54 protein-coding genes and 8 tRNA genes (2 of these 62 cut by a window edge) are annotated in these 54418 nt (G+C 68.5%); 39 read left to right on the top strand and 23 right to left on the bottom strand.

The annotated features are described in order from the left end of the window. Together QWY80_RS18460 and QWY80_RS18455 are read right to left on the bottom strand one after the other, a co-directional pair. On the bottom strand, position 1 holds a 1-nt sliver of the coding sequence (locus tag QWY80_RS18460) for a sodium:solute symporter family protein (protein WP_290234965.1). The gene continues 1793 nt to the left of window position 1, outside the view; just 1 of its 1794 coding nucleotides falls inside the window; only part of the start codon is in view: it crosses the left edge, with 1 base visible at position 1; its stop codon lies beyond the left edge, outside the window. 6 nt (positions 2-7) lie between these two features. Continuing rightward, the gene (locus QWY80_RS18455; RefSeq protein WP_290234962.1) at positions 8-268 is read right to left on the bottom strand and encodes a DUF4212 domain-containing protein; all 261 of its coding nucleotides are present in this window, start codon (positions 266-268) and stop codon (positions 8-10) included. A gap of 553 nt (positions 269-821) precedes the next feature. Between QWY80_RS18455 and QWY80_RS18450 the strand changes: the two genes are divergently transcribed. From QWY80_RS18450 to ttcA, 3 genes are all read left to right on the top strand, one after another. Continuing rightward, positions 822-2642 carry a putative nucleotidyltransferase substrate binding domain-containing protein gene (locus QWY80_RS18450; protein WP_290234959.1) on the top strand — a complete coding sequence of 607 codons (1821 nt, stop codon included), beginning with the start codon at positions 822-824 and terminating at the stop codon, positions 2640-2642. Between the two features lie 37 nt (positions 2643-2679). Beyond that, positions 2680-3306: a 3'-5' exonuclease gene (locus QWY80_RS18445; protein WP_290234956.1), complete on the top strand. Its 627-nt coding sequence runs from the start codon at positions 2680-2682 to the stop codon at positions 3304-3306. Between the two features lie 93 nt (positions 3307-3399). Further along, positions 3400-4323, top strand: coding sequence for a tRNA 2-thiocytidine(32) synthetase TtcA (ttcA, locus tag QWY80_RS18440; protein WP_290234952.1), 924 nt, complete (start codon positions 3400-3402; stop codon positions 4321-4323). A gap of 50 nt (positions 4324-4373) precedes the next feature. Here ttcA and fnr read toward each other — a convergent pair whose 3' ends face one another. The 10 genes from fnr to ccoN form a co-directional block, all read right to left on the bottom strand. Further along, positions 4374-5120, bottom strand: coding sequence for a fumarate/nitrate reduction transcriptional regulator Fnr (gene fnr, locus QWY80_RS18435; RefSeq protein WP_290235489.1), 747 nt, complete (start codon positions 5118-5120; stop codon positions 4374-4376). A gap of 151 nt (positions 5121-5271) precedes the next feature. Continuing rightward, positions 5272-6033, bottom strand: a complete 762-nt coding sequence (locus tag QWY80_RS18430) for a sulfite exporter TauE/SafE family protein (protein WP_290234949.1) — start codon at positions 6031-6033, stop codon at positions 5272-5274. Further along, the gene (gene ccoS, locus QWY80_RS18425; RefSeq protein WP_290234946.1) at positions 6033-6266 is read right to left on the bottom strand and encodes a cbb3-type cytochrome oxidase assembly protein CcoS; all 234 of its coding nucleotides are present in this window, start codon (positions 6264-6266) and stop codon (positions 6033-6035) included. Before ccoS ends, QWY80_RS18430 begins: the two co-directional genes overlap by 1 nt. Beyond that, complete coding sequence (locus tag QWY80_RS18420; RefSeq protein ID WP_290234943.1) at positions 6263-8752, bottom strand: heavy metal translocating P-type ATPase; 2490 nt, start codon at positions 8750-8752, stop codon at positions 6263-6265. The genes ccoS and QWY80_RS18420 overlap by 4 nt, the downstream gene beginning before the upstream one ends. A gap of 9 nt (positions 8753-8761) precedes the next feature. Next, on the bottom strand, positions 8762-9265 hold the full coding sequence (locus tag QWY80_RS18415; protein WP_290234940.1) for a FixH family protein: 504 nt from the start codon (positions 9263-9265) through the stop codon (positions 8762-8764). Between the two features lies 1 nt (position 9266). After that, complete coding sequence (gene ccoG, locus QWY80_RS18410) at positions 9267-10706, bottom strand: cytochrome c oxidase accessory protein CcoG (protein ID WP_290234935.1); 1440 nt, start codon at positions 10704-10706, stop codon at positions 9267-9269. A gap of 129 nt (positions 10707-10835) precedes the next feature. Continuing rightward, the gene (gene ccoP / locus QWY80_RS18405) at positions 10836-11765 is read right to left on the bottom strand and encodes a cytochrome-c oxidase, cbb3-type subunit III (RefSeq protein WP_290234932.1); all 930 of its coding nucleotides are present in this window, start codon (positions 11763-11765) and stop codon (positions 10836-10838) included. After that, positions 11762-12010 (bottom strand): cbb3-type cytochrome oxidase subunit 3, encoded by a 249-nt coding sequence (locus tag QWY80_RS18400; protein WP_290234930.1) that lies wholly within the window; start codon positions 12008-12010, stop codon positions 11762-11764. Before QWY80_RS18400 ends, ccoP begins: the two co-directional genes overlap by 4 nt. Before the next feature lie 2 nt (positions 12011-12012). Further along, positions 12013-12621, bottom strand: coding sequence for a cytochrome-c oxidase, cbb3-type subunit II (gene ccoO / locus QWY80_RS18395; RefSeq protein WP_290234927.1), 609 nt, complete (start codon positions 12619-12621; stop codon positions 12013-12015). A 22-nt stretch (positions 12622-12643) separates the two neighbouring features. Further along, positions 12644-14068: a cytochrome-c oxidase, cbb3-type subunit I gene (gene ccoN / locus QWY80_RS18390; RefSeq protein WP_290234924.1), complete on the bottom strand. Its 1425-nt coding sequence runs from the start codon at positions 14066-14068 to the stop codon at positions 12644-12646. A gap of 165 nt (positions 14069-14233) precedes the next feature. Here ccoN and QWY80_RS18385 point away from each other — a divergent pair, with 165 nt between their 5' ends. The 10 genes from QWY80_RS18385 to QWY80_RS18340 all read left to right on the top strand — a co-directional run bounded on the left by QWY80_RS18385 (position 14234) and on the right by QWY80_RS18340 (position 22867). Next, positions 14234-14995 carry an alpha/beta family hydrolase gene (locus QWY80_RS18385; RefSeq protein WP_353960464.1) on the top strand — a complete coding sequence of 254 codons (762 nt, stop codon included), beginning with the start codon at positions 14234-14236 and terminating at the stop codon, positions 14993-14995. A 73-nt stretch (positions 14996-15068) separates the two neighbouring features. After that, positions 15069-15144: transfer RNA gene (locus tag QWY80_RS18380), tRNA-Val, on the top strand. A 38-nt stretch (positions 15145-15182) separates the two neighbouring features. Continuing rightward, positions 15183-15259, top strand: a tRNA-Asp gene (locus tag QWY80_RS18375). 30 nt (positions 15260-15289) lie between these two features. Continuing rightward, positions 15290-15366: transfer RNA gene (locus QWY80_RS18370), tRNA-Asp, on the top strand. A 32-nt stretch (positions 15367-15398) separates the two neighbouring features. Beyond that, a tRNA-Val gene (locus tag QWY80_RS18365) sits at positions 15399-15475 on the top strand. A gap of 3 nt (positions 15476-15478) precedes the next feature. Continuing rightward, positions 15479-15555 (top strand) — tRNA-Asp (locus QWY80_RS18360). 140 nt (positions 15556-15695) lie between these two features. Then, entirely contained in the window at positions 15696-17708 is a 2013-nt protein-coding gene (locus tag QWY80_RS18355; RefSeq protein WP_290234920.1) for an NADPH-dependent 2,4-dienoyl-CoA reductase, read from the top strand. Positions 17709-17954: 246 nt separating this feature from the next. Beyond that, positions 17955-19877 carry a PrkA family serine protein kinase gene (locus tag QWY80_RS18350; RefSeq protein ID WP_290234918.1) on the top strand — a complete coding sequence of 641 codons (1923 nt, stop codon included), beginning with the start codon at positions 17955-17957 and terminating at the stop codon, positions 19875-19877. 123 nt (positions 19878-20000) lie between these two features. Next, on the top strand, positions 20001-21284 hold the full coding sequence (locus QWY80_RS18345) for a YeaH/YhbH family protein (protein ID WP_290234916.1): 1284 nt from the start codon (positions 20001-20003) through the stop codon (positions 21282-21284). A 20-nt stretch (positions 21285-21304) separates the two neighbouring features. After that, entirely contained in the window at positions 21305-22867 is a 1563-nt protein-coding gene (locus QWY80_RS18340) for a SpoVR family protein (RefSeq protein WP_290234913.1), read from the top strand. A gap of 76 nt (positions 22868-22943) precedes the next feature. On the opposite strand, the gene QWY80_RS18335 is transcribed toward QWY80_RS18340, so the two are convergent. Next, positions 22944-23258, bottom strand: a complete 315-nt coding sequence (locus tag QWY80_RS18335) for a high-potential iron-sulfur protein (protein ID WP_290234910.1) — start codon at positions 23256-23258, stop codon at positions 22944-22946. Positions 23259-23556: 298 nt separating this feature from the next. On the opposite strand from QWY80_RS18335, the gene QWY80_RS18330 reads away from it, so the two are divergent. Both QWY80_RS18330 and QWY80_RS18325 read left to right on the top strand, forming a co-directional pair. Continuing rightward, entirely contained in the window at positions 23557-23832 is a 276-nt protein-coding gene (locus tag QWY80_RS18330; protein ID WP_290234906.1) for an Lrp/AsnC family transcriptional regulator, read from the top strand. A 67-nt stretch (positions 23833-23899) separates the two neighbouring features. Further along, a complete protein-coding gene (locus QWY80_RS18325) occupies positions 23900-24763 on the top strand; it encodes a DNA/RNA non-specific endonuclease (protein WP_290234902.1) in 864 nt (287 codons plus the stop codon). 78 nt (positions 24764-24841) lie between these two features. Here the strand turns inward: QWY80_RS18325 and QWY80_RS18320 are convergent. The 3 genes from QWY80_RS18320 to QWY80_RS18310 form a co-directional block, all read right to left on the bottom strand. Continuing rightward, a tRNA-Leu gene (locus tag QWY80_RS18320) sits at positions 24842-24928 on the bottom strand. Between the two features lie 40 nt (positions 24929-24968). Beyond that, positions 24969-25055: transfer RNA gene (locus QWY80_RS18315), tRNA-Leu, on the bottom strand. A gap of 88 nt (positions 25056-25143) precedes the next feature. Continuing rightward, positions 25144-25230, bottom strand: a tRNA-Leu gene (locus tag QWY80_RS18310). A gap of 232 nt (positions 25231-25462) precedes the next feature. Here QWY80_RS18310 and rnr point away from each other — a divergent pair. The 10 genes from rnr to hemH all read left to right on the top strand — a co-directional run bounded on the left by rnr (position 25463) and on the right by hemH (position 36191). After that, positions 25463-27874 (top strand): ribonuclease R, encoded by a 2412-nt coding sequence (gene rnr / locus QWY80_RS18305; protein WP_290234899.1) that lies wholly within the window; start codon positions 25463-25465, stop codon positions 27872-27874. Between the two features lie 64 nt (positions 27875-27938). Beyond that, complete coding sequence (rlmB, locus tag QWY80_RS18300; RefSeq protein WP_290234895.1) at positions 27939-28751, top strand: 23S rRNA (guanosine(2251)-2'-O)-methyltransferase RlmB; 813 nt, start codon at positions 27939-27941, stop codon at positions 28749-28751. 427 nt (positions 28752-29178) lie between these two features. Next, positions 29179-29547, top strand: coding sequence for a 30S ribosomal protein S6 (gene rpsF / locus QWY80_RS18295; RefSeq protein ID WP_290234890.1), 369 nt, complete (start codon positions 29179-29181; stop codon positions 29545-29547). A 33-nt stretch (positions 29548-29580) separates the two neighbouring features. Further along, on the top strand, positions 29581-29808 hold the full coding sequence (gene rpsR / locus QWY80_RS18290) for a 30S ribosomal protein S18 (protein ID WP_023004506.1): 228 nt from the start codon (positions 29581-29583) through the stop codon (positions 29806-29808). Positions 29809-29821: 13 nt separating this feature from the next. Then, a complete protein-coding gene (locus QWY80_RS18285) occupies positions 29822-30673 on the top strand; it encodes a YybS family protein (protein WP_290234870.1) in 852 nt (283 codons plus the stop codon). Between the two features lie 15 nt (positions 30674-30688). Continuing rightward, positions 30689-31135, top strand: a complete 447-nt coding sequence (gene rplI, locus QWY80_RS18280; protein WP_290234868.1) for a 50S ribosomal protein L9 — start codon at positions 30689-30691, stop codon at positions 31133-31135. A 146-nt stretch (positions 31136-31281) separates the two neighbouring features. After that, the gene (gene dnaB / locus QWY80_RS18275; protein ID WP_353960463.1) at positions 31282-34173 is read left to right on the top strand and encodes a replicative DNA helicase; all 2892 of its coding nucleotides are present in this window, start codon (positions 31282-31284) and stop codon (positions 34171-34173) included. A gap of 78 nt (positions 34174-34251) precedes the next feature. Then, positions 34252-34545, top strand: coding sequence for a hypothetical protein (locus QWY80_RS18270; protein ID WP_290234864.1), 294 nt, complete (start codon positions 34252-34254; stop codon positions 34543-34545). A 122-nt stretch (positions 34546-34667) separates the two neighbouring features. Then, entirely contained in the window at positions 34668-34970 is a 303-nt protein-coding gene (locus QWY80_RS18265) for a DUF6482 family protein (RefSeq protein WP_290234862.1), read from the top strand. A gap of 147 nt (positions 34971-35117) precedes the next feature. Next, positions 35118-36191: a ferrochelatase gene (gene hemH / locus QWY80_RS18260; protein WP_290234859.1), complete on the top strand. Its 1074-nt coding sequence runs from the start codon at positions 35118-35120 to the stop codon at positions 36189-36191. A 27-nt stretch (positions 36192-36218) separates the two neighbouring features. Here hemH and QWY80_RS18255 read toward each other — a convergent pair whose 3' ends face one another. Genes QWY80_RS18255 through QWY80_RS18230 form a run of 6 tightly spaced genes read right to left on the bottom strand, consistent with a single transcriptional unit; the run spans position 36219 to position 42112 of the window. Beyond that, on the bottom strand, positions 36219-36611 hold the full coding sequence (locus QWY80_RS18255; protein WP_290234857.1) for a Na+/H+ antiporter subunit G: 393 nt from the start codon (positions 36609-36611) through the stop codon (positions 36219-36221). A 12-nt stretch (positions 36612-36623) separates the two neighbouring features. After that, positions 36624-36893, bottom strand: coding sequence for a K+/H+ antiporter subunit F (locus tag QWY80_RS18250; RefSeq protein ID WP_290234855.1), 270 nt, complete (start codon positions 36891-36893; stop codon positions 36624-36626). After that, positions 36887-37384, bottom strand: a complete 498-nt coding sequence (locus tag QWY80_RS18245; RefSeq protein WP_290234852.1) for a Na+/H+ antiporter subunit E — start codon at positions 37382-37384, stop codon at positions 36887-36889. The genes QWY80_RS18250 and QWY80_RS18245 overlap by 7 nt, the downstream gene beginning before the upstream one ends. After that, positions 37381-38889 carry a monovalent cation/H+ antiporter subunit D gene (locus QWY80_RS18240; RefSeq protein ID WP_290234848.1) on the bottom strand — a complete coding sequence of 503 codons (1509 nt, stop codon included), beginning with the start codon at positions 38887-38889 and terminating at the stop codon, positions 37381-37383. Before QWY80_RS18240 ends, QWY80_RS18245 begins: the two co-directional genes overlap by 4 nt. Then, positions 38886-39230 carry a Na+/H+ antiporter subunit C gene (locus tag QWY80_RS18235; RefSeq protein WP_290234845.1) on the bottom strand — a complete coding sequence of 115 codons (345 nt, stop codon included), beginning with the start codon at positions 39228-39230 and terminating at the stop codon, positions 38886-38888. The genes QWY80_RS18240 and QWY80_RS18235 overlap by 4 nt, the downstream gene beginning before the upstream one ends. Beyond that, entirely contained in the window at positions 39230-42112 is a 2883-nt protein-coding gene (locus QWY80_RS18230) for a monovalent cation/H+ antiporter subunit A (RefSeq protein WP_290234842.1), read from the bottom strand. The genes QWY80_RS18235 and QWY80_RS18230 overlap by 1 nt, the downstream gene beginning before the upstream one ends. A gap of 260 nt (positions 42113-42372) precedes the next feature. Between QWY80_RS18230 and QWY80_RS18225 the strand changes: the two genes are divergently transcribed. From QWY80_RS18225 to rloA3, 9 genes are all read left to right on the top strand, one after another. Further along, the gene (locus QWY80_RS18225; protein ID WP_290234839.1) at positions 42373-44703 is read left to right on the top strand and encodes a putative monovalent cation/H+ antiporter subunit A; all 2331 of its coding nucleotides are present in this window, start codon (positions 42373-42375) and stop codon (positions 44701-44703) included. Beyond that, positions 44696-45133 (top strand): Na+/H+ antiporter subunit B, encoded by a 438-nt coding sequence (locus QWY80_RS18220; protein WP_290234836.1) that lies wholly within the window; start codon positions 44696-44698, stop codon positions 45131-45133. The genes QWY80_RS18225 and QWY80_RS18220 overlap by 8 nt, the downstream gene beginning before the upstream one ends. 9 nt (positions 45134-45142) lie before the next feature. Next, entirely contained in the window at positions 45143-45490 is a 348-nt protein-coding gene (locus tag QWY80_RS18215; RefSeq protein WP_290234831.1) for a Na+/H+ antiporter subunit C, read from the top strand. Beyond that, positions 45487-47004 carry a Na+/H+ antiporter subunit D gene (locus QWY80_RS18210; protein WP_290234827.1) on the top strand — a complete coding sequence of 506 codons (1518 nt, stop codon included), beginning with the start codon at positions 45487-45489 and terminating at the stop codon, positions 47002-47004. The genes QWY80_RS18215 and QWY80_RS18210 overlap by 4 nt, the downstream gene beginning before the upstream one ends. Beyond that, positions 47001-47474 carry a Na+/H+ antiporter subunit E gene (locus QWY80_RS18205; protein ID WP_290234824.1) on the top strand — a complete coding sequence of 158 codons (474 nt, stop codon included), beginning with the start codon at positions 47001-47003 and terminating at the stop codon, positions 47472-47474. The genes QWY80_RS18210 and QWY80_RS18205 overlap by 4 nt, the downstream gene beginning before the upstream one ends. A gap of 40 nt (positions 47475-47514) precedes the next feature. After that, the gene (locus QWY80_RS18200) at positions 47515-47769 is read left to right on the top strand and encodes a monovalent cation/H+ antiporter complex subunit F (protein WP_435389394.1); all 255 of its coding nucleotides are present in this window, start codon (positions 47515-47517) and stop codon (positions 47767-47769) included. After that, the gene (gene mnhG / locus QWY80_RS18195; protein WP_290234820.1) at positions 47762-48169 is read left to right on the top strand and encodes a monovalent cation/H(+) antiporter subunit G; all 408 of its coding nucleotides are present in this window, start codon (positions 47762-47764) and stop codon (positions 48167-48169) included. The genes QWY80_RS18200 and mnhG overlap by 8 nt, the downstream gene beginning before the upstream one ends. Positions 48170-48278: 109 nt before the next feature. Next, positions 48279-49571, top strand: coding sequence for a lytic murein transglycosylase (locus QWY80_RS18190; RefSeq protein WP_290234817.1), 1293 nt, complete (start codon positions 48279-48281; stop codon positions 49569-49571). Between the two features lie 19 nt (positions 49572-49590). Then, on the top strand, positions 49591-50136 hold the full coding sequence (gene rloA3, locus QWY80_RS18185; protein WP_290234814.1) for a retropepsin-like aspartic peptidase RloA3: 546 nt from the start codon (positions 49591-49593) through the stop codon (positions 50134-50136). Between the two features lie 27 nt (positions 50137-50163). Here rloA3 and QWY80_RS18180 read toward each other — a convergent pair whose 3' ends face one another. Continuing rightward, a complete protein-coding gene (locus tag QWY80_RS18180; protein ID WP_290234811.1) occupies positions 50164-50877 on the bottom strand; it encodes a 16S rRNA (uracil(1498)-N(3))-methyltransferase in 714 nt (237 codons plus the stop codon). A 100-nt stretch (positions 50878-50977) separates the two neighbouring features. Between QWY80_RS18180 and phaR the strand changes: the two genes are divergently transcribed. From phaR to coq7, 5 genes are all read left to right on the top strand, one after another. Then, a complete protein-coding gene (phaR, locus tag QWY80_RS18175) occupies positions 50978-51433 on the top strand; it encodes a polyhydroxyalkanoate synthesis repressor PhaR (protein ID WP_290234808.1) in 456 nt (151 codons plus the stop codon). A gap of 97 nt (positions 51434-51530) precedes the next feature. Beyond that, positions 51531-52823 carry a phosphoribosylamine--glycine ligase gene (gene purD, locus QWY80_RS18170; RefSeq protein ID WP_290234804.1) on the top strand — a complete coding sequence of 431 codons (1293 nt, stop codon included), beginning with the start codon at positions 51531-51533 and terminating at the stop codon, positions 52821-52823. A gap of 117 nt (positions 52824-52940) precedes the next feature. Continuing rightward, positions 52941-53813 carry a phosphoribulokinase gene (locus QWY80_RS18165; RefSeq protein WP_290234802.1) on the top strand — a complete coding sequence of 291 codons (873 nt, stop codon included), beginning with the start codon at positions 52941-52943 and terminating at the stop codon, positions 53811-53813. A gap of 31 nt (positions 53814-53844) precedes the next feature. Then, complete coding sequence (locus tag QWY80_RS18160; protein ID WP_290234800.1) at positions 53845-54186, top strand: histidine triad nucleotide-binding protein; 342 nt, start codon at positions 53845-53847, stop codon at positions 54184-54186. Positions 54187-54328: 142 nt separating this feature from the next. Further along, positions 54329-54418, top strand: the 5' portion of a protein-coding gene (gene coq7, locus QWY80_RS18155; protein ID WP_290234797.1) for a 2-polyprenyl-3-methyl-6-methoxy-1,4-benzoquinone monooxygenase. Its footprint extends 555 nt past the window's final position; only the first 90 of its 645 coding nucleotides appear in the window; the start codon lies at positions 54329-54331; its stop codon lies off the right edge, out of view.

Raw genomic sequence — 54418 nt, 5'->3', positions numbered from 1 at the left:
TGCTGGCTTACTCCCCGAGCCCGAATTTCTTGTCCAGCCGATTCATCTTCCAGGCATAAAAGAAGATCAGCGCGATGAAGGTCAGGATGGAGCCCTGCTGGGCGAACCAGAAGCCCAGGTCGGTTCCGCCGATCGGAATGCCCGAGAGCAGTGGCCGGAACAGGATGGCGCATCCATAGGAGACGAACGCCCAGACGATCAGGCAGCCTGTGATCAGGCGCAGGTTCGCCTTCCAGTACTCCGTTGAGTCGATTTTCTCTTCAGCCATGTCGTGTTCTCCACTTGTTCTTGAGATAGGGAAGTTGCGCACTCACATCGGTTTCGGGCCCACCAGGGCAATCGCACCCTGCCTGGCGTCTGGTGTCGTGCGATTGCCCTGCATGATGCCAAGTGGATAGTGGTCAATGACCGGAAAAAATGAATCCCAGACTTTCGTATCATGAGAAGAAAGCGATTCAAGATGTAATAAAAAAGTTCTTCAAAAACAATAAATTGAAATATTGTTTTCTGGAGGGTTGAGGGTGGCGGCGTGCCTGGATAGTACGATGGTATAGGAGGGGAGTCTTTGACCTTCGTATAGGCCACTGGAGGGGATTGGACGATGGTATAGGGAGGAGTCGGGCCAGACGATCGTCTAGCTTATGTGGGGAGAGGCGGTGTTGGTATCCTCGATCTGCCGGCCGCCATGTCGATGACATCATGTCGCCATGGTCCTCGCCGAGGCATCCAGTCACTTCGCCCCGGTTGCCGACACCGCCCGGAGTCTCGTCTTCCCCTCGCGGGAGTCGTGTCCGCGTTGGCCGCCTTCATGAGGTCATGCCATGGTCGATCTCGATCTCTCCCAGCCCCCGTTCACGCTGCTCGATGATGCCGGGCGGGAGCGTGTGCGCCAGGGCGTCGACCTGGCCTACTTCGACCGTGACGAGATCGTCCTCGAGGCCGGCCAGCCCGGCGAGTACGTCTTCCTGATCCACAAGGGGGAGGTGGCCGAGCTGGATACCACCCAGCCCGCGGCCCGGGAGCGCCTCGGCCACTACACCCGCGGTGACCTCTTCGGGGCCATCAGCATCCTGAATGGCAAGAGCCGCTACCGCTTCCGGGCCGAGCAGGAGAGCCTCTGCTACCTGCTGCCCAAGGCGCTGTTCCTCGAGCTGTGCGATGCTTATCCGCCGTTCGCGGAGTTCTTCCGCCAGACCCTGGCCCACAAGGCACGCCTGCTCACCGAGCAGCGTGCCGAGGGGGGCGTGACCATGGCCGGCTTCATGCTGGCCCGGGTCGACGAGTGCATGCGCGAGCCGCTGGTGGTGGCGGCCGGGACCAGCATCGCCGAGGCGGTGAGCACCATCAACGAGCGGTGCGTCGACTCCCTGCTGGTGGCTCGCGGGGACGGCCACGGCATGGTCACCAAGACCGACCTGCTCAACGCCCTGGTGGTCGACGAGCGTGGCCGCGATTGTCCGCTGGCCGAGCTCGGGCGTGGCGAGCTGATCACCGCCTCCCCCGGCCAGTACCTGTTCGAGGCGCTGGTGACCATGACCCGGCACAAGGTGGAGCGGGTGGTGGTGATGGAGGGCGACAACCCCGTGGGGGTGGTGGAGCTCACCGACGTGCTCAGCTACTTCTCCAGCCGCAGCTACGTGGTCGGCCTGCAGGTGGAGCAGGCGGAGAGCCTCGAGGCCCTGGCCGCGGCCAGTCGGCGAACGCCGGAGCTGGTGCGGGCGCTGATGGCCCAGGGCGTCAAGCTGCGCTTCGCCATGGGGCTGCTGGCGGCACTCAACGGTCGCATCATCAACAAGGCCTGGGGGTTCCTGGTCGACGAGCGCTATCACCGCGACAGCTGCCTGATGGTGATGGGCAGCGAGGGGCGCGGTGAGCAGATCCTCAAGACCGACCAGGACAATGGCCTGGTGGTGGCCGACGACCTGGCATGGCCCGACCGCGACGCGCAGATGCAGCGGCTCACCGAGACGCTGATCGAGCTGGGCTATCCGCCCTGCCCGGGCAACATCATGGTCTCCAATCCGCAGTGGATCGGCAGCGTCTCCCAATGGGGGAAGCGTATCGCCCACTGGCTCGCCGTGCGGGATGGGGACAGCCTGATGAAGCTCGCCATCATGCTCGACTCCCACGCGGTGGCCGGCAATCCGGCGCTGCTCGACCGGGTCCGCGACGAACTCTTCGCGCGCTGTGCCGGCGACGAGCTGCTGCTCTCCCACTTCGCTCGCGCCATCCTGAGCTTCTCCACGCCGCTGACCCTGTTCGGCTCGTTGAAGCGTCCCCAGCACGGCATCGACATCAAGAAGGGCGGTATCTTCCCCATCGTGCACGGCGTGCGGGTGATGGCCCTCGAGCGGGGGATCCGTGTCACCTCGACCCTGGAGCGGCTCGACGCCTTGGCCGCCGACGGCCGCCTGGAGGCGCGGTTCGCCGAGGACCTGGGCGAGGCGTTGTCGCTGTTCACCGAGCTGCGCCTCAAGCAGCAGCTGGCGCGGATGAACGGCGAGGGGGGCGAGCGCCAGCCCGACCGGGTGGTGGTCCAGGAGCTCTCGTCGCTGGAGCGCGACCTGCTGCGCGAGGCACTGCACATCGTCAAGGACTTCAAGCAGCGACTATCCCATCGCTTCCACCTCGAATATTCGTGAAGGCCGAGGGAACGACAAGGACACAAGGAGCCCCGTCATGTTCAAGGCATTGAGACGCGCCGCCGACCGGCGGCGGCACGCCAACGGCGACTACGCCTGGCTGTTCCACCCCTACACCGGCGACGAGATGGTGGTGATCGATACCGAGACCACCGGGCTGGATACGCGCCATGCCGAGCTGGTGTCGCTGGCCGCCGTGAAGATCCGCGGCGATCGGGTGCTGACCAGCGAGTCGCTGGACCTGCGCCTGGCGCGTCCCGCCTCGCTGTCCGGCGACTCCATCCGCATCCATGGCCTGCGCGGCATCGACCTGGAGGGCGGCGAGGCGGTGGACAAGGCCCTGGCGCGCTTGCTCGACTTCGCCGGCAACCGTCCCCTGCTGGGCTGGCACCTGGACTTCGACCTGGCGATCCTCAATCGCGAGCTGCGCCCGCGCTTCGGCTTCGAGCTGCCCAACGCGACCCTCGACGTGGCCCAGCTGTGGAGACGCCGGCTGCGTCGTCGCCATACCGAGCTCGATGCGCTGCCGCGCTTCGAGCGGGTGGCCGAGTTGCTGGATGTGCCGGTGATGGGGCGCCATACCGCCCTGGGCGACGCCGTGACCACCGCCCTGATGTACCTGCGCCTCGAGCGCACCCCGGCCCCCGGCGGCCTGTTCGCCTGAGCCGCCGGTCCCGCCCGCGGCGTCGCCTCGGGGCGCCGCGGGTGGTAGGATGGGCGCCGTCAATTTCCGCCCGCACTGGCAGCGCCCGAGACCATGCAAGACGCCACCCTCTTCGATCCCAGCGTGCGTGAGCCCGCCCCGCCGGCGTCCGCCGCCGAGTCCCCGACGCCGACCCTCGATGCCCTGGACGCCAGGGGCAAGCGCGAGTTCAACAAGTTGCAGAAGCGGCTGCGGCGGCAGGTCGGCAATGCCATCATCGATTACGGGATGATCGACGAGGGCGACCGTGTGATGGTCTGCCTGAGTGGCGGCAAGGACAGCTACACCCTGCTGTCGATCCTGCGCAGCCTGCAACGCAACGCCCCGGTGAACTTCTCGCTGGTGGCGGTGAACCTCGACCAGAAGCAGCCCGGCTTCCCCGAGCACGTGCTGCCCGAGTACCTGGAATCGATCGGCGTCGAGTATCACATCCTCGAGCGCGACACCTATTCGGTGGTCAAGGAGAAGACCCCCGAGGGCAAGACCACCTGCGCGCTCTGCTCGCGGCTGCGGCGCGGTTCCCTCTATGGCTTCGCCGAGGAGATCGGCGCCACCAAGGTGGCGCTGGGCCACCACCGCGAGGACATCCTGGAGACGCTGTTCCTCAACCTGTTCTTCGCCGGCAGCCTCAAGGCGATGCCCCCCAAGCTGCTCTCCGACGACGCCAGGAATATCGTCATCCGCCCGCTGGCCTACTGCCGCGAGGCGGATATCGCCGAGTACGCGCGGCTGATGGACTTCCCGATCATCCCCTGCAACCTGTGCGGCTCCCAGCCCAACCTGCAGCGCCAGGTGGTCAAGGAGATGCTCGCCGAGTGGGAGAAAAAGCACCCCGGCCGGCTGGAGAGCATGTTCAAGGCGGTGACCAACGTGGCGCCCTCGCAGCTCGCCGACCGCGAGCTGTTCGACTTCGCCGGCCTGGAGGAGAAGCAGGCCGCGATGCTCGCCAGCCGCATCGACCTCCATGAGGAGCCGTAAGCTGGAAGAAAACCCTTGATCCAAGAGGGGAGAGGGCCCAGCTTCCAGCTTTAGTGCACGCCCTCTTCCTCGGCCAGGCGAGTGAGCGCCGGCAGATCGAGGATATTCACCTCGCGGCCGGAGACGGCCACCAACCCCTGACCCTGGAAGCGCCCGAGGATGCGGCTGACCGTCTCCACGGCCAGGCCCAGATAGTTGCTGATGTCGGCACGCGACATGGAGAGCCGGAAGCTGTAGGGCGAGTAGCCGCGGCGCCGGAAGCGTTCGGAGAGGCCGGCGAAGAAGCTGGCCAGGCGCTGGTCGGCGGTCTTGCGAGATAGCAACCGCATCATCCGGCGGTCGTCGCGCAACTCCTTGCTCATGCTGCGATAGAGCTGGCCACGCAGCTCCGGCAGCGCCTCCGACAGGCGGTCGAGGCGGTCGAAGGGGATCTCGCAGACGGTGGTCGTCTCCAGAGCCACCACGGTGCCCGGGTAGCGGTCCTCGTCGATGGCGTCGAGACCCACCAGCTCGCTGGGCAGGTAGAAGTTGGTCAGCTGGTCCTCGCCGCTGCCTTCGGTGGTGACCTGCTTGAGGCTGCCGGAACGCACGGCGTAGACGCAGTCGAAGTCGCTGCCCTGGCGGAACAGGATGTCGCCCTTCTTGAGGGGCGCACGGCGGCGGATGATGGCGTCCAGCTGCTCGGTGCCGCGCTCCTTCAGGGCGAGGGGCAGGCAGAGGGAGCTGAGGCTGCAGGTCTGGCAGTGGGGGTGGTAGGCCAGCTCGTGGCGCTCGGCGGTCGTCTGGGGATGGCGCATGGCGGTGGTCGTCCTGTGGGGTGCCTTGACCTGCATCATGGCACCCCGCCGCCGAACGGGATATTGCCCCTAGGAGGTATCTCCGGGGTAGAGGGTCGCACCTCGCGCTCAGGCTACCATCCTGCCTCGGGCGGGGCAGGCTCGCCTTGCCTCATGTCAGGCCGGGGGCGAGGCGCGTGACGGCGGCGTGGGCATGGCCTGAGTGGCCGTCCCCGGGGTGAAGGCCGCTGCCCGGCAGCAGCACCCACAGCTGCCAGAGGGCGAAGGCGATGATCGCCAGGGCCGCCAGGGTGCGGGTGGCCGGATGGCGGATCAGGCCGGCCAGCTGGCGGGCGGCCAGGCCGGTGACGAGCAGCGCCGGCAGGGTGCCGAGCCCGAAGGCGCCCATCAGGGTGGCGCCGCGTAGCGGCTCGGCCATGGCCAGGCTCCAGGCCAGCATGGAGTAGACCAGCCCGCAGGGCAGCCAGCCCCAGACGGCGCCCAGTGCCAGCGCCTGGGGTACCCTCACCACCGGCATCAGGCGGCGGCCGAACGGCTCCAGGTGGCGCCACAGCCGGCGCCCCAGCGCCTCGACCCTCAGCAGTCCCTTCCACCAGTCGGCGATGTAGAGCGCCATCAGGATCAGCATCACCGCGGCCAGCCCCTGCAGGGCCAGGCGGGCGCCGGGGGCCACGCCGATCAGGGTACCGAGCCCCGCGGCGAGGGCGCCGGCCGCCATGTAGCTGGCGATGCGTCCCAGGTTGTAGCCCAGCAGCAGCCCGGAGAGGCGCGTCGTCGAGCGCATGCTGGGGGGCACGGCGAAGGTCAGGGCGCTCATGATGCCGCCGCACATGCCGATGCAGTGGGCGCCGCCCAGCAGGCCGAAGACGAAGGCCGCGGCCAGCGGCGGCAGTTCCAGGCCGGTGGGATCCATCAGCGCGCCTCGTCGTGGTCGTCGTCCTGCCGGGCATCATCCCGCTCGCGGGCCGCCTGGCGACGCCGGCGCTCCTCGGGCGGCAGGTCGTTCTCGTCCTCGTCGAAGAGGATGCGGTGCGCGGGCCCTTCCAGGTCTTCGAACTGGTCGTGCTCCACCGCCCAGAAGAAGGCCCAGACGGCGAGGCCGAGCAGGATCAGCGACAGCGGAATCAGCAGGTAGAGGATGCTCATGCGTTCACCTCCCGGGGCGTCGGGGCCGGGGCCGCGGCGGGGGCCACGGCGCGGCTGCGGAAACGGTTGAGGCGCAGGGCGTTGCCCACCACCACCAGGGAGCTGGCCGACATGCCGATGGCGGCCAGCCAGGGGGGCACCAGGCCGACGGCGGCCAGTGGCATCGCCGTGACGTTGTAGCACACCGACCACAGCATGTTCTGGCGCATCACCCGGCGGGTGGCGCGGGACAGCTCCACGGCCTCGACGATGCGCGTCAGCCGCGGGCCGAGCAGGATGGCGTCGGCGCTGGTGCGCGCCAGGTCGGTGGCGCCGTTCATGGCGATGGCCACGTCGGCGCCGGCCAGCACCGGCACGTCATTGATCCCGTCGCCGACCATGGCGACCCGCTCGCCTTCAGCCTGGCACTCGCGGATGCGGGTCAGCTTGGCCTCGGGGTCGGCGCCGCCCCGCCAGTCGGCGATGCCCAGGTGCCCGGCCAGGGCGCCGGCCGCCTCGGCGGTGTCGCCGGAGAGCAGCTCCACCGCCAGGCCCAGGGCGCGCAGGCCCGCCACCGTCTCGGCGGCATCGTCGCGCACCTGGTCCTGGAGGCGGAACCAGGCGCGCGGTTCGCCCGCCTCGGCGAGCAGCAGCCACTGGTCGGCGTCGGGCGGTGCGGGCACATCGTGCGGGGCGGCGAAGGCCGGCCTGCCCAGTCGCCAACGGCGGCCGTCGAGGTCGCCCTCCAGTCCCTGGCCGGGGCGGCTGGTCACCGCCACGGCGCGTCGCGTGGCGTCGCGGAAGGGGTGGAAGGCCCGTGCGATGGGGTGCTCGGAGCGCGCCTCCAGGGCGGCGGCCAGGGCCCGGGCGCGGCCGGCCTCCAGCCCGCCCAGCGGGCGGGTCTCCACCAGGCTCATGCGTCCGGTGGTCAGGGTGCCGGTCTTGTCGAGGATCACCCGGTCGACGTTCGACAGCGCCTCGATGGCGTCGGCGCGGGTCACCAGCACGCCGCGGCGGCGCAACTGGCCGTGGCCGGCGGTGAGCGCCGTGGGCGTGGCCAGGGCCAGGGCGCAGGGACAGGTCACCACCAGCACCGAGAGGGTCACCCAGAGCACCCGCGACGGGTCGATAAACCACCATGCTGTGGCGACACAGGCCGTGACCAGCAACAGCCGCAGCACGAAGAGGTGGGCCATGCGTGCCGCCAGTTGGGCCAGGCGCGGGCGGCTGGCGAAGGCGCGGTCGCTGAGGTCGACGATGCGGGCCGCCCGGGCGTCGCGCCCGGCGTGGGTCACGCGCACCACCAGGGGGCTCTCCACGTTCCGGCTGCCGCCGCTCACGGCGTCGCCGGGGCGGCGCGTCACCGGCAGGGTCTCGCCGGTCAGCATCGACTCGTCGAGGCTCGATTCGCCCTCCTCGATCACCCCGTCGGCTGGCACGCCATGGCCGGGTTTGACCAGCACCCGGTCGCCGGCGACGAGTTCGCTGGCCGGGAGGATGCGCTGTTCGTCGTTGCTCTCGAGGCGGGTCGCCGAGAGTGGCAGGGCGCCGGCGAGGGCGTTGCCGCTGTGGCCGCTGCGCCGCCTGGCGCGGGCCTCCACGTAGCGGCCGAAGAGCAGGAAGAAGGTGAACATGGCCACCGAGTCGAAATAGACCTCGCCGCCGTCGCTGAGCACCGCATAGGCGCTGGCGAGGTAGGCCCCGCCGATGGCGATGGCGACCGGCACGTCCATACCCAGCACCCGGGTGCGCAGGTCGCGCAGGGCGCCGGCGAAGAAGGGTTGGGCGGAGAACAGCACCACCGGGGTGGCCAGGGCGAAGGAGAGCCAGTGGAAGAGGGCGTGGAAGTCGGCGCTCATGCCCCCCGGGCCGGCCAGATAGATGGGCAGCGAGAACATCATCACCTGGGCCATGCCCACCGCGGCGACGATCAGCCGGCGCACGTTCATGCGCTCCTGGTGGTGGAGGCGCGCCTGGGCGGCGTCGGGTTCCCAGGGCTGGGCCGGGTAGCCGATGGCGGCCAGCTCGGCGAGCAACTGCGAGAGGCGGATGCGCTCGGGGTTCCAGCTGACCCGCAGGCGGTGGTGGCTGAGGTTGACGGCGCTGGATTCGACCCCCGCCAGGGCGTTGAGGCGGTGCTCGATCAGCCAGGCGCAGGCGGCGCAGGTGATGCCATCCACCGCCAGGGTGGCGTGGACGTCCCCCGCGTCGCCCTCGGGATGCACGAAGCGGCGCTGCAGGCCGGGATCGTCGAATACCGCCCAGGTCTCGGTGCGGGCCGTGTCGTGCTCCTCGGGGCGCTCCGGCAGTTCGGTGCGGAAGCGGTAGTAGCCGGCCAGGCCGCCGTCGACGATGGCATGGGCCACCGCCTCGCAGCCGGGGCAGCAGAGCGGGTGGCGCGCCTCGTCGAGGGTGATCGACCAGGAGGCGCCGGCGGGCACCGGGCTGCCGCAGTGGTAGCAGTCGCCGGGGTCCGGGGCGGGGGGCGTCGCGACGTCTCGAGACATGGCGTGGGGCTAGAGGCCCGGGACCAGGGCGGTCTCGTCGTCGCTGGGGAAGCGGGCCTCGCCGGTCAGCCGCCACTCGGCCGCCTCTCCGGCCTCGGGCTGCAGCTGCAGGTACCAGCGGTGGCGCAGCGGCTCGTCGATGGTCGTCACGTAGCGCCCTCCGCGCACCTGGTCGAGGACCAGTTCGCGGTCGAAGTCGCTGTCGGTGGGGAAGATCAGCGCCAGGTGCAATTGCTTCGGCTGCCGCTCGCCGGCCAGGTCGACGACCACGTCGCCGGTCCGGGCGTCGACCCGCAGGCTGGCCGACAGGCCCAGCTCCTGGGCGTGCTCCTGCTTGGCCAGCTGTTCGTTGATGGCCAGGCCGCGCTCGTAGTAGTCGCCGCCCACCGAGCCGTCGAAGTAGCGGATCGAGAAGGCCAGATAAGTCAGGCTGAAGGCCACCGAGGAGAGCAGCAGGCCGATCAGGAACCAGGGCCAGAACTGCTTGTACCAGGGCGTCACGGGGTGGGACATGTCACCTCCGAAGCTGTCCGAGGAAGCGGGTTTCCCGCTCCAGGGCGATGTTGGGTGCACGCTCGGCGGTGAGCCGCAGTGTGATGGGGTGGCTGGGGCTCTCGAGCGCCTCCGGGGGGGCGATGATCGACACCACCGCCTGGCGGGAGGCGCCGGCGGGCACCTCGAGGCGCCGGGTATCGAGCGCCAGGTCGGTCAGGCCGTCGGCCTCCAGGCGGTAGACGTGGTCCTCGCCGTCGCGGTTGCGGACCGTCAGGGTGTAGACGTTGCTGATCCGGCCGTCCTGGGTCGTCTGGAAGAGCCGGCCGCGCTCGCGCTCGACCTCGAAGTCCAGGGGCGTACGGTCGCCGAGCGTCCAGGCGAACAGGCCCACCATCACCAGCAGCGCCGCCAGGTACCCCAGCAGGCGGGGGCGCAGGAGGCGGGTCGAACGGCCCTCCAGGGCGTGCTCGGTGGTATAGCGGATCAGGCCGCGGGGATAGCCCATGCGGTCCATCACGCTGTCGCAGGCGTCGATGCAGGCCGCGCAGCTGATGCACTCGTACTGCAGGCCATCGCGGATGTCGATACCGGTGGGGCAGACCTGCACACAGAGGTCGCAGTCGATGCAGTCGCCATGGCCGGCCTCCCGGGCCTGGGCATGCGAGAGGCTCTTCTTGCGCGCCCCGCGGGGTTCGCCGCGGGCGGCGTCGTAGGACACGATCAGGGTGTCGGCATCGAACATCACCCCCTGGAAGCGCGCATAGGGGCACATGTAGATACACACCTGCTCGCGCAACCAGCCAGCGTTGAGGTAGGTGAAGACCAGGAAGAAGCCCACCCAGAAGTAGGACCAGCCGTGGGCCTGCAGGGTCGGGAGCTCCACCACCAGGTCGCGGATCGGTGTGAAGTAGCCGACGAAGGTGATGCCGGTGGCCGCGGCGATGGCCAGCCAGATGGCGTGCTTGGCCGACTTGCGCCACAGCTTGTCGGCGTCCATGGGGCGCTTGTCGAGCTTGATGCGCCGGTGGCGGCTGCCCTCGAGGCGGTGCTCGACCCAGATGAACAGGAAGGTCCAGACGCTCTGCGGGCAGGTGTAGCCACACCAGACGCGCCCGGCGAATACCGTGATGAAGAACAGCCCGAAGGCGCAGATGATCAGCAGCCAGGAGAGCAGGATGAACTCCTGGGGATAGAAGGTGGCGGCGAAGACGTGGAACTCGCGGCCCGGGAGGTCGAACCATACCGCGGGACGCTCGCCCCAGGGGATCCAGGGAACCAGCAGGAAGGCCAGCATGAGCCCCCAGTTGGCGACGCGCCGGACCCGCTGGAAGAGGCCCTTGATCTCGCGCACGTAGATGTGTTCGCGCTTGGCGTACATCGCCTGCGAGACGGTCGCGCCGGGCTCGTGCTGGCCGACCGGGGAGGGCGTGACGTCGCGGGTGGGGATCTTGTCGCTCATGGCGTGGCTCACGGCAGGAAGGAGCGGCCTCTGCGGGCCCTTGGTTGGGCCCCATTGTAGCGAGGCGGCGACCCCACGAGGAAGGGTGCGACCGGCGGCCGCACCCTCGTCGTCCCGCGGCTTCGGCCGTCAGTCTTCCTGGCTGAGGCTGTAGACGTAGGCGGCGACCAGGTGGACGCGCTCCTCGCCGATGTAGGCGGCCTGGGCCGGCATATGGCCGTTGCGGCCGTTGCGCAGGGTCTGGCGGATCGAGTCGGCCAGGCTCTGGCCCGGGGCCTGGTAGAGCCAGGCGTCATCGGTCAGGTCGGGGGCGCCCAGCGCCTGGTTGCCGGTGCCGTCGGGCTGGTGGCAGGCGGCGCACACCGAGGCGAAGGTGGCCGCGCCGCGCTCGGCACGCTCGGCGTCGTGCTCGTTGCCGGAGAGCGCCAGCACGTGCTGGGTCAGGTTCTCGATGTTCTCCTCGCCGAGTTGCTGCCAGGAGGGCATCAGGCCGTTGCGCCCCTGATTGATGGTGGTGACGATGTTGTCGGGCTCGCCGCCGTACAGCCAGGCGTCGTCGGTCAGGTCGGGGAAGCCGTAGCCGCCCTCGGCGTTGGAGCCGTGGCACACCGCGCAGTTGTTGAGGAAGATGCGCTCGGCGACCTGCATGGCCTCCTCGTCTTTGGCCAGTTCGGGAATGGGCTCTTCCTGGTACTGGGCGAAGATCGGCGTGAAGCGCTCCTCGGCCGCGGCCACTTCCTCCTCCCACTGGCTTTCCTGGCTCCAGCCCAGCAGGCCCTGGAAGTTGCCCAGCCCCGGATAGAGCACCAGGTAGGCCAGGGCGAAGATCACGGTGCCCACGTAGAGCTTGAACCACCAGCTGGGCAACGGGTTGTCGTACTCCTCGATGCCGTCGGCGGCGTGGCCGGTGGTGTCCACGTTGCCGTGGGTGTCGGGAGTCTTGTCGGTCTTGCGGTTGGCGTAGAGCAGCCAGAAGGCAAGGCCGATGGAGCCCAGCGTGATGACGATGATCCAGGCGCTCCAGAACCCGGAAAGGGAGTCACCCCAGAGATTATTCATGTGTTCCTGTCTCCCTCGTTGTCTCGGGAATCGACTTGTCGAGAAGCGTCCTTGTCCGATCCGGCCTGGGCCGTCGGATCCTGGTGCCCGTCACGGTCGGGCGTGTCGTCATCGTCGGCGAAGGGCAGGTTGGCTGCCTCGTCGAAGTCCTTCTTGCGCCGCTTGGAGTAGGCCCAGGCGGTGATGCCGAGGAAGGCGATGATCAGGATCCCGGTCAGGATGCCGCTAAGAGTGCCGCTATCCATGATCAGCGCGTGCCCTCGAGCACGGTGCCCAGTTGCTGGAGATAGGCGATCAGGGCGGTGATCTCCTGCTCGCCGCGGACTTCCGAGCGGGCGCCCTCGATCTGCTCGTCGCTGTAGGGCACGCCGAGTTCGCGCAGGGCGCGCATCTTGTCGGCGGTGTGCTGGCCGTCGAGGGTGCGCTCGAACAGCCAGGGATAGGCGGGCATCACCGATTCCGGGACCACGTCACGCGGGTTGTACATGTGGGCGCGGTGCCAGTCGTCGCTGTAGCGGCCGCCCACCCGGGCCAGGTCCGGGCCGGTGCGCTTGGAGCCCCACAGGAAGTTGTGATCGTAGACCGACTCGCCGGCCACGCTGTAGTGGCCATAGCGCTCGGTCTCGGCGCGGAACGGGCGAATCATCTGCGAGTGACAGCCCACACAGCCCTCGCGACGATAGATGTCGCGCCCCTCCAGCTCCAGGGCGGAAAGGGGCTCGAGCCCCTCCACGGGTTCGGTGGTCTGCTTCTGGAAGAACAGCGGCACGATCTCCGCGAGCCCGGCGAAGCTGATCACGACCAGGATCAGCACGGCCAGCAGGCCGACGTTCTTTTCGACGATCTCGTGTCTCATTGGTGGTGGTTTCCCCGTTGGCTCAGGCAGTCTGCGGAAGCGGCTGTCGAGCGCCTTCACCGCGCTTGACGGTCATGTAGACGTTGAAGGCCATGATCAGCATGCCGGTCACCCAGCACAGGCCGCCGATCAGGCGCACGATGTAGCCCGGGCCGCTGGCCTCGACGGCCTCGACGAAGGTGTACATCAGGGTGCCGTCGGGATTGATGGCACGCCACATCAGGCCCTGCAGGATGCCGTTGACCCACATGGCGGCGATGTACAGCACGGTGCCGATGGTGGCCAGCCAGAAGTGCACGGCGATCAGGCCCACGGAGTGCATCTCGGTGCGGCCGAACAGGCGCGGGATCAGGTGGTACAGGGAACCGATGGAGATCATCGCCACCCAGCCCAGGGCACCGGCATGGACGTGGCCGATGGTCCAGTCGGTGTAGTGGGAGAGGGCGTTAACGGTCTTCACCGCCATCATCGGGCCCTCGAAGGTGGACATGCCGTAGAACGACAGGGCCACCACCAGGAAGCGCAGGGTCGGGTCGGTGCGCAGTTTGTGCCAGGCCCCGGAGAGGGTCATCATGCCGTTGATCATGCCGCCCCAGGAGGGAGCCAGCAGGATGATCGACATCACCATGCCCAGCGACTGGGCCCAGTTGGGCAGGGCAGTGTAGTGCAGGTGGTGCGGACCGGCCCACATGTAGACCATGATCAGTGCCCAGAAGTGGACGATGGATAGGCGGTAGGAGTAGACCGGGCGCTCGGCCTGCTTGGGCACGAAGTAGTACATCATCCCCAGGAAGCCGGCGGTCAGGAAGAAGCCCACCGCGTTGTGGCCATACCACCACTGCACCATGGCGTCGATGGCGCCGGAGTAGATGGAGATGGAGTACATCGAGGTGACCGGGATGGCGGCATTGTTGACGATATGCAGCACGCCGATGGTCAGGATGAAGGCGGCGTAGAACCAGTTGGCCACGTAGATGTGGGAGGTCCTGCGCAGCTTGATGGTCCCCAGGAAGACGATGGCATAGCCGATCCACACCGCGGCCAGCAGGATGTTGATGGGCCACTCCAGCTCGGCGTACTCCTTGGTGGTGGTGTAGCCCAGCGGCAGCGAGATCACCGCCGAGAGGATCACCGCCTGCCAGCCCCAGAAGGTGAAGGCGGCCAGCCTGTCGGAGAACAGCCGCACCTGGCAGGTGCGCTGCACCACGTAGTAGGAGGTGGCGAACAGCGCCGAGCCGCCGAAGGCGAAGATCACGGCGTTGGTGTGCAGCGGACGCAGGCGGCCGAAGCTGGTCCAGGGCAGTCCGAGGTTCAGTTCCGGCCAGACCAGCTGGGCGGCGAGGATGACACCGAGTGTCATGCCCACGATGCCCCAGACCACGGTCATGATCGCGAACTGCCGAACTACCTTGTAATTGTAGGTCGGGTGTTCAAGTGCTGTGCTCATGTCGGGTTCCCATCGAACGCGGTAGCGGGATGAAGCTGCGTCAGCATGCCACGGACGCCGCCTCCCTCTGGATGATGCGAGTCAAATCGGCGGGATTCTATCGCAGCCGGGCATGATCCTGAACACATGAGATGCCCTGAGCACTAGAACCAAGGAGACGAAGGCGTGTCGAACAATGCTTGCGATACCCGGGCGGCGCTCTCCATCGAGGCCTGTCGAGGCCGCTTGCTGGAGGGGCTCCAGGGCCGCTGGTGCCTCCCTCAGGGGCCGCTGGAGGTGCTGGGGGAGGCGCGGCATGGTCGGCTGCTGATCGCCCACGGGGCGGGCGCCGGCCAGGATTCCACCTTCCTGCAACGCCTGCGACGGGAGCTGGCCGACGGCGGTGTGCAGACCCTGGCCATCGAGTTCGGCTACCTGCAGTGCATGCGCCGCGAGGGGCGTCGCCGACCCCCGCCCCGCATCGACCGCCTGGTGGAGGAGCTGGCCACCTGGTGCGACCTTCTGTCACACCCGGCGCTGCCGCCGTTGTGGCTGGGCGGCAAGTCCCTCGGCGGGCGGACGGCGAGCCTGCTGGCGGCCCGCGATGGAGCCCCGGGGCTGGTGCTGTGCGGCTACCCCTTTCATCCGCCGCGCCGGCCGGAGCGCTTGCGCCTGGACCACTGGCCGGCGCTCGCCTGCCCCACCCTGGTGGTGCAGGGCAGCCGAGATCCCTTCGGCAGCCGCGAGGAGGTGGTGGGCTACGCCCTGCCGGTCTCCACGCGTTTGCACTGGCTGGAGGACGGCGATCATGACTGGCAGCCGCGGCGCGCCTCCGGGCGCGACCAGGCGGCGTTGATCGCCGAGGGGGCGGCCGTCATCGCCGGCTTCCTGGCCGCGCATCGAGGGGGCGAGTGGCGCGGCCAAGTGGATGAATCCGCTAGCGAATGAGGCGCTCTCGCCGGGCGCGAAAAAGCGTTGACATTGGGCGGTGCCCCTGTAGAATGCAGCGCCACGTGACCGGGGGTGGTTAGCTCAGCTGGGAGAGCACCAGCCTTACAAGCTGGGGGTCACAGGTTCGATCCCTGTACCACCCACCACTGCCTCGGCAGTCCCGATCACGCAGGAAGCACGCAGCGGACCGGTAGTTCAGTCGGTTAGAATGCCGGCCTGTCACGCCGGAGGTCGCGGGTTCGAGTCCCGTCCGGTCCGCCATCGTGTTCCCGCCAGGCAACAGTCAGTTGCGGACCGGTAGTTCAGTTGGTTAGAATGCCGGCCTGTCACGCCGGAGGTCGCGGGTTCGAGTCCCGTCCGGTCCGCCACGCTGGCCTGACATTGCGATAAGCGATTACGTGGGTGATTAGCTCAGTTGGTTAGAGCACCAGCCTCACATGCTGGGGGTCACTGGTTCGAGTCCGGTATCACCCACCACGCGGACCGGTAGTTCAGTCGGTTAGAATGCCGGCCTGTCACGCCGGAGGTCGCGGGTTCGAGTCCCGTCCGGTCCGCCATCGTCGCGACGGAATTTCCGAAAGCCCCGAGCCCCCCGGCTCGGGGCTTTCTGCTTTAATGGTTCTCGCCGGGCTGGCAGGCCGGTTCAAACTACCATACAGTTGTTTGAATCCTGTCTAAGCGAAAGCGAGGAGCCGCCGTGACCGCCTATCCCCACCTCTTCCGTCCCCTCGAGCTTGGCCGCCTCAGCCTGCCCAACCGGGTGCTGATGGGCTCCATGCACACCAACCTGGAGGAGGCTCCGGGGGGCTTCGCGCGCCTGGCGGCCTTCTATGCCGAGCGGGTCCGAGAGGGCGTGGGACTGATCGTCACCGGCGGCATCGCCCCCAACCCCGAAGGGGCCGTCTTCCAGGGGGCGACGACCCTGGAGCGGGCCGACCAGTTGCCCGACCATCGCCGGGTAGTGGAGGCGGTGCACGACGCAGGGGGGCACCTATGCCTGCAGATCCTCCACGCCGGACGCTACGCCTACACCCCCGACCTGGTGGCGCCCTCGGCGCTCCGGGCACCGATCAATCCCTTCACGCCGCGCGAGCTCGCCGCCGAGGAGGTGGAGCGGCAGATCGAGGACTACGTGCGCTGCGCGAGCCTGGCGCGTGAGGCCGGCTACGACGGCGTGGAGGTGATGGGCTCCGAGGGCTATCTCATCAACCAGTTCATCTGCCGGCGCACCAATCGACGCGACGACGCCTGGGGTGGGCCCTTCGAGAATCGCCTGCGCTTCCCGGTGGAGATCGTACGGCGCATCCGCGCGGCGCTGGGCGAGGACTTCCTGATCATCTTCCGGCTGTCGATGATCGACCTGGTGGAAGAGGGCAGCACCCTCGATGAGGTCGTGGCCCTGGGGCGCGCCATCGAGGCCGCCGGCGCCGATGCGCTCAATACCGGCATCGGCTGGCACGAGGCGCGGGTCCCCACCATCGTCACCAGCGTGCCGCGGGCCGCCTTCACCGAGGTGACCCGTCGCCTGCGTGGCGAGGTGTCGGTCCCGCTGATCGCCGCCAATCGCATCAACATGCCGGAGGTGGCGGAGAGGGTGCTGGCCGAGGGGCATGCCGACATGGTCTCCATGGCGCGCCCCTTCCTGGCCGACCCGGCCTGGGTGAGCAAGGCGCGGGAAGGGCGCAGCGAGGAGATCAATACCTGCATCGCCTGCAACCAGGCCTGCCTGGATCACACCTTCGAGGGCAAGCCGGCCTCCTGCCTGGTCAATCCCCGCGCCGGTCACGAGACGGAACTGCTCATCGAGCCCGCGGAGGCGTCGAAGGCGATCGCCGTGGTGGGGGGCGGCCCGGCGGGCCTGGCGTGTGCGCTCACCGCGGCACGGCGGGGCCATCGGGTGACGCTCTTCGAGCGCGACCTCGAGCTGGGCGGGCAGTTCCGCTATGCGCGCCGCATTCCCGGCAAGGAGGAGTTCGACGAGACCCTGCGCTACTTCCGGGTGATGCTCGACAAGCACCGGGTGGCGGTGCGGCTCGGTTGCGACGCCGATCCCCATGCGCTGCGCGACTTCGATGCGGTGGTGCTGGCCAGCGGGGTGCGGCCGCGGCGCCTCGACCTGCCCGGCATCGACCATCCCCGGGTGATGAGCTATCCCACCGCCATCGTCCATCCCGAACGGGTCGGTCGCCGGGTGGCGATCATCGGCGCCGGCGGCATCGGCTTCGACGTGGCGGAGCTGCTGACCCATGCCGGGCATCCCGCCCTGGACCGCCGGGCCTGGTGCGACGAGTGGGGCGTGGACCTGGCGGTGGCATCGCCGGGCGGGCTCACGGCTCCGCGCCGCCCGGAGACCCCGCGCCGGGTGTACCTGCTGCAGCGGAAGGCCTCCAAGCCCGGCAAGGGACTGGGCAAGACCACCGGCTGGGTGCATCGAGCGTCGCTGAGGCATCGTGGCGTCGAGGCCCTGGCCGGCTGTGAGTATCTGCGTATCGACGACGACGGCCTGCATATCCGCATCGACGGTGAGGCGCGCTGTCTCGAGGTCGATACCGTGGTAGTCTGCGCCGGCCAGGAGCCGGTGCGCGAGCTGTTCGCGCCGCTGCAGGCGGCGGGCGTCGCGGTGCACCTGATCGGCGGGGCCCTCGAGCCCGCCGAGCTGGACGCCAAGCGCGCCATCGACCAGGGCACCCGCCTGGCGGCACGGCTCTAGTCCAGGCGCGGGGGCGGCCGCCGGCTTCCCCGTTCTCGAGGTTCGCTCCCCGACCTGGCGGCAGCGTTGAACAAAACTGCACAATTGCCAACGAACCCTCGGGAGGCATCATGCTCTTAGGGTTAAAGTCCCAGCGTTGATTGCCTATCCGGTTGCTTCGTTTCCGCGTGTCTACGCTGAGGGTGACCCAGTCCTCGTGCGCCCCCGTCGAGCCGGCGCCGAGCCATCGGGCTAAAGGAGGCATCGATGAGCATCTTCGATCATGTGCAGAACCGCTTCGCTAGCGTCCAGCAGGAGGAGTTGAGCCTGCAGGAGTACCTGGAGCTCTGTCGGAGGGAGCCCATGGCCTATGCCTCGGCTGCCGAGAGGATGCTCCAGGCGATCGGCGAACCGGAGGTCATCGACACGGCCAAGGATTCCAGGCTATCGCGCATCTTCTCCAACAAGGTGATCCGCCGCTATCCGGCGTTCTCCGAGTTCTACGGCATGGAGGAGGCGATCGAGCAGATCGTCGCCTACTTCCGTCATGCCGCCCAGGGGCTGGAGGAGCGCAAGCAGATCCTCTACCTGCTGGGCCCGGTGGGGGGCGGCAAGTCATCGCTCGCCGAGCGTCTCAAGCTGCTGATGGAGAAGGTGCCCTTCTATGCCATCAAGGGCTCGCCGGTCTTCGAGTCGCCGCTGGGGCTGTTCTCGCCGGAGGAGGACGGCGAGTTGCTCGAGAAGGAGTACGGCATCCCCCGGCGTTGCCTGAAGAGCGTGATGTCGCCCTGGGCGGCCAAGCGGCTGCAGGAGTACGGCGGTGACATCTCCCAGTTCGAGGTGGTGCGGCTCTATCCGTCGCGGCTCAACCAGGTCGCCATCTCCAAGACCGAGCCCGGAGACGAGAACAACCAGGACATCTCCTCGCTGGTGGGCAAGGTGGACATCCGCCAGCTCGAACTCTATGCCCAGGACGACCCGGACGCCTACAGCTTCTCCGGCGGCCTGTGCAAGGCCAACCAGGGCCTGATGGAGTTCATCGAGATGTTCAAGGCGCCGATCAAGGTGCTGCATCCGCTGCTCACCGCCACCCAGGAGGGCAACTACAACCCCACCGAGGGCATGGGCGCCATTCCCTTCGACGGCATCATCCTCGCCCACTCCAACGAGAGCGAGTGGCAGACCTTCCGCAACAACCGCAACAACGAGGCCTTCCTCGACCGGGTCTACATCGTCAAGGTGCCCTACTGCCTGCGGGTGACCGAAGAGATCAACATCTACAAGAAGCTGCTCGAGCATTCCACGCTCAACGAGGCGCCCTGCGCGCCGGATACCCTGCGCATGCTGGCACAGTTCGCGGTGCTCTCGCGGCTCAAGGAACCGGAGAACTCGAGCATCTACTCCAAGATGCGGGTCTACGACGGCGAGAACCTCAAGGACACCGATCCCAAGGCCAAGTCGATCCAGGAGTACCGTGACGCCGCCGGGGTCGACGAGGGCATGGACGGGCTCTCCACGCGTTTCTCCTTCAAGATCCTCTCCAAGGTGTTCAACTTCGACAATCACGAGATCGCCGCGAACCCGGTGCACCTGCTCTACGTCCTCGAACAACGCCTCGAGCAGGAGCAGCTGCCCCGCGAGACCTTCGAGCGCTACCTGCGCTTCATCAAGGAGTTCCTGGCGCCGCGCTACGTGGACTTCATCGGCAAGGAGATCCAGACCGCCTACCTGGAGTCCTACTCCGAGTACGGTCAGAACATCTTCGACCGCTACGTCACCTACGCCGACTTCTGGATCCAGGACCAGGAATACCGCGATCCCGAGACCGGCGAGTTCCTGGATCGCCAGGCCCTCAACGAGGAGCTGGAGAAGATCGAGAAGCCGGCCGGCATCTCCAACCCCAAGGACTTCCGCCACGAGGTGGTCAACTTCGTGCTGCGGGCCCGTGCCCAGAACAACGGCATGAACCCCAGCTGGCAGTCCTACGAGAAGCTCAGGGGGGTGATCGAGCACAAGATGTTCGCCAACACAGAGGAGCTGTTGCCGGTGATCTCCTTCAACGCCAAGGCGTCCCAGGCGGACAAGAAGAAGCACGAGGACTTCGTGGCGCGCATGGTCGATCGCGGCTACACCGAGAAGCAGGTGCGCCTGCTTTCCGAGTGGTACCTGCGGGTACGCAAGTCGCAGTAGCTGGTGCGCCTAGCGCCTAGCGCCTAGCGTCGAGGCCTGGCGCCGGGTCCGGGCTTCGAGCCATCCAGGGCGGAGGGCGGTTTCCGCTCCCGCCCGCCGCGACCGGCGTGCAAGGAGGTCGACATGAGCTATTTCATCGATCGGCGTGCCAACGCCAAGCACAAGAGCGCGGTCAACCGCCAGCGCTTCCTCGATCGCTACCGTACCCATATCAAGCGCTCGGTGGAGGAGGCCGTGAACCGTCGCTCGATCACCGACATGGAGCGCGGCGAGAAGGTCTCGATCCCCTCCCGCGACATCTCCGAGCCGGTGTTCCAGCACGGACCGGGGGGGCGGCGCAGCATCATCGCCCCGGGCAACAAGGAGTTCGTCGAGGGCGACCGCCTGCGTCGGCCCAGCGGCGGGGGCGGCGGCGACGGTGCCGGCGAGGGCGGCGCCTCCAACCAGGGGGAGGGCATGGACGAGTTCGCCTTCACCCTGTCCCGGGAGGAGTTCCTCGACTTCGTCTTCGACGGCCTGGAACTGCCCCACCTGGAGCGCAAGAGCCTGGTCGACCTCGACGAGGTCCGCCCGGTGCGGGCGGGGGTGTCCCGCGATGGGGTGCCCGCGCGGATCAACATCGTGCGTTCCATGCGCGAGGCCCATGCCCGGCGCATCGCCATGCGGGCGCCGATACGTCGCGCCCTGCGTGTCGCCCGCGAGGCGCTGGAGGCCGAGGAGCGCAAGGACCCGGTGCTGCGCAACCCGGCGCGCATCGCCGAACTCAAGGAGGAGATCGAGCGTCTCGAGCGGCGCCTGGAGGCGGTGCCCTTCCTCGACACCTATGACCTGCGCTACAACAACCTGATCAACCAGCCGCAGCCGTCGAGCAAGGCAGTGATGTTCTGCGTGATGGACGTTTCCGGCTCCATGACCCAGGCCCACAAGGACATCGCCAAGCGCTTCTTCCTGTTGCTCTACCTCTTCCTGGAGCGCAACTACGAGAAGGTCGAACTGGTCTTCGTGCGCCACCACACCGCGGCCAAGGAAGTGGACGAGGAGGAGTTCTTCTACTCCCGGGAGACTGGCGGCACCATCGTTTCCAGCGCCCTGAGCCTGGTCGACGAGATCATCGAGGCGCGCTACCCGCCGGGACAGTGGAACCTCTACGTGGCCCAGGCCTCGGACGGTGACAACTGGGACGACGATTCCGTGAACTGCCGCGAGTTGCTGATGTCGTCCCTGATGCCACGGCTGCAATACTTCACCTATGTGGAGATCACCCCCCACGCCCACCAGGCGCTGTGGGAGGAGTACGAGACGGTGGCCGACGAGTTCCCGTCGCGCTTCGCCATGCGCCAGATCGTCGAGGCCGGCGACATCTATCCGGTATTCCGCGAGTTGTTCCGGCGCCGGGCTGCCCAGTGAGGCGGCAAGGAGGAGGCACCATGACCCGACGCAAGCCGATCGCCACCGGTTCCGACTGGAACTTCGAGATCCTCTCCGAGTTCGAGCGGGAGATCGCTCGGCTCGCCGACGAGTATCGCCTGGACACCTATCCCAACCAGATCGAGATCATCACCACCGAACAGATGATGGACGCCTACGCCAGCGTGGGCATGCCGGTGGGCTACCATCACTGGTCCTTCGGCAAGCAGTTCCTGGCCGTGGAGCAGGCCTACCGCCGCGGCCAGATGGGCCTGGCCTACGAACTGGTGATCAACTCCGACCCCTGCATCGCCTACCTGATGGAGGAGAACACCCTGATGATGCAGGTGCTGGTGATGGCCCACGCCTGCTATGGGCACAACTCCTTCTTCAAGGGCAATTACCTGTTCCGCACCTGGACCGATGCCTCCTCGATCATCGACTACCTGGTTTTCGCCCGCAAGTATGTCGCCGAGTGCGAGGAGCGCCACGGCGTTGCCGCGGTGGAGCAGCTGCTCGACGCCTGCCATGCCCTGCAGAACTACGGCGTGGACCGCTACAAGCGACCCTCGCCGATCTCCGCCGCGGAGGAGGCGCAGCGCCAGAAGGAGCGTGAGGAGCACCTCCAGGCCCAGGTCAACACCCTGTGGCGCACCATCCCCGGCCGCCCCCAGGAGGATCGCCTGCCGGGCATGACCGATGACGAGGAGGATCCGCTCGGCCTGCATGCCGGCGGGCGCTACCCCGCCGAGCCCCAGGAGAACCTGCTCTACTTCATCGAGAAGAACGCGCCCCTGCTGGCGCCCTGGCAGCGCGAGGTGGTGCGCATCGTGCGCAAGCTGGCCCAGTATTTCTATCCCCAGCGCCAGACCCAGGTGATGAACGAGGGTTGGGCCACCTTCTGGCACTATACGCTGATGAACCGCCTCTACGAGGAGGGGCGGGTCGACGAGGGGCTGATGCTCGAGTTCCTGCAGTCCCACACCGCCGTGGTCCAGCAGCCGGCCTTCGACAGCCCCTACTTCAATGGCATCAACCCTTATGCGCTGGGCTTCGCCATCTTCTGCGATCTCAAGCGCATCTGCGAGGCCCCCACCGACGAGGATCGCCAGTGGTTCCCCGACACCGCCGGCAGCGACTGGCGCGAGACCCTGGATTTCGCCATGAAGAACTTCAAGGACGAGTCCTTCATCCAGCAGTTCCTGTCGCCCAAGGTGATCCGCGACCTCAAGCTGTTCATGGTGCTGGACGACGACCAGGAGGAGATGCTGGAGGTGGCGGCGATCCACGACGAGCGCGGCTACCGGCGTATCCGCGAGGCGCTGGCCTCCCAGTATGCGCTCGCGGTGCGCGAGCCCAACATCCAGGTCTATTCGGCCGACATCCGCGGCGACCGCTCGCTGACCCTGTGTCACGTCCAGGATGGTCGGCGTCCCCTGGCGCGCAGCGTCTACCCGGTGATCCGCCACCTTCACCAGCTCTGGGGTTTCCCGGTGAAGCTCGAATCGATGCAGGGCGACGAGGTGGTCAGGCGCTACCAGTGGCCGCTGCCCGACGAGGGCCGCGAGGCGTCACCCACCTGACCCGGAACGACAGGACCCGCGCCATGGCGCGGGTCCTCGCTGTGTGGCCTGGGGCCCCGGCGTCGACGCCCCGGGATCAGCCCTGGGCGGTCCAGGACTGGCACCAGCCGCCGGGCTCGACGCTGTTCTGCGGGAACAGCTGGCAGCCCTGGTTGTCGGCCTGGTAGAACATGCAGTTGTCGCAGCGTTCGCCTTCCTCGTAGGCGGGATGGTCGCTGGCCTCGGCGGCCTCCTCGACATAGTTGAGGGCCTGGGCCTGCTCGGCGGAAGGGTCCAGGCGCGGCAGGTCCTGGGCGAAGGCCCGGCGGGAGAGGATGCCGGCGCCCAGCGGCAGGGCGGCGATGCCCAGCAGGCTGTGGCGCATGAAGTCGCGACGGCTTTGGTCGGCCATGGGATCTCCTTTCGTCTCGGTTCCGGTCACGGTTGTTTTGGGTCGCTTTTTATAAGGTTCCGACAGGTCGCTGCCCGCGGAGTTCTCTATCTCAGGGTAGTGAAACCCCGCGCACGATGCGCGGCCCGTGCGGCGATTGGTCGCGGTGCCCCGCCATGTCCGGCGGCAAGGACCCGGTGGGGGAGGGCGGCGATTCTGCCGGGCCGGTGGCGCTGTTATACTCGCGCCAGCAGTGGTGGCCGTCGTCGGTCGCCGCCTCGACCATCAGGCCCGAGTGGCCGCAGCCGGAGAGAGCCCGATGCAGAATGCCGTGATCCTGATCAATACCGAGAAGGGGCAGGTGAAGTCGGTGGCCGAGCGCCTGGCCGACGTGGAGGGGGTCAGTGAGGTCTACTCCACCTGCGGCCGCTATGACCTGGTGGCCATCGCCCGCACCCGCGATTTCGAGAGCCTGGCGGAGCTGGTCACCGAGCGGCTCAACGCCGTGGAGGGCATCCGCGACACCGAGACCCTCAACGCCATGCAGGTGCACTCCCGCCACGACCTGGAGACGATGTTCTCCCTGGGCTGGTGAGCCCGTATCGCGCCCGGCGCGTGCCGGGCGACCCGGTTCCGAATCGTCACGGGAAATCGTTTCAAGGATGAGTCGCCGCCGTATCGTCTCGCGCGGGCGCCGCAGCATGCGCCGCTTCGCCATCACCCTGCTGTTCGTGGCCGTCGGCACGGGCCTCTGGTATGCCCAGGAACGCGAGCTGCGCGATGGCCTGGTATGGATGGGCGTGCCGACCTGGCAGGAGCCCTCGCCCCTGAGCCTGCACCGGGTGCTGCGCAACGCTGGCTTTTTGGTGGGCTGGTCCGACCTGCGGGTCAACCCGCTGTGGGTCGGCTATCGGCTGCATGCGGTAGAGGATCCCGGGGCGGGCCCGCGCCCCGACTTCCGGCGCGACTGGCGGGCCCTCTGGCCGATCGCGCCGGACAGCTACTTCGGCAGCGGCTACGACCGCGGCCACCTGGCGCCCAACTATGCCATCGCCGCAGTGCATGGGCGTACGGCGCAGCGCGACACCTTCTTCATGAGCAACATGGTGCCCCAGCGGCCGGACCTCAATCGGCGGCTCTGGCAGCGCCTGGAGGAGGTGGTGATCGACCACTTCGTGCCGCGCTTCGGCGAGGTCCAGGTGATCGCCGGACCGGTGTTCCCCGAGCGCTTCCTCGACAACCTGCTCAACCGGGTGGGCCTCGTGGAGGTGCCCGAGGCCTTCTACAAGATCATCGTGGTGCCGGGCGAGACGCCCCGGGCGCTGGCCTTCCTGATGCCCCAGGAGGTGCGCGGCGACGAGCCGCTGGACGACTACCTGGTGACCATCGACGAACTGGAGGCGCGTACCGGCCTCGACTTCTTCCCGCGCCTGCCCGAGGCGGTCGCGGAGGCCCTGGAGGGGGAGGTGGCGACCCGCGGCTGGGGGCTCGAGGGGGTGGCGCGGCTGCCGGGACGCTTCCAGTAGACACGCAAAAACCGCGATCTCGTGTCGCGGTTTCCTGTGAAGGCTCTGGGAGTTGCAGCCTGCATGACGCGAGGGATGTGGTGCCCAGGAGAGGACTTGAACCTCCACGTCCGTAAGGACACTAGCACCTGAAGCTAGCGCGTCTACCAATTCCGCCACCTGGGCGCATCATGCATCTCGTCGTGTTCGGGCAATTCCATGGGAATGGTGCCCAGGAGAGGACTTGAACCTCCACGTCCGTAAGGACACTAGCACCTGAAGCTAGCGCGTCTACCAATTCCGCCACCTGGGCGAACACGAGCGATTCGGGCTGACAAAGAGCGTGGGAGCGGGCTCCCTTGCCTGTCCATCGAGGCCTGGCGGATTCGTCAGGGTATCGATGGTGCCCAGAAGAGGACTTGAACCTCCACGTCCGTAAGGACACTAGCACCTGAAGCTAGCGCGTCTACCAATTCCGCCATCTGGGCAGGCGACGCGTATGGTACCCGATTTCGTCGTCTTTGCAAGGGGCGGTGGGCGGCCGGGGCGAATTTTTCCGTCGATCCGGGCGTCGGCGACCGATGCCGAGGTTGGGTGGTGGCCCACGCGACGCTATACTGCGGCCATGACAATCGATCCCCCAAGCCAGATCCCTGGCCCGCGGCGCCCGAGCGCCCCCTTCCTTATGCCGTCCCCGACCCTGCCAAGGATGCACCCCGCATGACTCACTGGATGCTCAGCGACGACCCGCACGCCAGCCGCGAGGCCCACAAGTACGACAAGCCCGCGCCCAGTCGCGAGTACCTGCTCGCCCGGCTGGAGGAGTACGGCAAGCCGATCACCCACGAGAAGATGAGCCGCCAGTTGGGCCTCGACGACGAGGACCTGCAGGAGGCGGTGCGCCGCCGCCTGGCGGCCATGGAGCGCGATGGCCAGGTGCTGCGCAACCGTGCCGGTGCCTATGCGCTGATCGACAAGCTCGACCTGATCAAGGGCAAGGTGCTCGGCCACCGCGACGGCTTCGGCTTCATACTGCGCGACGACGGCAAGAAGCCCGATCTGGTAGTGCCGCCGCGGCAGATGCGCCGGGTCTTCCATGGCGACCACGTGCTGGTGCGCATCAGCGGCCGCGACCGCCGCGGCCGCGACGAGGCCACCATCGCCGAGGTGCTGGCCCGCAACACCCAGACCATCGTCGGTGTCTACCGCGCCAACACCGACGAGTTCGGGGTGCTGATCCCTGAGAACCCGCGCATCACCCAGGAGGTGATCATCCCTCACAGCGCCTGTGGTGGAGCGCAGGACGGCCAGGTGATCTCGGCGCGTATCGTCAAGCAACCCGAGACCCGGGTGCAGCCGGTGGGCGAGGTGGTCGAGGTGCTCGGCGAGCGCATGGACCCGGGGATGGAGATCGACATCGCCATCCGCAGCTACGAGATCCCCGCCGAGTTCCCGCCCGAGGTGCACGACCAGATCGCCGGGATGTCCGCCGAGGTGGCCGAGGGCGACAAGGCGCACCGGATCGACCTGCGCGACGTGCCGCTGGTGACCATCGACGACGAGAGCGCCAAGGACTTCGACGACGCCGTGTGCGCCTGGAAGACCAAGTCCGGCAGCTGGAAGCTGCTGGTGGCCATCGCCGACGTTTCCCACTACGTGCGGCCCGGCAGTGCCCTGGACCAGGAGGCGATCCGTCGCGGCAACTCGGTCTATTTCCCGGGGCAGGTGGTGCCCATGCTGCCGGAGCTGCTCTCCAACGGGCTCTGCTCGCTGAACCCGGCCGTCGACCGCCTGGCGCTGGTCTGCGAGATGAACATCTCCCAGAACGGCGCGATCAGCCGCTACCGCTTCTACGAGGCGGTGTTCCGCTCCCACGCCCGCCTCACCTACAACAAGGTGGCGGCGATCCTCGACGACCAGGGGGAGGAGGGCGACGCCCTGCGCGAGCAGTACCGCGAGCTGGTCAAGCCGCTCGGGAACCTGCATGCCCTCTACCGGCTGCTGCGCGAGGCGCGCGAGGCGCGCGGCGCCATCGACTTCGAGACCACCGAGACGGCCATCGTCTTCAACGACGAGCGCAAGATCGAGAAGATCGTCCCGCGCACCCGCAACGACGCCCACAAGATCATCGAGGAGTGCATGCTGGCGGCCAACGTGGCCACCGCCCGCTTCCTCGACAAGCATGACCTGCCGGCGCTCTACCGCATCCACGAGAAGCCCTCGCCGGAGCGTCTCGACAAGCTGCGGTTGTTCCTCAATGAACTGGGGCTGTCGCTGGGCGGGGGGGACGACCCCAGCCCGCAGGACTACCAGGAGCTCGCCGAGGCCATCAAGGACCGTCCCGATGCGGACGTCATCCAGACGGTGATGCTGCGCTCCATGAGCCGGGCGGTCTATTCGCCCCAGAACGACGGTCACTTCGGCCTGGCCTACCCGGCCTATGCCCACTTCACTTCGCCGATCCGCCGCTACCCGGACCTGATCGTCCACCGGGCGATCCGCTCGGTGATCCGTGGCCCGCGCCAGACCGCCACGGTACTGCGCGCCGAGGGCGCCCCGGTGGAGCCGCCGAGCAAGTGGGCCCCCTATACCTTCGAGCAGATGCTCGAGCTGGGCGAGCACTGCTCCATGACCGAGCGCCGCGCCGACGATGCCACTCGCGACGTGGAAGACTGGCTCAAGTGCGAGTTCATGTCCGACAAGCTCGGCGAGGTCTACGACGGCAGCATCGCCTCGGTGACCCAGTTCGGCATCTTCGTGCGCCTCGACGAGGTCTATGTGGAGGGGCTGGTACACGTCACCTCGCTGCCCTCCGACTACTACCACTACGAGCCGGAGAAGCACCGCCTCAAGGGCGAGCGCAGCGGCATGAGCTACCGCCTGGGCGATGGCGTCACCGTGCAGGTGGCGCGCGTCGACCTGGACGAGCGCAAGATCGACTTCGCGCTGGCCGACGACAAGCCGCGGCCCAAGCGGGCGCCGCGCCGTCGCCGTGCCGCGGATGCGGCGCCCGACATGGGTCGGGCCCGGGCCGGTGGCAAGCCGCCCAAGGCCGAGGCGTCCCGGGGCGATAAGGCCGACAAGGGCGACGGCCGCAAGCGCGGCCCGCGCAAGCGCCGCTCGCGTCGCTGAGCCTGGCGGCGGGTCGCCGACGCCGTCCGGCCCCGCCTCGTGAATCCCTGCGGAATCGACAGCCATGAAGCAGAAGCGAACCCGGCGGGGGCCCGGTGCCCCCGGCGGCCTGGAGGCCGTGTTCGGCGTGCACGCGGTGCGTGCGCTGCTCGAGCGCGGCATCACGCCGACAGAACTCTGGGTCCAGGAGGGCGAGGCGGGGGCGCGCCTGGCCGACCTGGTGGAGGCCGCCCGTGCCGGCGGCGCCCGCGTCCAGGCACGGCCCCGCGACGAGCTCGACCGCCTCGCCCGGGGCGCCGCCCACCAGGGCATCGTGGCCTTCGCCGCGCCGCTCGCCTTCGAGGCCGAGAGCGCGCTGTGGTTCCGGCTCGAGGCCTGGCCCCACGACGCCCCGCCACTGTTGCTGGTGCTCGACGGCGTCACCGACGTGCACAATTTCGGCGCCTGCCTGCGCAGCGCCGATGCCGCCGGCGTCCATGGGGTGATCGTGGCCAAGGACAAGGCCGCGCCGCTCAACGCCACGGTGCGCAAGGTGGCCTGCGGCGCCGCCGAGAGCGTGCCGGTCTACCAGGTCACCAACCTGGCCCGTGCCCTGGCGAAGCTCAAGGCACTCGGCGTCTGGATTACCGGCACCGCCGGCGAGGCCGAGGCGCTGGTCTTCGAGGCCGACTTCAGCGGACCCACCGCCCTGGTGATGGGCGCCGAGGGCAAGGGCATGCGTCGCCTCACCCGTGAGGCCTGCGACCAGCTGGTCAAGCTGCCCATGGCCGGCAGCGTCTCGAGCCTCAACGTCTCGGTGGCCACCGGCATCTGCCTGTTCGAGGCCGTCCGACAGCGGGGCCCGGCTTCGCCGGGAGCTGTAAGCCGTAAGCCTTAAGCTGGAAGAAACCCCGGCCCGGTAGGGCTATCGCAGTTGCCGACAGCGAGGGGCGCCGGGGACAAGCCGAAGAGGAGGCCCTACGCCAGGGGTGAGGAGCACCGCTCCGAACGGGCTGGCCACGGATGGCCAGCACCGGACCTGCAAGCGGAGCAGGACGCGAGAGTGCAGCAGGGCGTCGGTAGCGCCCAAGGAGGGGTTCACAGCGCCTCCTCGCAGGCTTGTCGCCGGATCAGCCCCGAGCGATGGAAGCTATCTGCGATAGCCCTGCCCGGCCCGGCTTCGAACTTGCGCCCCCGGCGCCCAGTCTTTAGAATGCTTGCGCCCGTTCGTCCATCGAGCGGGCGTTCGTGTTATTCACTATCACCTCCTTGCTTCCCCGGAGCGTCGTGCTCCCGTGGAAGCTGCCAAACCGCAAGGAGAACCCATGCGTCACTACGAGATCGTGTTCATGGTCCATCCGGACCAGAGCGAGCAGGTTCCGGCCATGGTCGAGCGCTACACCAGCCTCGTCACCGAAAACGGCGGCACCGTGCATCGCCTGGAGGATTGGGGCCGTCGTCACCTGGCCTACCCGATCAACAAGATCCACAAGGCTCACTACGTGCTGATGAACGTCGAGTGCCGCGGCGAGACCCTCGACGAGATCGAGAACATCTTCCGCTTCAACGATGCCATCATTCGCAGCCTGGTGGTGCGCTGCAAGGAAGCCATCACCGAGGCCTCGCCGATGATGAAGCCGGCGGAAGAGAAGCGCGCGCGCCGCGACGAGAAGCCCCGCGCCGAAACCGCCTGAGCCCACCCATCGCACGTCTGAAGGAGTCTTCACATGGCACGTTTTTTCCGTCGCCGCAAGTTCTGCCGTTTCACCGCCGAGGGCGTGAAGCAGATCGACTACAAGGATCTGGACACCCTCAAGGCCTACATCACCGAGACCGGCAAGATCGTTCCCAGCCGTATCACCGGGACCAAGGCCCGTTACCAGCGTCAGCTGGCGACCGCCGTCAAGCGCGCCCGCTACCTGGCGCTGCTGCCCTACACCGATAGCCACCAGTAAGCACCCCGGCGAGATGCTGACGATCGCCCGCTGGATGATGCGCGGCACGCCCTACGCCGCCGGCGGGGCCGCCGTGTCCGCGCTCATCCCCTGGCTGTTCTGGCTGGGGGCGGCCATCGCGGCCCTGGTCACCCTGCGTCGCGGGCTCTCCCCGGCACTGCCGGTGATCGTCGCCGCGGCCGTGCCCTCGGGCTGGTGGTGGGTGCAGGGCGATGTCATCCCGCTGGCCAGCGTGCTGCTGGTCACCCTGATGGCGGTGGTGCTGCGTTCCCGCATGCGCTGGAGCGAGGCACTGATCGGTGGAGCCCTGGCCGGGGCGGTGATGATCCAACTGGGCGCCTTCCTGCCGCCCGGCGGGGCCGGCGAGATGCTGGAGCAACTGCGCCAGGCCTCGCCGGAGGTGGAGCGCCTGCTCGCCGAGTTCGCCAGCCAGGGGCTCGATACCGAGCAGCTGGCCGGCGTGCTGATCGGCGGCATCACCGGCTTGGTGGTGCTGATCGCTGCCGTGGCCAGCCTGGCGCTGGCGCGCAGCTGGCAGGCGGGGCTCTACAACCCCGGCGGCTTCCGCGAGGAGTTCCATGCCCTGCGCTTCGCGCCCCGCGAGCTCGCCGTGCTGGTCGTGCTCGCCGTGATCGGTGCCGTGCTGGGCCTTCCCGCCCTGGGCATGCTGCTGTGGGTACCGCTGCTGGTCGCCGGTATCGCCCTGGTGCATGGTGTCATCGGACTGAAAGGGATGAACGGGCTGTGGCTGGTCGCCTTCTATGTGTTGCTGATCACCACCTGGCCCATGATTCTGATCGTGCTGCTGCTGGCCTTCATCGACGTCTTCGCGGACTTCCGCGGGCGCCTGGCCAGCCGCGACTGACAAGAGGTTAACGAGATGGAAGTCATTCTGCTCGACAAGATTGGCAAGCTGGGCGGCCTGGGTGACCAGGTCACCGTCAAGCCCGGCTACGGCCGCAACTACCTGGTGCCCTACGGCCTGGCCGTGCCGGCTACCAAGGACAACATCGAGGCCTTCGAGGCCCAGCGTGCCGAGCTCGAGGCCCACGCCGCCGAGCGCAAGACCGAGGCCGAGGCGCGTGCTACCCAGCTCAACGAGATCGAACTCTCCCTGGTCGCCAAGGCCGGCGACGAGGGCAAACTGTTCGGCTCCATCGGTCCCCGCGACCTGGCCGAGGCCATCGCCTCCGCCGGCATCGAGGTGGCCAAGAGCGAGGTGCGCATGCCGGAAGGTCCGATCCGTGCCACCGGTGAGTACGACATCCAGCTGCAACTGCATGCGGAAGTCGAGGCCACCGTGCGCGTGGTGGTGGTCGCCGAGTAAGGCGATCGCGGTCGCCCACGACGGGGGCGCGGGGAGTGATCCCCGCGCCCCCGTCGCGTCTTGGGCGGGCGTTGGTTTTCGGCCATGGGGCACGGCGGCCGGCTGAGGTAGAATGGCCTCCCGTTTTCCCCAGGGTCCCCCGCACCATGAACGAGATGATCGAGCACGACCAGGAAACCGCCGCCCTCAAGGTGCCGCCCCACTCGCTGGAGGCGGAACAGTCGGTGCTGGGCGGCCTGATGCTCGACAACCTGGCCTGGGACAACGTCGCCGATCGCCTGGTCGCCGACGATTTCTATCGCTACGAACACCGACTGATCTTCAACGTCATGGCCGAGCTGGCCGAAGGGGGGCGGCCGCTGGACGTGGTGACCCTCTCCGAGGCCCTGGAAGGGCGCGACCAGCTCGATACCGTGGGCGGTCTGGCCTACCTGGCCGAGCTGGCCCGCAATACCCCCTCGGCGAGCAATATCCGCGCCTACGCCGACATCGTCCGCGAACGTGCCACCCTGCGCAAGCTGATCCGCGCCGCCAACCAGATCGCCGACGGCGCCTTCACCCCCCAGGGGCGACCCGCCGACGAGCTGGTCGACGAGGCCGAGCGCCTGGTGTTCCAGATCAGCGAGGAGCGCCCCAAGAGCGGCGGCCCGATCGGCATGAGCGAGCTGCTGGCCAAGGCAGTGGACCGCATCGACGAGCTGTTCAACATGCAGGGCGAGATGACCGGGCTGTCCACCGGCTTCCGCGACCTGGATGACATGACCTCCGGCCTGCAGCCCTCCGACCTGGTGATCATCGCCGGGAGGCCCTCGATGGGGAAATGCATCATGGCGGGCTCACGGCTGGTGGATCCTGCCAGTGGGGCCCTGGTGACCATCGATGAGCTGGTGGCCCGCCAGCAGGCGGCGCTGCTGACCCTGGGCGATGACTTTCGGTTCACGCCGTCACGCGCCTCGGCCTTCGTGGATGATGGCAAGAAACCGGTATTTCGGGTGCGCACGGCACTCGGGCGCGAGATCTGCACGACGCTGACCCACCCCTTCCTGACCGGCGACGGCTGGCGGCCCCTGGAGCGGTTGAGCGCCGGTGAGCGGGTGGCGGTGCCCCGGAGCCTGCCGGTATTCGGCCAGGAGCGCCTTCCCGAACACCAAGTCAAGTCCCTGGCCTATCTCATCGCTGATGGAGGCACCACCCAGAGCTGTGCGATGTTCACCAACGCGAACCCGCTGCTGCGAGAGGACTTCTCCGAGGCGGTACGGGGCTTCCCGGGCATGGGGTGTCGTCTCGTGGAGAGCGGTTCGCGAACCCCTACGCTACGCGTCTGCCGTGAGCGCTGGATGCTGGCCGGCTCGCGCCGGGCCTTCGGCCAGGCGCTGCGGTCGGCGCTTGGCCATGCGGGAATGACCGGTGAGGCCCTGGCGGGGGCCCTGAACGTCAGCAAGGCCTCCGTGAGCGCCTGGTGTCACGGCCGCACCATGCCGGCGGAGGCGACCTTCGGCCGGCTCTGCCATGTGCTGGCGATGCCGCCGGCGGCCCTGGGCGTTGCCGACTATGCCGAGGTGGCCAAGAATGCCACCAATCCGGTGCGTCGCTTCCTGGAGGCGCATGACGTATGGGGCAAGCGGGCGCCGGAGAAGCGCATTCCCGCGGCCGCCTTCCGGCTGGAGAAGCCCCTGCTGGCGCTGTTCCTCAATCGTCTCTTCGCCTGTGACGGCAGCGCCTTCGTCCAGGCCAACGGCCAGGCCAGGGTCAGCTACGCCTCCTCGAGCCGCGAGCTGATTCGCGAGGTCCAGCACTTGCTGCTGCGCTTCGGGATCCTGGCCAAGATACGCGAAAAGGCCAACGGCTACGCGAACCTGTCTCGGCCCCCTTGGGAGCTGGAGGTCCTGGATCGCGCAAGCCTCGAGACCTTCGCAGCGGAAATCGGCATCTTTGGCAAGGAGTCGCGCCTGGCCGAGCTCGGGGCCTGCCTGGATGGCAAGCGTTGCCACAGCAACCGCGATAGCTTGCCCGCATCGGTCAATCGCTACGTGCTGGCGGCCAAGGGGCGGCGTTCCTGGGGCTCCATCTATCGGCAGGCCGGGCGAGAGTTGCCGGAGGGCACCAACCTCCACCTCAGTGGTCGCAGCGCGCGCTGCCTGTCGCGCTCCCGGGCCGCCGAACTGGCGACCCTGCTCGATGATGACTATCTGGCCAGGCTCTCCCGCTCCGACCTCTACTGGGACGAGATCGTCGAGATTACCCCGCTGGGCCTGCAGCAGGTCTATGACCTCACCGTGGACGGCACCCACAACTTCGTCGCCGAGGACGTCTGCGTCCACAACACCACCTTCGCCATGAACGTGGTGGAGCATGCGGTGATCGCCAGTGACAAGCCGGTGATGGTGTTCTCCATGGAGATGCCCGCCGATGCGCTGATGCTGCGCATGCTCTCCTCGCTGGGGCGCATCGACCAGACCCGGGTGCGTACCGGCCAGCTGGAGGACGAGGACTGGCCACGGCTCACCTCGGCGGTGAACCTGCTCAAGGACAAGCAGCTGTTCATCGACGACACCGCCGCGCTGTCGCCCAACGAGATGCGCTCGCGCATCCGCCGGGTGGTGCGCGAGCACGGCAACCTGGCGATGATCATGATCGACTACCTGCAGCTGATGCAGATCCCCGGTTTCTCGGAGAACCGCACCGGCGAGATCTCCGAGATCTCCCGCTCGCTCAAGGGTCTGGCCAAGGAGTTCGGTTGCCCGGTGATCGCCCTGTCGCAGCTCAACCGCTCCCTGGAGCAGCGTCCCAACAAGCGCCCGGTGATGTCGGACCTCAGGGAATCCGGCGCGATCGAGCAGGATGCGGACCTGATCGCCTTCGTCTATCGCGATGAGGTCTACAATCCGGATAACCCCGACAATCAGGGGCTGGCCGAGCTGATCATCGGCAAGCAGCGTAACGGCCCCATCGGCACGGTGCACATGGCCTTCATCGGCAAGTACACCCGTTTCGAGGACCTGGCACCGGACAGCTACGGCGAGGCCTTCGGCGACTAGCCCGGCTTGAGCCGGGCGCCCAGGGCCGTATAATGCCGAGCCCCCGAGACACAGCCCGACTGGCACCAAGGAGGCAACATGGCAGGTGGATTCCGGCGCGGTTACCGACGGCGCACCCCCAAGCTGGAGGCGCGTGGCGAGCTCCAGTCGGTGGAGCGCGAAGGGCCCTTCAAGGAGTGGCTGGGCATGCCCGACCTCTACCGCTACCAGCTGGTGGTGGACGGCGAGACCTACAGTTACCAGACCGAGGACGCCGAGCTGCCGGTGGCGATCGGCGACCGGGTGGTGTTCCGCTACAAGGAGACCAAGGCCGGCAAGTGGGTCGATCGCAACTCCCTGGGCAAGGCCATCGACCCCTCCGACTACCAGTGAGTGGCAGGAACCCTCCGCGAGGGTGTGCGGTCACAGCAACGACACGCCACCGTCATCGGGATGTCACCGGGCACAGTCAGGCTGTGCCCGATTCGCATTCACGCGAGACAGCGGAGGGAACCATGGAATTTCACGACCTCGAGGCCTTCGTGGCCCATCACGACAACTACGAGATCCGCGTCATCGGTCATGCCGGCAGTCGCTTCTACCAGGTGGAACTGGAAGACATCGAGGGACGGCGCCACATGCTGATGCGTCGCGGCAAGCCGGTGCTGTTCCGCTCGCTGGACGACGTCTACCTGGAGCTCAAGCGGGCCGGCATCCATCGCGCCTACCTGGTCCAGCAGGTCCCCCACGACGAGGTGATCGGCCGCGAGGCCCACTACCAGGACCCGCTCACCTCGCGCATGCCGCTGGTCTTCTGATCCCGCCACCGGCTTCCGGCGCACGGCCGGGGGCAGGCTTGATCCAAAGCTGTACAAATCGAGTCGATAGTACAGCTTCATTCCGCCGACGGCTCCGGCCCTGATAGACTGGGCGACATCGCTCGAGACTCAGGGAGAGCCCCATCCATGACCACCACGACCCCGGTACCGGAGCGGCCCGGCACCGGCCGCCTCGCCCATGCCCCGGCAGATCATCCGCCGGTTCCCCGCGCCAGGGTAGGGGTGGTGCTCGCCAACCTGGGCACGCCCGACGCCACCGACTACTGGTCGATGCGCCGCTACCTTAGCGAGTTCCTCTCCGACCAGCGAGTCGTCGACTACCCGCGCTGGAAGTGGCAGCCGCTGCTGCAGCTGATCATCCTGGCGCGGCGCCCCTTCAAGTCCGGCGAGGCCTACCGCGGTATCTGGAACATCGAGAAGGACGAGAGCCCGCTGCTCACCATCACCCGGGAGCAGACCCGCAAGGTGGCCGAGGGGCTCGCGGCGCGCTACGGGGAGGGGGTGCTGGTCGACTTCTGCATGCGCTACGGCAATCCCGCCACCGACAGCGTCCTGCGCCGGATGCAGGCGGCGGGCTGCGAGAAGATCCTGTTCTTCCCACTCTATCCCCAGTACGCCTCGCCCACCACCGCCTCCGCCAACGACCAGGCCTTCCGCACCCTGATGCGGCTCAAGTGGCAGCCGGCGATTCGCACCGTGCCGGCCTACTTCGAGCACCCGCGCTACGTCGAAGCGCTGGCCAACAGCGTGCGCGAGGCCTATGCGGCCGCCGGGACGCCACCCGAGGTACTGGTGGCCTCCTATCACGGGGTGCCCAAGCGCTTCCTGACGGAGGGCGATCCCTATCACTGCCAGTGCCAGAAGACCACGCGCCTGCTGCGCGAGGCGCTGGGTTGGGAGGACGACGCCATCCAGACCGCCTTCCAGTCCCAGTTCGGCCCCGAGGAGTGGCTGGGGCCGGCCACGGTCGATCACGTGGCCGAGCTGGCCCACCAGGGCCGGAAGCATATCGCGGTGATTTCGCCGGCCTTCGCCGCCGACTGCGTGGAGACCCTGGAGGAGATCCAGGAGGAGATTCGCGCGAGCTTCCTCGAGGCCGGCGGCGAGACCTTCACCTACGTGCCCTGCCTCAACGACCGCGACGACCATATCGCCGCGCTGCTTGCGGTCATCGACAACGAGCTGGGCGGCTGGGTATAGGCCCGCCGATGGCGGGCCCGATGCGGGTCAGCCGTGGCCTCGGTCGGGGTGCGGCACCGGCTTCTCGCCGACCTCCTCGTGGCGCAGTTCGGCGGGCCTGCCGGCGGTCTTTTCCACATGCTTCAGGCGCAGGTGCAGGCCGGTCTTGGCCAGCAGGTGGGCGCTGACCGGGGCGGTGATGAACAGGAACAGGGTGATCAGCATCTCCTGGATGTCCGGCTTGCCCTCGGTCACCCAGAAATAGAGCATCGAGGCGACCAGCATGCAGCCGATGCCCAAGGTGGTGGCCTTGGTGGGGCCGTGCAGGCGCATGTAGAAGTCGCGCAAGTGGGCCAGGCCCAGCGAGCCGATGAACACGAAGGCCCCGCCGGCCACCAGCAGGAAGGCGATCACGCCCTCGAGAATCACGTAGTGGGTCATCGTCTCCCTCCGCTACTCGATGATATCGCCGCGCAGCAGGTACTTGCAGACCGCCACGGTACTGATGAAGCCGAGCATGGCGATCAGCAGCGCCGACTCGAAGTAGGTCTTGGTGTTGAGCCACAGCCCCAGCAGCACGATCAGGGCGATGGAGTTGATGTACATGGTATCCAGGGCCAGCAGGCGGTCGGGCATGTCGGGGCCGATGGTCAGGCGGTAGACGTTCAGCAGCAGTGCCGCCACGACCAGCGCCAGGCTGGTCCACAGCGCGATGTCTAGCATTCGTAGATCTCCTTCAGCGGCCGTTCGTAGCGCTCGCGGATATGCTCGATGAGCGCCTCGTCGTCCTCCACGTCCAGGGCGTGGATCAGCAGCGACCTGCCGTCCAGGCGCAGGTTGGCCGAGACCGTGCCCGGGGTGAGGCTGATGGTGTTGGCCAGCAGGGTGATGGTGAAGCGGTCCTCCAGCATCAGCGGATACTCCACGAAGTGGGGCCGCAGGCGTCGCCAGGGGTTGACGATCAGCCAGGCCACCTCGAGGTTGGCGATCACGATATCGCCCAGCACCCGCAGCACGAAGCGCAGCAGCAGCCCGGGCTTGCCGACGTGGGGATGGGGGTCCGCGAAGCGCTGGGTGACCAGCGGGATCGCCACGGCCAGGGCGCCGCCCAGCAGGATGTGGCCGAAGGCGATGCTGCGTGCCATCAGCAGCCAGACCACCAGCAGCAGGATCGACAGCAGGGGCGTCGGCAGCCAGGGACGGGGCTTGATCATGGGGCGTCACCCTCCTCGGGAATCAGGGCCTGGATCACCGCTGCGGGGCGCGCCAACTGGTCGGCGGTGGCGTCGGTGTAGTCGGCCAGCGGGCCGGCCAGCACCACCAGCAGCGGCGCGGCGCCCAGCAGCCAGGTCACCCCGAACCATTGGTGGGGCGACAGCGGTCGGCCGGAGGGCTCGCCCTGGCTGCGCCAGAACAGCGTGGAGCCGGCCCGGGACAGGGCGACCATGGCGGCGAGCCCGGTGAGCAGCAGCACCGGCCACAGCCAGGGCCGCTGGCCCTCCTCGGCGGCCGCCAGCAGCAGCGCCTTGCCCAGTGCCCCGGAGAGCGGCGGCAGGCCGGCCACCGCCACGGCGCCGACGAGGAACAGCATGGCCAGCCGGCCGCCCTGGCGCAGCGGGCGGCCCTTGACCAGGCGGGTGCCGGCCTTGCCGCGCTGGACCCCGATCAGCTCGGCGAGCAGGAAGAGCCCGCCGGTGATCAGGGTGGTGTGGATCAGGTAGTAGAGCAGGGCGGAGACGGCCGCCGGCGAGCCCATGCCGATGCCGGCCAGCAGGGTGCCCACCGAGACCAGCACCAGGTAGGCCACCAGCAGGCGCAGGTCGCGGGCCGCCAGGGTGCCCACCCCGGCGATCGCCAGGGTGGCCAGCGACAGCCACCACACCCAGCCCTGTTCCAGGTCGGCGAGGGGGCCGGCCGCCTCGCCGAACACCAGGGAGTAGACCCGCAGGATGGCATAGATGCCGACCTTGGTCATGATGGCGAAGAGCGCCGCCACCGGGGCTGGCGCCGAGGCGTAGGCCCGCGGCAGCCAGAAGTAGAGCGGCAGGATGGCAGCCTTGAGGCCGAACACCACCAGCAGCATCAGCGCGCCGGCCACCACCAGGCCCTCGCGCTCGGCGGGCAGCTCACCCAGGCGCACGGCCATGTCGGCCATGTTGAGGGTGCCGGTGGCGCCGTAGAGGATGCCCACGGCGATCAGGAACAGCGAGGAGCCGGCCAGGTTGAGCACCACGTAGTGGACGCTGGCCATGATGCGCGCCTTGCCGCCGCCGTGCAGCAACAGGGCGTAGGAAGCCAGCAGCAGCACCTCGAAGAACACGAAGAGGTTGAAGAGGTCACCGGTGAGGAAGGCGCCGTTGATGCCCACCAGCTGCCACTGGAAGAGGCCGTGGAAGTTGCTGCCACGCTCGTCGTCACCGGCGCAGGCGAACACCACGGCGCCCAGGGCCAGCACCGCGGTGAGCAGCACCATCAGCGCCGAGAGGCGATCGAGGACCAGCACGATGCCGAAGGGCGGCTGCCAGTCGCCCAGGGCGTAGTAGGTCACCTCGCCGCCGGCGGCGCGGGCCACCAGGGCGATGCCCACCAGCACCAGCAGGGCGGTGGCACCGACGCCGACCAGACGCTTCACACGGGTGGCGCCCTGGCGACTATAGAGTAGCAGGGCACCGGCCACCAGCGGCAGCACCACGGGCAGGACGATCAGGTGTGACATCATCGGCGTTCCTCCCCGTCCTCATGCTTGCGGCCGTCGACATGGTCGTTGCCCGCCTCGCTGCGGGCGCGCATGGCCAGGATCACCACGAAGGCGGTCATGGCGAAGCCGATGACGATGGCGGTAAGCACCAGGGCCTGGGGCAGGGGGTCGGCGTATTGCCCGGGGCCGTCGATCAGGGTGGCGCCGTCGGTGGTCAGCCCGCCCATGGAGAACAGGAAGAGGTTCACCGCATAGGAGAGCAGGGTCAGGCCCACGACCACCGGGAAGGTGCGGGCGCGCAGGGTCAGGTAGAGACCGCAGGCGGTCAGCACCCCGGTGGTGATGGCGTAGAGGCTTTCCATCAGGTGGTCTCCTTGCTGGAACGGGGACGGACGGCAGCGCCGTCGGTCGACGCTTCCTCCTTGCTGGAACGGGGACGGGCGGCAGCGCCATCGGTCGACGCCTCCTCCTTGGCCGGCCGATGGGGCGTGGTGACCTTGCCCAGGTTGGCGAGGATCATCAGGGTGGCGCCCACCACGGCGAGATAGACCCCCAGGTCGAAGAGCATGGCGGTGGCCAGCTCGAAGTCGCCCACCAGGGGCAGGTGGAAATGGCCGAAGGCCGAGGTGAGGAAGGGATGGCCGAACAGCCAGCTGCCCAGGCCGGTCAGGGTGGCGACGCCCACCCCGGCGATGGCCACCGGCTGATAGGGGAAGTCGAGACGCTGCTGGGCCCACTCCACGCCGCGCGCCATGTAGAGCAGGATCAAGGCCACGGCGGTGATCAGCCCGGCGATGAAGCCGCCGCCGGGCTGGTTGTGGCCGCGCAGGAAGATGAAGGCGGAAACCAGCAGCGCCAGCGGCAGCAGGGCCATGGAGATGGAGGTGAGGATCGCCGGGTAGCGGTCCGGGGACCAGACGCGCCCCTCGCCGTCGCTGTGGGGCATGAACAGGCGCAGGCGGTTGAGCAGCTTGAAGATCGCCAGGCCGGCCAGCGCCAGCACGGTGATCTCGCCCAGGGTATCGAAGCCACGGAAGTCCACCAGGATGACGTTGACCACGTTGTGGCCGCCGCCGCCGGGCACGCTGTTGTCCAGGAAGAAACCCGAGATGGCGGCGTTGTCGCGGGTCAGTACCGCATAGTTGAGGCTCGCCACCACCAGGCCCAGGGTGCCGGCCAGCACCACGTCGCGCAGGTTGCGGCGGTTGGAGGACTCGGTGGGCGTCTTCTGGGGCAGGAAGAACAGCGCCAGCATCAGCAGGATCATGGTCACCACCTCCACCGACAGCTGGGTCAGCGCCAGGTCGGGGGCCGAGAAGCGCGCGAAGGTCAGCGACACCACCAGGCCCACCACCGAGAGCATCAGCAGCGAGATCAAGCGATAGCGGTGGGTGACGGCGGTGCCGATGCCACCGAACACCAGCAGGCCGGCGCCCAGCAGCAGCACGCCGTCGATGGGTTGGTTGCCCTGCTCGCCGGTCAGCCCGCTCATGCGCGCCAGGCCCAGGCCGCCCATCAGCAGGGCGGCGAGCAGCAGCCAGGTCATGTAACGCTGCAGGGAGCCGCCGTCGAACCAGGCCAGGCCGCGCTCCGCCCAGCGGCCGAGGCACTGCACGGCGGCCTCGAACACCAGGCGGGCGTCCACCGGGCGGAAGCCGCGGGCGAAGTGGCGCAGTTCGGCATGGCGCCAGTAGGCGGCCACTCCGACGGCCAGGGCGATCACGCTCATCCCCAGCGGCAGGTTGATGCCGTGCCAGATCGCCAGGTGGAAGTCGAGGGGCCCGCCGAGCACCGGCTGTACCGCCAGCCCCAGCAGACCCTCCGCCAGCACTGGCGCCAGGCCCACCACCACGCAGATCACCACCAGCAGCTCCACCGGCGCGCGCATCAGCCAGGGCGGCTCGTGAGGCGATTTGGGCGGGGCCTTCCGGGCCGGCTTGAAGAACACCGCATGCACCAGGCGCAGGGAGTAGGCCACCGAGAGGATGCCCCCCAGGGTGGCCAGCACCGGCAGCAGCCAGCTGAGCCCCCCCAGCACCGGCGTGGTCAGGGTCTCGGTGAAGAACATCTCCTTGGAGAGGAAGCCGTTGAACAGCGGCACCCCGGCCATGGCCGCTCCCGCCAGGCTGGTGAGCAGGGCGGTGACCGGCATGGCGCGGGCCAGCCCGCCCAGGCCGCCCAGCTCGCGGCTGCCGGTCTCGTGGTCGATGATGCCCGCGCTCATGAACAGCGCCGCCTTGAAGGCGGCATGGTTGAGGATATGGAAGAGGGCGGCCAGCACCGCCATGGGGCTGCCGATGCCCAGCAGCACGGTGATCAGCCCCAGATGGCTCACCGTGGAGAAGGCCAGGATGCCCTTGAGGTCGGTCTTGAGCAGGGCGAACCAGGCGCCGTAGAGCAGGGTGGCGGTGCCCACCAGGGAGACGATCACCGTCCACAGCTCGCTGCCGGCCAGCGCCGGGTGCAGGCGTGCCATCAGGAAGATGCCCGCCTTGACCATGGTCGCCGAGTGCAGGTAGGCGGAGACCGGGGTGGGCGCCGCCATGGCGTGGGGCAGCCAGAACTGGAAGGGAAACTGCGCCGACTTGGTGAAGGCACCCAGCAGCACCAGCACCAGCATGATCGGATAGCGCGGGTCGGCGAGGATGACCTCGCCTCCGGCCAGGACGTCGTCCATTGCGTAACTGCCCACCATGTCGCCCAACAGCAGCAGGCCGGCGAGCAGCGCCAGCCCCCCGGCGCCGGTCACCGTCAGGGCCATGCGCGCCCCCTTGCGGGCGTCGCTGCGGTACGACCAGAAGCCGATCAGCAGGAAGGAGGAGAGGCTGGTCAGCTCCCAGTAGAGCCACAGCAGGATCAGGTTATCGGCCATCACGATGCCGACCATGGAGGCCATGAACAGGATCAGGTAGGCGTAGAAGCGCCCGAAGGGCTCCTCGGCCGAGAGGTAGAAGTGGGCGTAGAGCAGGATCAGCAGGCCGATGCCCAGGATCAGCAGGTTGAACAGCAGCGACAGGCCGTCCAGCCGGAAGGCGAGATCCAGGTCCAGGGCGGGGAGCCAGGTGGCCGAGAAGCGCAACGCCTCGCCGGCGGCCAGGTTCGGCCACTGGGCGAGCATCAACAGTAGCGCCAGGGCCGGCAGGGCGGCCGTGGCCAGGGAGCTGAAGCGCCGGCCGCGCCGGGCGGTCAGCATCGGCACCAACACGCCCAGCAGGGGCAGCATGGCTATCCACAACAGTGTCATCGATCGGTCATCCTGCGCGGTTGCATGGAGGGGGAGGGCCAGAGATGCCCGCCGGACAGGATGACGCAAGCGACGCGGGGTCGCCTCCCGTCCCTGGGGCGCCGTGCCCACCCACGGCGTCGTCCCCACACTGTACCGCAAAGCGACGCGGCTCGCTCTCCCCTTGCCTTTCAATATCTTGTGTCGCTAGAGTTGTGGCTTCGAGCCAGCGGTGGCCGCCGCGGGGATGCCAGGCCACCCGGACGACGGGAGGATGCCTGATGCAATTGGCCTTGCTCGGAGGCTTCGTGGTGGCGGCCCTGGCGCCGCTGCTGCATCGCTGGTTCGGGGCTCGCACCCCGCTGGTGATGGCGTTGCTGCCGGCGGCGATCGCCGCCTGGCTGCTCGCCCAGTGGCCGACCATCGCCGCCGGCGAGGTGTTGCTGCTGGAGTGGGCCTGGGTGCCCGGCCTCGACATCACCCTGACCTTCCTCATCGATGGCCTGGCCTGGCTGTTCGCGCTGCTGATCACCGTCATCGGCGCCCTGGTGTTCGCCTACACCGGCGACTATCTGCGCGGCCATCGAGACCTGCCGCGCTTCCTGATGATCCTCGCCGCCTTCATGATGTCGATGCTCGGCCTGGTGCTGGCCGACAACCTGGTGACGCTGTTCGTGTTCTGGGAGCTCACCAGCATCACCTCCTACCTGTTGATCGGCTTCCAGCACACCGACCCCGACGCCCGCAAGGCCGCCCTGCAGGGGCTCTTCGTCACCGTCGGCGGCGGCCTGGCGCTGCTCGCCGGCTTCGTCATGCTGGGCCTGGCCGGCGACAGCTGGTCGTTGCACGAGCTCAACGCCCGCGGCGACATCCTGCGCGACCACGCCCTCTACACGCCGCTGCTGATCTGCGTGCTGCTGGGCGCCTTCACCAAGTCGGCGCAGTTCCCCTTTCACTTCTGGCTGCCCAATGCCATGGCCGCGCCGACGCCGGTTTCTGCCTACCTGCACTCGGCGACCATGGTCAAGGCCGGGGTCTACCTGCTGGCCCGGTTGCACCCCGCCCTGGGGGGGACCGAGGCCTGGGTGGTCACGCTGTCGCTGGTGGGCGCGCTGACCATGGCCACCGGCGCCTTCCTGGCGATCCGGCACACCAACGTCAAGCTGCTGCTGGCCTACTCCACGGTGATGGCGCTGGGGACCCTGACCCTGCTGCTGGGGATCGGCAGCGAGACGGCGCTCATCGCCTATGTGGTCTTCCTGCTCGCCCACTCCCTCTACAAGGGGGCACTGTTCATGGTCGCCGGCATCCTCGATCACGCGACCGGCACCAAGGATGTCACCGCGATGGGCGGGTTGCGCCATACCATGCCGCGTACCGCCCTGGTCGCCGCGGTGGCTGCGCTGTCGCTGGCCGGCCTGCCGCCGCTGCTGGGCTTCGTGGGCAAGGAGCTGATGCTCGAGTCGGTGCTGGAGGCCGAGGCCTGGCGCGGGGGGATCCTGCTGCTGGCCTTCGTGGCCGCCTTCCTGACCCTGGCGGTGGCGGCCATCGTCGCCCTTCGCCCCTTCTTCGGGGTGCGCCACGAGACGCCCCGGGCGCCCCACGAGGCACCGGGCGCCATGCTCGCCGGGCCCGCCCTGCTGGCCACGTTGTCGCTGCTGTTCGGCCTGGTCCCGGGCGTTCTCGATGGCCTGGTGACGGCCACCGTGGCCGGCCTCGGTGCACCCGGTGCCGAGGTGCACCTGGCGCTGTGGCATGGCCTCAACCTGCCGCTGGTATTGTCGCTGGCGAGCCTGGCCCTCGGCCTGCTGGTGTTCCGCCACTGGGATCGCCTGCGCGCCGGGCTGGGGCGGCTGGAACCGCTCATGGCGCGTGGCCCCGAGGCGGGCTACGAGGCGCTGATGGCGGGCATGGTGGCCCTGGCCGAGTGGCAGACCCGCTTCCTGCAGAACGGCTACATGCGCAACTACCTGGTGATGACCCTGCTGGTGCTGCTGGGGCTGGTGGGCCATGCCCTGCTGGTGCGCCACTCGCCGAGCCTGGACTTCCACGTCGACGTCCACCTCCACGAGGCGATGGTGGTGGGGCTGATGGTGGCCGGGGCGATCGCGGCCTGCGTGATGCGCTCGCGGCTGGCGGCGGTGGCGGCGGTGGGCATCATGGGCTTCTCCATCGCCCTGACCTTCGTGCTGTTCAGTGCCCCGGACCTGGCCATCACCCAGCTGCTGGTGGAGACCCTGACGGTGATCCTGCTGGTGCTGGTGCTGTTCCGCCTGCCGCGCTTCGCCACCCTCTCCACCCCCGTCGAACGGCTGCGCGACCTGGTGGTGGCGGGCCTGGCGGGCGGCATGATCACCCTGCTGATGCTCGCGGTGCTGGGGGGCGAGCGGTTGCCGCGGATCTCCGACTACATGGTCGCCAACAGCCAGCCGCTGGGCCATGGCCATAACATCGTCAACGTCATCCTGGTCGATATCCGTGCCCTGGACACCCTGGGTGAGATCTATGTCCTGGCCCTGGCGGCCATCGGGGTCTATGCCATGCTGCGCTTCCATGCCGGCGAGTACGATGCCCAGCGGCCGTCGGCGCCGTCGAGGAGGGACGATGGTTAGATCGGGTACGCTGATCCTCAATGTGGCGGCGCGGCTGCTGCTGCCGCTGCAGCTGCTGTTCTCGCTGTTCCTGCTGCTGCGCGGGCACGACGAACCCGGTGGCGGCTTCATCGCCGGGCTGGTGGCGTCGGGGGCCTTCGCCCTCTACCTGTTCGCCTACGGGCGGCGCGCCCTGGACGCCATGCTCAAGGTCTCGCCCCGCGACCTGGTGGGCATGGGGATGCTGCTGGGAGTGGGTGCGACCCTGCCTGGCTGGTGGCAGGGCGAGCCCTTCTTCACCGCCCAGTGGTGGACGGTCCCGATCATCGACTTCAAGGCCTCGACGCCCTTGATCTTCGATGTCGGGGTCTATCTCGTGGTGCTGGGCTCGGTGCTCACCGCCATCACCGCCCTGGTCCAGACCGACCATGAAGACGACGCTGCAGGCTGAGGAGGCCCCATGGAACCCTTGATGGCCGTCGCCATCGGCATCCTGTTCGCCGCCGCCATCTACATGATGCTGCGCCGCTCCATCGTCAAGCTGGTGATCGGCCTGATGCTGCTCTCCAACGCCGCCAACCTGCTGATCTTCGCCACCGCCGGCCTGCGCCGCGGCGCGCCGCCGCTGGTGCCCGAGGGGCTCTCCGCGCCCGAGGCGGCCGTGGCCGACCCGCTGCCCCAGGCCCTGGTGCTCACCGCCATCGTCATCGCCTTCGGCGTGCTGTCGTTCGCCGTGGTGCTGATCCGGCGCGCCTGGGAGATCGTGCGCGCCGATGACCTGGACAAGATGAAGGATACCGACACGTGAATCCCGAGATCGCGCTGCCCGTGCTGATCCCGATGATGGCGGGGGCCGTCTCGCTGGTGTTCTGGCGCTCGCGGTTGATGCAGCGCCTGGTCGCCGTGGGCGGCACCGCCGGGTTGCTGGGCACCAGCGTCTGGCTGCTGGCCTCGGTGAGTCGCGACGGCATCCTGGTGATGCAGATGGGCGGCTGGGTGGCGCCCTTCGGCATCAGCCTGGTGGCCGACCTGCTGGGCGCCATCATGGTGGTGCTCACCGGCATCATCGGCTTCGCCGTGGCGATCTACTCCCTGGCCACCATCGGGCGCGGCCATGAGGCCTTCGGTTACTTCCCGCTGATGCACCTGCTGCTGGCCGGGGTGGCGGGTGCCTTCCTCACCGGCGACATCTTCAACCTCTATGTCTGGTTCGAGGTGATGCTGGTGGCCTCCTTCGCGCTGCTCACCCTGGGCAGCGAGAAGGCGCAGATGGAGGGGGCGATCAAGTACGTCACCCTCAACCTGCTCTCCTCGGTCATCTTCCTGATCGCCGTGGGCCTGCTCTACGGCATGGTGGGCACCCTGAACATGGCCGACATCGCCCGTCGCCTGGGCGGCCTGGAGGACCAGGGCATGGTCGATGTCCTGGCGATGATGTTCATGGTCGCCTTCGGCATCAAGGCGGCGGCCTTCCCGCTGTTCTTCTGGCTCCCGGCCTCCTACCACACGCCGCCGGTGGCGGTCTCGGCGCTGTTCGCGGGGCTGCTCACCAAGGTGGGGGTCTATGCGCTGTACCGGGTGTTCACCCTGATCTTCCACCACAGCCCGGGCTACACCCACGAGATCCTGCTGTGGGGGGCCGGGTTGACCATGCTCTCGGGGGTGCTGGGGGCGGCGGCCCAGTACGAGTTCCGGCGCATCCTGTCGTTCCACATCGTCAGCCAGATCGGCTACATGATCCTGGGACTGGCGCTGTTCACGCCCCTGGCGATCCTCGGCGGGGTCTTCTACATCGCTCACCACATCATCGTGAAGACGAACCTCTTCCTGGTCAGCGGCATCGTCTACCGGCTGGGCGGCAGCTACCGGCTGGAGAAGCTGGGGGGCTTCTACCGCAGCCACCCCTGGCTCGCCGTGCTGTTCCTGATCCCGGCGCTGTCGCTGGCCGGCATGCCGCCGCTGTCGGGCTTCTTCGCCAAGTTCATCGTGATCCGGGCGGGGGTCGAGGCCGAGGCCTATGGGGTCACCGCCATCGCCCTGGTGGTGGGCCTGCTGACGCTCTACTCGATGATCAAGATCTGGGCCGAGGTGTTCTGGAAGGCGACCCCGGCCGAGGGCGACGTCGACCCCTATCCGGAGGTGCGCCAGCGCGAGCTGTGGCTGATGGTGGCGCCGGTGGCGGGGCTGGCGCTGTGCACCCTGTACATTGGCCTCAACGCCGAACCCATCCACGCCCTGGCCGCGGCCTCGGCCGCCGAGCTGCTGGATCCGACCCGCTACATCGAGGCGGTGCTCGATGCGCCCGGGGAGGTGAGCCCATGATCGGCGCCGCCTGGAACCTGCTGCTGGGCTTCGCCTGGGTGGTGCTCACCGGCGACTTCAGCGGACTCAACCTGCTGGCCGGCCTGACCTTCGGCTACCTGGTGCTGGCGCTGATCCAGCCCCAGGTGCCGGCGCTGGCTGGCCATGCCCAGCGCCTGCCGCGGTTGGTGCGCTTCGTCGGCTTCTTCCTCAAGGAGCTCTTGCTGGCCAACCTCAAGGTGGCCTTCGACATCATCACCCCGCCCTGGTACATGAAACCCGGCGTGATCGCCATGCCGCTGAAGGCGCGCACCGAGGTCGAGATCGCCTTCGTGGCCAACCTGATATCGCTGACGCCGGGCACCCTGAGCCTGGACGTCTCCGACGACCGGCGGATGCTCTACATCCACGCCATGTTCCTGGACGATGAGGCGGAGCTGCGCCGCAACCTGGCGGAGCTGGAGCGTCGTGCCCTGGAACTCTTCCACTGATCCCTTCCACCACAGGAGGCAGCGAGTGTCGATCGTGATCATGCTAAGCCTGGTGCTGATGGCGCTGGCGCTGTGCCTGGCCTTCGTCAGGCTGTGCCTCGGGCCCAGCCTGCCCGACCGGGTGGTGGCGCTCGAGCTCTTCTCCTCGGTGATCGTCGGCATCATCGGGGTGGTGGCCATCGCCACGGATGTGCCGAGTCTGCTCGACGTGGCCATCGTCATGGCGCTGATGGCCTTCATGGCGACCATCGGCTTCGCGCGTTTCCTGGAGCGGGGAGGGCCGCGGGATGACTGAACTGCTCAAGGAAGCGCTGATCCTGGTGGGGGCCATCTTCATGTTCCTGGCCGCGCTCGGGGTGGTGCGCCTGCCCGACCTGCTGACGCGCATGCACGCCACCACCAAGGCCGCCACCCTGGGCGCCTCGCTGATCATGCTGGCGGTGGCCCTGCACTTCGCCGAGGTGGCGGTGGTGGCCCGGGCCCTGGGGGTGATCCTGTTCATCATGATGACCGCCCCGGTGGCGGCCCACGTGATCGGTCGGGCCGGCTACTTCGTCGGCTCGCGGCTGTGGGACGGCACGGTGAAGGACGAGCTCAAGCCCCACTACGACCCCCTGACCCACCGCCTGGAGAGCGGGCTCGAACCCGAGCGGGACGCGCGACGACGGGCCGGGCCCTCCGATGAGGCGCCCTGAGCCCGTGTGCGCCTTCCCGGATCGTCTACGGCGGGCATGCGGGGCTGGTGGCCGCGGCCGATCTGCGCGATGATCGCGGCTGTATCCTGCCAAGGAGAGCTCTCTGACCATGCAACGGACGACCCTGACCCTGTGTCTGGCGCTGGCCATGCTGGCCGGTTGCCAGAGTGGCCCGGCGCGGGAGGCGAGTGCCGCCGACGAGGCGCGCGTGGCGAGTGACGACGTCGCGATGGTGACGAACGATGAGGCGGCGGTACAGGAGGAGGGCGCCACGGCCGAGCCCGAGGAGGACTTCGACGCCTGGCTGGCGCGCTTCCGCCGCGAGGCGCGTGCCGCGGGCATCGCGGAGGCGACCCTGGCCCGAGCCCTGGACGGTGTGCGCTACCGGTCGCGGGTGATCGAGCTGGATCGCTCCCAGCCGGAGTTCGTGCGGCCCATCTGGCAGTATCTGGACAGCGCCGTCTCGGCGAACCGGGTCACCACCGGGCGCGAGCGGCTGGCCGAGCATCGCGATACCGCCCGGCGCATGGAGGCGCGTTACGGGGTGCCCGCCGAGGTGATCGTGGCCATCTGGGGCGTCGAGAGCAACTACGGCGGCAACTTCGGCGATTTCTCGACCCTCGAGGCCCTGGCCACCCTGGCCTATGATGGCCGCCGTCGCGACTTCGCTCGTAGCGAGTTGCTGGCGGCGCTGCGCATCATCGAGGCGGGCGACATCGCTCCCGAGCGCATGCTGGGCTCCTGGGCCGGCGCCATGGGCCACACCCAGTTCATCCCCTCGAGCTTCGAGGCCCATGCCGTGGACGGCGACGACGACGGGCGCCGCGATATCTGGGGTAGCATCCCCGACGTCATGGCCTCCACGGCCAACTACCTCGAGGATGCCGGCTGGCGCGCCGGCGAGCCCTGGGGCGTGGAGGTGACCCTGCCGGAGGACTTCAACCACGCCCAGGCGGAACTCGCCACGCGTCGCCCGAGCCGCGACTGGGCCGCCCAGGGCGTGCGCCCACGGGGTGGCGGCGAGCTGCCCGGCTTCGACGAGGCCGCGGTGATCGCCCCGGCCGGCGCCCGGGGACCGGCCTTTCTGGTGGGGCCCAACTTCCGCGCCATCCTGCGCTACAACAACGCCACCAGCTATGCGTTGGCGGTGGCCAGTCTCTCCGATGAGATCGCCGGCCGCGACGGCATCCTGGGCGGCTGGCCCCGCGACGAACAGCCGTTGGCACGCCGCCAGGTACGCGAGATGCAGCGGGAACTCAATGCCCGCGGCTTCGAGGTGGGGAACCCTGACGGCATCCTGGGGCCGAATACCCGGGACGGGCTGCGCGAGTACCAGGCGTCGATCGGCGAGGTGCCGGACGGCTTCGCCACCTTGCGCCTGCTGGAGCGCCTGAACCGCTGATCCTGGAGGGAAGCATCCGATGAAAGCCGTTGCGAGAGCCGTGACCCTGGCCGTCGGCCTGGCCATCGGGGGCGCCTCGACCGCCCTGGCCGACGACAAGGTGTTCGGCTGGGTGGAGAAGGCCACCGTGGAGCCTTGGGGCGTGGAGGTGAAGGCCAAGCTCGACAGTGGCGCCCTGACCTCGTCGCTGGACGCCCGGGACATCGAGCGCTTCGAGCGCGACGACGAAGGATGGGTGCGCTTCCGCCTCAAGCTGGAGGACGAGGCCAGCGGCGAGACCTTCAGCGATCTCCTGGAGCTACCGGTGTACCGCAATCTCCGGCTGCGCGGTGCCGGCGGTGTCGACCGTCGGCCGGTGGTGCTGATGGAGGTCTGCCTGGGCGATACCGTCTACGAGGAGCAGTTCAGCCTGCGTGACCGTGGCGACATGAACTATCCGCTGCTGCTGGGGCGCCGTACCATCGGCCACCTGGGCCTGCTCGACGTGCGCGACACCTTCCTCACCGAGCCGGACTGCGACGACGATTCGCCGCTGGTGGAGCACGACCCGGAAGAGGACGACTGAGGGCAGCGCCGAACGCGATCGTCGAACTCAGGCGAGCCGGGCGAGCAGGGCAGTCACCGCCGTCTCCACGCGCAGGATGCGCGGCCCCAGGTGGATCCCCTCGCAACCGGCGGCGAGCAGCTTTTCCACCTCCCAGGGAATGAAGCCCCCCTCGGGGCCCACCAGCAGCAGGCAGGGTTCCTCGAGGCCTCGCGGGCACTCGCCGGCCAGGCCCGGGTGGGCGAGCAGGCCGCGCCGGTCCTCCAGCAGCCCCGGCAGGCGGTCCTCCACGAAGGGACGGAAGCCCCTGGCCAGGGTCACCTCCGGCATGAGGGTGTCGCGGGCCTGCTCCAGGCCCAGCACCAGGTGGGCCCGGATCTTCTCCGGCGTCAGCTCCGGCGACATCCAGTAGCTCTTCTCCACGCGACGGGTGTGCAGCAGGGTGATCGCCTTCACCCCCAGGGCGGTAACGTGCTCCAGGGTGCGCGCCAGCATCCGCGGCCGCGGCAGCGCCAGCACCAGGTGCACCGGCAGCACCGGCGGCGGGGCCTGGTCGAGGTCGTCCAGGGCGAAGCGTGCTTCCCGGGCGTCCAGGGCGAGCAGCTCGCCGCGGCCGATGCCGCCGCCCTCGACGCCCAGGGTGAGCCGGTCGCCCGGCGCGGCGCGGTGTACCTCGCGCAGGTGGCGCAGGCGCCGCGGGTCGGTGATCCGGGCCAGGCGGGGGTGCTCGATATCCTCGGGGGAGAGCAGGATCAGGTTCATCGGGGCCTCGCGTTGGCGGCTATGCCTTGCATGGACGGTGTCGCGGTGCACAATGGGCATACGGGGGCAACCGCCCCCTCACCGAACGAGGAGCAGCGCCGTGCGCGTGATTCGCAAGTATGCCAACCGCAGGCTCTATGATACCGAACAGAGCCGTTATGTGACCCTCGAGGACCTGCGCCACCTGGTGCTGGAGGACGTCCCCTTCCGCGTCGAGGACGCCAAGAGCGGCGAGGACCTGACCCGCACCATCCTGCTGTCGATCATCATCGAGCAGGAACAGGCCGACGGCGACGCCGAGGTGTTCTCCAACGACCTGCTGGCCCAGTTCATCCGCGTCTACGACATGGCCCAGCCGCTGCCCCTGGCGCGCTACCTGGAGCAGGGCACCCGGCTGATGATGGAGCAGCAGCAGCGCATGCAGGACCAGTGGCAGCAGGCCATGCGCCACTCGCCCATGGAACTGATGCGCGAACTGGCCGAGGAGAACATGCGCTTCTGGCAGCAGACCATCGGCCAGCCCACCGGCGGCAAGGGTGACGACGAGAAGAAGTGACCGGCCAGGGCCGGGCGCAGGCGCCGCGACTTTCTGACATAATGCCGCCACGATTCGAAACGCCGAGCATTCGGCCAGCAGCATGAAGGTGGAAAGGATGAAGGTGCTGATCATCGGCGGCGGTGGCCGCGAACACGCCCTGGCCTGGAAGGTCGCCCAGTCCCCGCGGGTGGCGACCGTCTTCGTCGCCCCCGGCAATGCCGGCACGGCCCGCGAGCCGGGCCTCGCCAACGTCGCTATCGCGGTGTCCGACCTCGACGGCCTGGTGGCCTTCGCCCGCGACGAGGGCGTCGAGCTGACCATCGTCGGCCCCGAGGCGCCGCTGGTCGAGGGCGTGGTGGACCGCTTCCGCGAGGCCGGCCTGGCGATCTTCGGTCCCACCGCCGACGCCGCCCAGCTCGAGGGCTCGAAGTCCTTCACCAAGGACTTCCTGGCCCGCCACGCCATCCCCACTGCCGAGTATCGCACCTTCACCGCGATCGAGCCGGCGCTCGAGTACCTCACCGAGAAGGGCGCCCCCATCGTGATCAAGGCCGACGGCCTGGCCGCCGGCAAGGGCGTGATCGTGGCCATGACGCTGGCCGAGGCCGAGGCGGCGGTGCGCGACATGCTGGAGGCCAACGCCTTCGGTGACGCCGGCGCCCGGGTGGTGATCGAGGAGTTCCTCGAGGGCGAGGAAGCCAGCTTCATCGTCATGGTGGACGGCGCGAGCGTGCTGCCCATGGCCACCAGCCAGGACCACAAGCGGGTGGGCGAGGGCGACACCGGCCCCAACACCGGCGGCATGGGCGCCTACTCGCCGGCGCCGGTGGTCGACGAGGCGGTGCATGAGCGGATCATGGAGCGGGTGATCCTGCCCACGGTGCGCGGCATGGCCGAGGAAGGGCATCCCTACACGGGCTTCCTCTACGCCGGCCTGATGATCGACGCCGCAGGCAACCCCAGGGTGATCGAGTACAACTGCCGCTTCGGCGATCCCGAGACCCAGCCGATCATGCTGCGCCTGCAGTCCGACCTGGCCGAGCTGTGCCTGGCCGGCAGCCGCGGCGAGTTGGCGGGCAAGGCCTGCCACTGGGATCCGCGTGCCGCGGTGGGCGTGGTGCTGGCCGCCGGCGGTTACCCCGGCGGCTATCGCAAGGGCGACGCCATCGACGGCCTGGACGCCGCCGAGGCCACCGGCTGCAAGGTGTTCCACGCCGGGACCGCGGAGCGCGACGGCCGGGTGGTCACCGCCGGCGGGCGCGTGCTCTGCGTCACCGCGCTGGGCGAGGGCGTGGCCGCCGCCAGTGAGCTGGCCTATCGTGGCGTGGCCGAGATCGCCTGGCCCGACGTCCTGTTCCGCCGCGATATCGCCCATCGGGCCATCGCCCGGGAGCGCGACGAGGCCTGACCCGGCCCGCTCCCCGACAACAACAGCGACAAAGGAGGCGACCATGGAGCGCGTCAGGCTCGAGTTTCCCCAGGCCGACACTCTTCGGGCGGCCAGCGCCGGGGCAGGAGGCGCCTGATGTCCCGCGAGTATCCGGTCATCGCCGTGACCGGCTCCTCCGGGGCCGGCACCACCACCGTCAAGCGCACCTTCGAGCGCATGTTCGCCCGCGAGGACGTGCATGCCGCCTTCGTCGACGGCGACGCCTTCCATCGCTACACCCGCGAGGAGTTGTCGCGGATCTTCCGCGAGGAGCCCGAGCGCAAGGACGAGCTCTCGCACTTCGCCGTGGAGGCCAACCTGCTCGAGGAGCTCGAGGCGCTGTTCCAGGAGTACGGCGAGCATGGCGGCGGCACCTACCGCCACTATATCCACGCCGAGGACAAGCAGATGATCGAGGCCGGCTACCGGGTCGGCACCTTCACCGAGTGGCAGCCGCTGCCCTACGGCACCGACCTGCTGTTCTACGAGGGGCTGCACGGTGGCCTGGTCACCGCGGAGCACGACATCGCCCGCCACGTGGACCTGCTGGTGGGGGTGGCGCCCACCATGAACCTGGAGTGGATCCAGAAGATCGACCGGGACATCAAGCTGCGCGGCTACTCCCAGGAGGCGGTGATCGATACCATCCTGGGGCGCATGGACGACTATGTGCGCTACATCCAGCCGCAGTTCTCGCGTACCCACATCAATTTCCAGCGGGTGCCCACGGTGGATACCTCCAACCCCTTCGAGGTGCAGGACATCCCCTCCGATGCCGAGTCCTTCGTGGTGATCCGCTTCCGCGATCCGGCCACCGTGGACTTCCCCTACCTGCTGGCGATGATCCAGGATGCCTTCATGAGCCGGCCCCACACCCTGGTGGTGCCCGGCTCGCGGCTGTCGCTGGCCATGGAGTTGATCCTCGCGCCCCTGGTGCGTCACCTGCTGGCCCAGCGGCGCTTCCGCTGAGGCTTCGACCATCCACCGAAGGAGGCCTACCATGGACTGCCTGTTCTGCAAGATCGCCAAGGGCGAGATTCCCGCCGAGGTCGTCTACGAGGACGACGAGGCGCTGGCCTTCGAGGACATCAATCCCCAGGCCCCCACCCACCTGCTGATCATCCCCCGGCGGCACATCGCCACCCTCAACGACCTGGAGGAGGACGACCGGGCGCTGGTCGGCCACCTGTCGCTCGTCGCCGCCCGCCTGGCCGGCGAGCGCGGCTTCGCCGAGGACGGCTATCGGGTGGTGATGAACTGCAATGACCAGGCCGGTCAGACGGTCTATCATATTCATATGCACCTGATGGGCGGCCGACGCTTTACCTGGCCGGCTGGGTAGTCGGCACGCTGCGGGCAACCGCACGAGATCCGGTGTTCGGCGCATCGGGTGCATCTTCGGCGCCGCCCTTCGGACGGCGCCGGCGATTTCTGGCCCGGAGGTGGCTCGGCTACAATGCCGAGAGGACCGTGACGAGGCCGCCATGAACCGCAAGCTCTCCCGCACCGATCACCGGATCCACCGGTTCGATACGCTGCTGCGTATGCTGGTACCCCACGCCGCCCGGACCTCG

Source organism: Halomonas ramblicola (assembly GCF_030409215.1).
GTDB classification, from domain to species: domain Bacteria; phylum Pseudomonadota; class Gammaproteobacteria; order Pseudomonadales; family Halomonadaceae; genus Halomonas; species Halomonas ramblicola.
Note: the sequence above shows the minus strand (reverse complement) of the source record. Positions and strands in the feature narration are given on the sequence as shown.

What these genes read in the sequence shown, in the direction of transcription:
- QWY80_RS18455 (WP_290234962.1), bottom strand. Translation starts at nt 268, where the DNA reads ATGGCTGAAGAGAAAATCGACTCAACGGAGTACTGGAAGGCGAACCTG.
- QWY80_RS18450 (WP_290234959.1), top strand. Translation starts at nt 822, where the DNA reads ATGGTCGATCTCGATCTCTCCCAGCCCCCGTTCACGCTGCTCGATGAT.
- QWY80_RS18445 (WP_290234956.1), top strand. Translation starts at nt 2,680, where the DNA reads ATGTTCAAGGCATTGAGACGCGCCGCCGACCGGCGGCGGCACGCCAAC.
- ttcA (WP_290234952.1), top strand. Translation starts at nt 3,400, where the DNA reads ATGCAAGACGCCACCCTCTTCGATCCCAGCGTGCGTGAGCCCGCCCCG.
- fnr (WP_290235489.1), bottom strand. Translation starts at nt 5,120, where the DNA reads ATGCGCCATCCCCAGACGACCGCCGAGCGCCACGAGCTGGCCTACCAC.
- QWY80_RS18430 (WP_290234949.1), bottom strand. Translation starts at nt 6,033, where the DNA reads ATGGATCCCACCGGCCTGGAACTGCCGCCGCTGGCCGCGGCCTTCGTC.
- ccoS (WP_290234946.1), bottom strand. Translation starts at nt 6,266, where the DNA reads ATGAGCATCCTCTACCTGCTGATTCCGCTGTCGCTGATCCTGCTCGGC.
- QWY80_RS18420 (WP_290234943.1), bottom strand. Translation starts at nt 8,752, where the DNA reads ATGTCTCGAGACGTCGCGACGCCCCCCGCCCCGGACCCCGGCGACTGC.
- QWY80_RS18415 (WP_290234940.1), bottom strand. Translation starts at nt 9,265, where the DNA reads ATGTCCCACCCCGTGACGCCCTGGTACAAGCAGTTCTGGCCCTGGTTC.
- ccoG (WP_290234935.1), bottom strand. Translation starts at nt 10,706, where the DNA reads ATGAGCGACAAGATCCCCACCCGCGACGTCACGCCCTCCCCGGTCGGC.
- ccoP (WP_290234932.1), bottom strand. Translation starts at nt 11,765, where the DNA reads ATGAATAATCTCTGGGGTGACTCCCTTTCCGGGTTCTGGAGCGCCTGG.
- QWY80_RS18400 (WP_290234930.1), bottom strand. Translation starts at nt 12,010, where the DNA reads ATGGATAGCGGCACTCTTAGCGGCATCCTGACCGGGATCCTGATCATC.
- ccoO (WP_290234927.1), bottom strand. Translation starts at nt 12,621, where the DNA reads ATGAGACACGAGATCGTCGAAAAGAACGTCGGCCTGCTGGCCGTGCTG.
- ccoN (WP_290234924.1), bottom strand. Translation starts at nt 14,068, where the DNA reads ATGAGCACAGCACTTGAACACCCGACCTACAATTACAAGGTAGTTCGG.
- QWY80_RS18350 (WP_290234918.1), top strand. Translation starts at nt 17,955, where the DNA reads ATGAGCATCTTCGATCATGTGCAGAACCGCTTCGCTAGCGTCCAGCAG.
- QWY80_RS18345 (WP_290234916.1), top strand. Translation starts at nt 20,001, where the DNA reads ATGAGCTATTTCATCGATCGGCGTGCCAACGCCAAGCACAAGAGCGCG.
- QWY80_RS18340 (WP_290234913.1), top strand. Translation starts at nt 21,305, where the DNA reads ATGACCCGACGCAAGCCGATCGCCACCGGTTCCGACTGGAACTTCGAG.
- QWY80_RS18335 (WP_290234910.1), bottom strand. Translation starts at nt 23,258, where the DNA reads ATGGCCGACCAAAGCCGTCGCGACTTCATGCGCCACAGCCTGCTGGGC.
- QWY80_RS18330 (WP_290234906.1), top strand. Translation starts at nt 23,557, where the DNA reads ATGCAGAATGCCGTGATCCTGATCAATACCGAGAAGGGGCAGGTGAAG.
- QWY80_RS18325 (WP_290234902.1), top strand. Translation starts at nt 23,900, where the DNA reads ATGAGTCGCCGCCGTATCGTCTCGCGCGGGCGCCGCAGCATGCGCCGC.
- rnr (WP_290234899.1), top strand. Translation starts at nt 25,463, where the DNA reads ATGACTCACTGGATGCTCAGCGACGACCCGCACGCCAGCCGCGAGGCC.
- rlmB (WP_290234895.1), top strand. Translation starts at nt 27,939, where the DNA reads ATGAAGCAGAAGCGAACCCGGCGGGGGCCCGGTGCCCCCGGCGGCCTG.
- rpsF (WP_290234890.1), top strand. Translation starts at nt 29,179, where the DNA reads ATGCGTCACTACGAGATCGTGTTCATGGTCCATCCGGACCAGAGCGAG.
- rpsR (WP_023004506.1), top strand. Translation starts at nt 29,581, where the DNA reads ATGGCACGTTTTTTCCGTCGCCGCAAGTTCTGCCGTTTCACCGCCGAG.
- QWY80_RS18285 (WP_290234870.1), top strand. Translation starts at nt 29,822, where the DNA reads ATGCTGACGATCGCCCGCTGGATGATGCGCGGCACGCCCTACGCCGCC.
- rplI (WP_290234868.1), top strand. Translation starts at nt 30,689, where the DNA reads ATGGAAGTCATTCTGCTCGACAAGATTGGCAAGCTGGGCGGCCTGGGT.
- dnaB (WP_353960463.1), top strand. Translation starts at nt 31,282, where the DNA reads ATGAACGAGATGATCGAGCACGACCAGGAAACCGCCGCCCTCAAGGTG.
- QWY80_RS18270 (WP_290234864.1), top strand. Translation starts at nt 34,252, where the DNA reads ATGGCAGGTGGATTCCGGCGCGGTTACCGACGGCGCACCCCCAAGCTG.
- QWY80_RS18265 (WP_290234862.1), top strand. Translation starts at nt 34,668, where the DNA reads ATGGAATTTCACGACCTCGAGGCCTTCGTGGCCCATCACGACAACTAC.
- hemH (WP_290234859.1), top strand. Translation starts at nt 35,118, where the DNA reads ATGACCACCACGACCCCGGTACCGGAGCGGCCCGGCACCGGCCGCCTC.
- QWY80_RS18255 (WP_290234857.1), bottom strand. Translation starts at nt 36,611, where the DNA reads ATGACCCACTACGTGATTCTCGAGGGCGTGATCGCCTTCCTGCTGGTG.
- QWY80_RS18250 (WP_290234855.1), bottom strand. Translation starts at nt 36,893, where the DNA reads ATGCTAGACATCGCGCTGTGGACCAGCCTGGCGCTGGTCGTGGCGGCA.
- QWY80_RS18245 (WP_290234852.1), bottom strand. Translation starts at nt 37,384, where the DNA reads ATGATCAAGCCCCGTCCCTGGCTGCCGACGCCCCTGCTGTCGATCCTG.
- QWY80_RS18240 (WP_290234848.1), bottom strand. Translation starts at nt 38,889, where the DNA reads ATGATGTCACACCTGATCGTCCTGCCCGTGGTGCTGCCGCTGGTGGCC.
- QWY80_RS18235 (WP_290234845.1), bottom strand. Translation starts at nt 39,230, where the DNA reads ATGGAAAGCCTCTACGCCATCACCACCGGGGTGCTGACCGCCTGCGGT.
- QWY80_RS18230 (WP_290234842.1), bottom strand. Translation starts at nt 42,112, where the DNA reads ATGACACTGTTGTGGATAGCCATGCTGCCCCTGCTGGGCGTGTTGGTG.
- QWY80_RS18225 (WP_290234839.1), top strand. Translation starts at nt 42,373, where the DNA reads ATGCAATTGGCCTTGCTCGGAGGCTTCGTGGTGGCGGCCCTGGCGCCG.
- QWY80_RS18220 (WP_290234836.1), top strand. Translation starts at nt 44,696, where the DNA reads ATGGTTAGATCGGGTACGCTGATCCTCAATGTGGCGGCGCGGCTGCTG.
- QWY80_RS18215 (WP_290234831.1), top strand. Translation starts at nt 45,143, where the DNA reads ATGGAACCCTTGATGGCCGTCGCCATCGGCATCCTGTTCGCCGCCGCC.
- QWY80_RS18205 (WP_290234824.1), top strand. Translation starts at nt 47,001, where the DNA reads ATGATCGGCGCCGCCTGGAACCTGCTGCTGGGCTTCGCCTGGGTGGTG.
- QWY80_RS18200 (WP_435389394.1), top strand. Translation starts at nt 47,515, where the DNA reads ATGCTAAGCCTGGTGCTGATGGCGCTGGCGCTGTGCCTGGCCTTCGTC.
- mnhG (WP_290234820.1), top strand. Translation starts at nt 47,762, where the DNA reads ATGACTGAACTGCTCAAGGAAGCGCTGATCCTGGTGGGGGCCATCTTC.
- QWY80_RS18190 (WP_290234817.1), top strand. Translation starts at nt 48,279, where the DNA reads ATGCAACGGACGACCCTGACCCTGTGTCTGGCGCTGGCCATGCTGGCC.
- rloA3 (WP_290234814.1), top strand. Translation starts at nt 49,591, where the DNA reads ATGAAAGCCGTTGCGAGAGCCGTGACCCTGGCCGTCGGCCTGGCCATC.
- QWY80_RS18180 (WP_290234811.1), bottom strand. Translation starts at nt 50,877, where the DNA reads ATGAACCTGATCCTGCTCTCCCCCGAGGATATCGAGCACCCCCGCCTG.
- purD (WP_290234804.1), top strand. Translation starts at nt 51,531, where the DNA reads ATGAAGGTGCTGATCATCGGCGGCGGTGGCCGCGAACACGCCCTGGCC.
- QWY80_RS18165 (WP_290234802.1), top strand. Translation starts at nt 52,941, where the DNA reads ATGTCCCGCGAGTATCCGGTCATCGCCGTGACCGGCTCCTCCGGGGCC.
- QWY80_RS18160 (WP_290234800.1), top strand. Translation starts at nt 53,845, where the DNA reads ATGGACTGCCTGTTCTGCAAGATCGCCAAGGGCGAGATTCCCGCCGAG.